This window comes from Ramlibacter ginsenosidimutans, assembly GCF_016654015.1.
Lineage (GTDB): Bacteria > Pseudomonadota > Gammaproteobacteria > Burkholderiales > Burkholderiaceae_C > Ramlibacter > Ramlibacter ginsenosidimutans.
The window spans coordinates 227802-285472 of record NZ_JAEPWM010000004.1 but is presented as its reverse complement, the minus strand read 5'-3'; the positions used below and the strand labels follow the sequence as shown (position 1 = coordinate 285472).

The 57671-nt window shown below is 67.3% G+C and carries 48 protein-coding genes and 1 pseudogene (2 of these 49 cut by a window edge); 24 read left to right on the top strand and 25 right to left on the bottom strand.

Annotated elements, in window-relative coordinates; translation table 11 throughout:
* On the top strand, positions 1–10744 hold the 3' portion of the coding sequence (locus JJB11_RS12490) for a LysM peptidoglycan-binding domain-containing protein (RefSeq protein ID WP_201171287.1). Its footprint begins 3098 nt before the window's first position; the window shows 10744 of its 13842 coding nt (coding positions 3099–13842); its start codon lies off the left edge, out of view; the stop codon is at positions 10742–10744.
* A 1-nt stretch (position 10745) separates the two neighbouring features.
* Complete coding sequence (locus tag JJB11_RS12485; protein WP_201171281.1) at positions 10746–11372, top strand: hypothetical protein; 627 nt, start codon at positions 10746–10748, stop codon at positions 11370–11372.
* Positions 11373–11495: 123 nt separating this feature from the next.
* Here JJB11_RS12485 and JJB11_RS12480 read toward each other — a convergent pair whose 3' ends face one another.
* On the bottom strand, positions 11496–12392 hold the full coding sequence (locus JJB11_RS12480; RefSeq protein ID WP_201171279.1) for a LysR family transcriptional regulator: 897 nt from the start codon (positions 12390–12392) through the stop codon (positions 11496–11498).
* Positions 12393–12484: 92 nt separating this feature from the next.
* Between JJB11_RS12480 and JJB11_RS12475 the strand changes: the two genes are divergently transcribed.
* Genes JJB11_RS12475 through JJB11_RS12455 form a run of 5 tightly spaced genes read left to right on the top strand, consistent with a single transcriptional unit; the run spans position 12485 to position 18604 of the window.
* Complete coding sequence (locus tag JJB11_RS12475; RefSeq protein ID WP_201171276.1) at positions 12485–13459, top strand: Bug family tripartite tricarboxylate transporter substrate binding protein; 975 nt, start codon at positions 12485–12487, stop codon at positions 13457–13459.
* A gap of 10 nt (positions 13460–13469) precedes the next feature.
* Positions 13470–15593, top strand: coding sequence for an acetate--CoA ligase family protein (locus tag JJB11_RS12470; RefSeq protein ID WP_201964791.1), 2124 nt, complete (start codon positions 13470–13472; stop codon positions 15591–15593).
* A complete protein-coding gene (locus JJB11_RS12465; RefSeq protein WP_201171273.1) occupies positions 15586–16365 on the top strand; it encodes an enoyl-CoA hydratase/isomerase family protein in 780 nt (259 codons plus the stop codon). Before JJB11_RS12470 ends, JJB11_RS12465 begins: the two co-directional genes overlap by 8 nt.
* A complete protein-coding gene (locus JJB11_RS12460; RefSeq protein ID WP_201171270.1) occupies positions 16362–17795 on the top strand; it encodes an aldehyde dehydrogenase family protein in 1434 nt (477 codons plus the stop codon). The genes JJB11_RS12465 and JJB11_RS12460 overlap by 4 nt, the downstream gene beginning before the upstream one ends.
* A complete protein-coding gene (locus tag JJB11_RS12455; protein ID WP_201171266.1) occupies positions 17792–18604 on the top strand; it encodes an enoyl-CoA hydratase in 813 nt (270 codons plus the stop codon). The genes JJB11_RS12460 and JJB11_RS12455 overlap by 4 nt, the downstream gene beginning before the upstream one ends.
* A gap of 45 nt (positions 18605–18649) precedes the next feature.
* Here JJB11_RS12455 and JJB11_RS12450 read toward each other — a convergent pair whose 3' ends face one another.
* From JJB11_RS12450 to JJB11_RS12440, 3 genes are all read right to left on the bottom strand, one after another.
* On the bottom strand, positions 18650–18829 hold the full coding sequence (locus tag JJB11_RS12450) for a hypothetical protein (protein ID WP_201171265.1): 180 nt from the start codon (positions 18827–18829) through the stop codon (positions 18650–18652).
* Between the two features lie 69 nt (positions 18830–18898).
* A complete protein-coding gene (locus tag JJB11_RS26560; protein ID WP_201171262.1) occupies positions 18899–19696 on the bottom strand; it encodes a helix-turn-helix domain-containing protein in 798 nt (265 codons plus the stop codon).
* A 127-nt stretch (positions 19697–19823) separates the two neighbouring features.
* Positions 19824–20549, bottom strand: a complete 726-nt coding sequence (locus JJB11_RS12440; protein ID WP_201171259.1) for a Crp/Fnr family transcriptional regulator — start codon at positions 20547–20549, stop codon at positions 19824–19826.
* Between the two features lie 127 nt (positions 20550–20676).
* Here JJB11_RS12440 and JJB11_RS12435 point away from each other — a divergent pair, with 127 nt between their 5' ends.
* The 5 genes from JJB11_RS12435 to JJB11_RS12415 all read left to right on the top strand — a co-directional run bounded on the left by JJB11_RS12435 (position 20677) and on the right by JJB11_RS12415 (position 23643).
* The gene (locus JJB11_RS12435) at positions 20677–21366 is read left to right on the top strand and encodes a VIT1/CCC1 transporter family protein (protein ID WP_201171256.1); all 690 of its coding nucleotides are present in this window, start codon (positions 20677–20679) and stop codon (positions 21364–21366) included.
* A 261-nt stretch (positions 21367–21627) separates the two neighbouring features.
* Positions 21628–21939, top strand: a complete 312-nt coding sequence (locus tag JJB11_RS12430; RefSeq protein WP_201171254.1) for a BON domain-containing protein — start codon at positions 21628–21630, stop codon at positions 21937–21939.
* Between the two features lie 27 nt (positions 21940–21966).
* On the top strand, positions 21967–22116 hold the full coding sequence (locus JJB11_RS12425) for a lmo0937 family membrane protein (protein WP_201171252.1): 150 nt from the start codon (positions 21967–21969) through the stop codon (positions 22114–22116).
* A 107-nt stretch (positions 22117–22223) separates the two neighbouring features.
* Positions 22224–23393 (top strand): sensor histidine kinase, encoded by a 1170-nt coding sequence (locus JJB11_RS12420; protein ID WP_201171250.1) that lies wholly within the window; start codon positions 22224–22226, stop codon positions 23391–23393.
* Positions 23394–23460: 67 nt separating this feature from the next.
* Complete coding sequence (locus JJB11_RS12415; protein WP_201171248.1) at positions 23461–23643, top strand: CsbD family protein; 183 nt, start codon at positions 23461–23463, stop codon at positions 23641–23643.
* Between the two features lie 10 nt (positions 23644–23653).
* Here JJB11_RS12415 and JJB11_RS12410 read toward each other — a convergent pair whose 3' ends face one another.
* From JJB11_RS12410 to lhpI, 4 genes are all read right to left on the bottom strand, one after another.
* Positions 23654–25159: a dihydrolipoamide acetyltransferase family protein gene (locus JJB11_RS12410; RefSeq protein WP_201171246.1), complete on the bottom strand. Its 1506-nt coding sequence runs from the start codon at positions 25157–25159 to the stop codon at positions 23654–23656.
* Position 25160: 1 nt separating this feature from the next.
* On the bottom strand, positions 25161–26165 hold the full coding sequence (locus JJB11_RS12405; protein WP_201171244.1) for an alpha-ketoacid dehydrogenase subunit beta: 1005 nt from the start codon (positions 26163–26165) through the stop codon (positions 25161–25163).
* 58 nt (positions 26166–26223) lie between these two features.
* Positions 26224–27459 (bottom strand): 3-methyl-2-oxobutanoate dehydrogenase (2-methylpropanoyl-transferring) subunit alpha, encoded by a 1236-nt coding sequence (locus JJB11_RS12400; RefSeq protein ID WP_201171241.1) that lies wholly within the window; start codon positions 27457–27459, stop codon positions 26224–26226.
* 187 nt (positions 27460–27646) lie between these two features.
* The gene (gene lhpI, locus JJB11_RS12395) at positions 27647–28576 is read right to left on the bottom strand and encodes a bifunctional Delta(1)-pyrroline-2-carboxylate/Delta(1)-piperideine-2-carboxylate reductase (protein WP_201171238.1); all 930 of its coding nucleotides are present in this window, start codon (positions 28574–28576) and stop codon (positions 27647–27649) included.
* 182 nt (positions 28577–28758) lie between these two features.
* Here lhpI and JJB11_RS12390 point away from each other — a divergent pair, with 182 nt between their 5' ends.
* Positions 28759–30123: an esterase/lipase family protein gene (locus JJB11_RS12390; RefSeq protein WP_201171235.1), complete on the top strand. Its 1365-nt coding sequence runs from the start codon at positions 28759–28761 to the stop codon at positions 30121–30123.
* Here JJB11_RS12390 and ygiD read toward each other — a convergent pair whose 3' ends face one another.
* Together ygiD and ftsH are read right to left on the bottom strand one after the other, a co-directional pair.
* Positions 30124–30993, bottom strand: a complete 870-nt coding sequence (gene ygiD, locus JJB11_RS12385) for a 4,5-DOPA-extradiol-dioxygenase (protein WP_201171232.1) — start codon at positions 30991–30993, stop codon at positions 30124–30126. It abuts the gene before it with no gap.
* Positions 30994–31045: 52 nt separating this feature from the next.
* Complete coding sequence (gene ftsH / locus JJB11_RS12380; protein WP_201171229.1) at positions 31046–33082, bottom strand: ATP-dependent zinc metalloprotease FtsH; 2037 nt, start codon at positions 33080–33082, stop codon at positions 31046–31048.
* A 149-nt stretch (positions 33083–33231) separates the two neighbouring features.
* Here ftsH and JJB11_RS12375 point away from each other — a divergent pair, with 149 nt between their 5' ends.
* Positions 33232–33540: a hypothetical protein gene (locus JJB11_RS12375; protein ID WP_201171224.1), complete on the top strand. Its 309-nt coding sequence runs from the start codon at positions 33232–33234 to the stop codon at positions 33538–33540.
* Positions 33541–33588: 48 nt separating this feature from the next.
* Here the strand turns inward: JJB11_RS12375 and JJB11_RS12370 are convergent, their stop codons facing one another.
* A complete protein-coding gene (locus JJB11_RS12370; RefSeq protein ID WP_201171222.1) occupies positions 33589–33927 on the bottom strand; it encodes a hypothetical protein in 339 nt (112 codons plus the stop codon).
* A gap of 116 nt (positions 33928–34043) precedes the next feature.
* Entirely contained in the window at positions 34044–34478 is a 435-nt protein-coding gene (locus JJB11_RS12365) for a plasmid stabilization protein (protein WP_201171220.1), read from the bottom strand.
* A gap of 209 nt (positions 34479–34687) precedes the next feature.
* Between JJB11_RS12365 and JJB11_RS12360 the strand changes: the two genes are divergently transcribed.
* Complete coding sequence (locus tag JJB11_RS12360; protein WP_201171217.1) at positions 34688–35179, top strand: YbhB/YbcL family Raf kinase inhibitor-like protein; 492 nt, start codon at positions 34688–34690, stop codon at positions 35177–35179.
* Positions 35180–35222: 43 nt separating this feature from the next.
* Here JJB11_RS12360 and JJB11_RS12355 read toward each other — a convergent pair whose 3' ends face one another.
* The 8 genes and pseudogenes from JJB11_RS12355 to JJB11_RS12320 all read right to left on the bottom strand — a co-directional run bounded on the left by JJB11_RS12355 (position 35223) and on the right by JJB11_RS12320 (position 42002).
* Complete coding sequence (locus tag JJB11_RS12355; RefSeq protein ID WP_201171205.1) at positions 35223–36146, bottom strand: SMP-30/gluconolactonase/LRE family protein; 924 nt, start codon at positions 36144–36146, stop codon at positions 35223–35225.
* Between the two features lie 16 nt (positions 36147–36162).
* Positions 36163–37044, bottom strand: a complete 882-nt coding sequence (locus tag JJB11_RS12350; protein WP_201171203.1) for an amidohydrolase family protein — start codon at positions 37042–37044, stop codon at positions 36163–36165.
* A complete protein-coding gene (locus JJB11_RS12345) occupies positions 37044–38018 on the bottom strand; it encodes a tripartite tricarboxylate transporter substrate binding protein (RefSeq protein ID WP_201171201.1) in 975 nt (324 codons plus the stop codon). The genes JJB11_RS12350 and JJB11_RS12345 overlap by 1 nt, the downstream gene beginning before the upstream one ends.
* 40 nt (positions 38019–38058) lie before the next feature.
* Positions 38059–39051, bottom strand: coding sequence for a Bug family tripartite tricarboxylate transporter substrate binding protein (locus tag JJB11_RS12340; RefSeq protein ID WP_201964790.1), 993 nt, complete (start codon positions 39049–39051; stop codon positions 38059–38061).
* A gap of 39 nt (positions 39052–39090) precedes the next feature.
* Positions 39091–40020 (bottom strand): NAD(P)-dependent oxidoreductase, encoded by a 930-nt coding sequence (locus JJB11_RS12335; protein WP_201171200.1) that lies wholly within the window; start codon positions 40018–40020, stop codon positions 39091–39093.
* On the bottom strand, positions 40017–40697 hold the full coding sequence (locus JJB11_RS12330; protein WP_201171199.1) for an RraA family protein: 681 nt from the start codon (positions 40695–40697) through the stop codon (positions 40017–40019). Before JJB11_RS12330 ends, JJB11_RS12335 begins: the two co-directional genes overlap by 4 nt.
* Positions 40698–40725: 28 nt before the next feature.
* Positions 40726–41043 (bottom strand): annotated as a pseudogene (locus JJB11_RS12325) (tripartite tricarboxylate transporter substrate-binding protein); the annotation flags it as partial.
* On the bottom strand, positions 41037–42002 hold the full coding sequence (locus tag JJB11_RS12320; protein WP_201171198.1) for a Bug family tripartite tricarboxylate transporter substrate binding protein: 966 nt from the start codon (positions 42000–42002) through the stop codon (positions 41037–41039). The pseudogene JJB11_RS12325 and the gene JJB11_RS12320, both read right to left, overlap by 7 nt.
* Before the next feature lie 99 nt (positions 42003–42101).
* Here JJB11_RS12320 and JJB11_RS12315 point away from each other — a divergent pair, with 99 nt between their 5' ends.
* From JJB11_RS12315 to JJB11_RS12300, 4 genes are all read left to right on the top strand, one after another.
* A complete protein-coding gene (locus tag JJB11_RS12315; protein ID WP_201171197.1) occupies positions 42102–42863 on the top strand; it encodes an IclR family transcriptional regulator in 762 nt (253 codons plus the stop codon).
* Between the two features lie 332 nt (positions 42864–43195).
* Positions 43196–43486: a hypothetical protein gene (locus JJB11_RS12310; RefSeq protein WP_201171196.1), complete on the top strand. Its 291-nt coding sequence runs from the start codon at positions 43196–43198 to the stop codon at positions 43484–43486.
* A gap of 3 nt (positions 43487–43489) precedes the next feature.
* Positions 43490–44668 (top strand): HlyD family secretion protein, encoded by a 1179-nt coding sequence (locus tag JJB11_RS12305; protein ID WP_201171194.1) that lies wholly within the window; start codon positions 43490–43492, stop codon positions 44666–44668.
* 27 nt (positions 44669–44695) lie between these two features.
* A complete protein-coding gene (locus tag JJB11_RS12300; protein WP_201171191.1) occupies positions 44696–46459 on the top strand; it encodes a hypothetical protein in 1764 nt (587 codons plus the stop codon).
* A 929-nt stretch (positions 46460–47388) separates the two neighbouring features.
* Here JJB11_RS12300 and JJB11_RS12295 read toward each other — a convergent pair.
* The gene (locus tag JJB11_RS12295) at positions 47389–47892 is read right to left on the bottom strand and encodes an SHOCT domain-containing protein (protein WP_201171188.1); all 504 of its coding nucleotides are present in this window, start codon (positions 47890–47892) and stop codon (positions 47389–47391) included.
* Positions 47893–48465: 573 nt separating this feature from the next.
* Between JJB11_RS12295 and JJB11_RS12290 the strand changes: the two genes are divergently transcribed.
* The 4 genes from JJB11_RS12290 (at position 48466) to JJB11_RS12275 (ending at position 52220) form a co-directional block, all read left to right on the top strand.
* Complete coding sequence (locus JJB11_RS12290; RefSeq protein ID WP_201171185.1) at positions 48466–49203, top strand: hypothetical protein; 738 nt, start codon at positions 48466–48468, stop codon at positions 49201–49203.
* Between the two features lie 2 nt (positions 49204–49205).
* The gene (locus JJB11_RS12285) at positions 49206–49841 is read left to right on the top strand and encodes a hypothetical protein (RefSeq protein WP_201171183.1); all 636 of its coding nucleotides are present in this window, start codon (positions 49206–49208) and stop codon (positions 49839–49841) included.
* Complete coding sequence (locus JJB11_RS12280; protein ID WP_201171180.1) at positions 49822–50496, top strand: hypothetical protein; 675 nt, start codon at positions 49822–49824, stop codon at positions 50494–50496. The genes JJB11_RS12285 and JJB11_RS12280 overlap by 20 nt, the downstream gene beginning before the upstream one ends.
* Positions 50497–51947: 1451 nt before the next feature.
* Positions 51948–52220 carry a hypothetical protein gene (locus tag JJB11_RS12275; protein ID WP_201171177.1) on the top strand — a complete coding sequence of 91 codons (273 nt, stop codon included), beginning with the start codon at positions 51948–51950 and terminating at the stop codon, positions 52218–52220.
* Between the two features lie 167 nt (positions 52221–52387).
* On the opposite strand, the gene JJB11_RS12270 is transcribed toward JJB11_RS12275, so the two are convergent.
* From JJB11_RS12270 to JJB11_RS12255, 4 genes are all read right to left on the bottom strand, one after another.
* Positions 52388–53212: a hypothetical protein gene (locus JJB11_RS12270; protein ID WP_201171162.1), complete on the bottom strand. Its 825-nt coding sequence runs from the start codon at positions 53210–53212 to the stop codon at positions 52388–52390.
* 589 nt (positions 53213–53801) lie between these two features.
* Positions 53802–54599 (bottom strand): HpcH/HpaI aldolase/citrate lyase family protein, encoded by a 798-nt coding sequence (locus JJB11_RS12265; RefSeq protein ID WP_207189998.1) that lies wholly within the window; start codon positions 54597–54599, stop codon positions 53802–53804.
* A 32-nt stretch (positions 54600–54631) separates the two neighbouring features.
* Positions 54632–55765, bottom strand: coding sequence for a mandelate racemase/muconate lactonizing enzyme family protein (locus JJB11_RS12260; protein ID WP_201171159.1), 1134 nt, complete (start codon positions 55763–55765; stop codon positions 54632–54634).
* Positions 55766–55769: 4 nt separating this feature from the next.
* Positions 55770–56660: an SMP-30/gluconolactonase/LRE family protein gene (locus tag JJB11_RS12255; RefSeq protein WP_201171157.1), complete on the bottom strand. Its 891-nt coding sequence runs from the start codon at positions 56658–56660 to the stop codon at positions 55770–55772.
* A 212-nt stretch (positions 56661–56872) separates the two neighbouring features.
* Here JJB11_RS12255 and JJB11_RS12250 point away from each other — a divergent pair, with 212 nt between their 5' ends.
* Positions 56873–57671, top strand: the 5' portion of a protein-coding gene (locus JJB11_RS12250; protein ID WP_201171152.1) for an SDR family oxidoreductase. 26 nt of this gene lie beyond the right edge of the window; the window shows 799 of its 825 coding nt (coding positions 1–799); its start codon is at positions 56873–56875; the stop codon falls past the right edge of the window.

Below are 57671 nucleotides of genomic sequence, written 5' to 3'. Positions count from 1 at the left end.
CACTTTCCAGGTCAACGCTCTCGGCGAAGTGCAGGAAAGGCGCTACGACGCGCGCGGCCGCCTGACGGACACGATCGCGTACGCCAGCCGCATCAGCACCACCGGCCTGGCGGGCGGGCTGGGCGTGGTGACTGTGGGGGCCAATCCCACCCTGGACAGCCGCACGAGCTTCACCTACACGCGGGACAGCCAGCTTGCCTCCACCACGGATGCAGTCGGGACGGTCACCGCCTCCACGTACAACGCGTTCGGCGCGGAAATCGGACGGCAGGTCACGGGCGATGGCGTGAGCCTGCTGGAAACGTACAGCATCGACCGGCGCGGGCTGCGGATCGGCACGGTGCAGGATGCCGCCGGGCTCAATGTGGTGAGCTCCGCGGTGTACGACGCATTCGGTCGACTCACGCGCTCCATCGACGGCAACGGCAACGTGCGGGAGCAGTCCTTCGACCGGCTTGGGCGCGTCGTCACCACGCGCGATCCCGCGAACGCCCTGCGCGCCACCAGCTACGACGCATTCTCCCGCGTGCTGACCCAGGCGGACGCGCTCGGCAACGTCACCAGCTACGCCTACGACGCGAGCGCGCGCACGCTCACGGTGACCACAGCCGAAGGCATCGTCACCCGCACCACGTACACGCGCCACGGACAGGTGCAGAGCATCACGGATGCCAACGGGCAGGCCACGGTCTACCGCTACGACGCCGACGGCAACCAGGTGCAGGCGAGCACGCCGCTCACCACGACGTCCAGCGCGTACGACGCCGCGGACCGGCTGGTGACGACCACGGATGCGAACGGAAGCGTGGTGGCCTATGCGTACGACGCGGCCAACCGGGTGCTCACCCGGCGCGTGGACCCCAACGGACTGAATCTCACGACCGCCTACCAGTACGACGCGAAAGGACAGCGCGTTTCGGTGACCGATGCGAACGGCATCCTGACCACGACGGAGTTCGACCGGATGGGACGGACCACCCGGCAGACGGTGGACCCGGCGGGGCTGAACCTGCAGACGACGTACACGCTGGACGGCCGGGGCAAGGTGCTGACGGTGCGCACGCCCGGTGGCACGGTGACCCAGTACAGCTATGACAGCCTGGGTCGGCGCATCCAGGAGCGCGTGGACCCCAACGGGCTGAACCTCCAGCGCAGCTGGAGCTACGACCGCAACGGCAACGTGCTCACCAGCACCGACGCGCGCCAGAACGTGACGCGCTACGCCTACGACGCGGACGATCGGCTGGTGTTCACGGTCGATCCGCTCGGCAACGTGCGGCAGGAGCAGTATGACGCCGAGGGGCGGGTGGTGAAGACCATCGCGTACGTGACGCCGATCGCGCTCACCGGCCTGCCGACGACCCCAAGCGCTGCGCAAGTGCAGGCGCTCGTTGCGCCGCAGGTAGCGTTCGACGCCGTCGAGAACCGCGTTTACGACAAGGACGGCCGCATGACGGCCACGGTCGATGGAACGGGCGCGGTCGTGCGCTACGTCTTCGACGGCAACGGCAATGTCGTGACGCGAACGGCCTACGCGAACACCGTGAACCTCGCCACCTGGCAGCCGGGAAGCTTGCCCACGCCGGTCGCGGATGCGGCCCGGGACGAGACCATCCGCACGGTCTACGACGCGTTGAACCGAGCGGTCTACACCATCGACGGCATTGGCGCTGTCGTCTCTCGTGCCTACGATGGCAATGGCAACGTCGTCCAGCGCACGGCCTATTCCGTGGCCATCGCCACCAACACCGCCGCGACGACGGGCGCACTCGCAGCGGCTGTGGCCGCGGTCGCGAGTCCCGGATGCGATGCCATCGCCCGCAACACCTTCGACGCCGCCGGCCGCCTGACGTGGACGGCCGACGGCACCGGCGCCGTCACGCAGAACGTCTACGACAACAACGGCAACGTGGTTCGCCAGGTCGCGTACACCACGGCGGTCCCTGCTGGAGCCGCGCCCAGCACCGTCGCCGCGGGTCCCAACGACCGCGCCACTTCGATGGCCTACGACTCGGCCAACCGCCTGGTGCTGCAGGTCGATGCGCTGCGGGGCGTGACCGAACAGGTCCTGGACGCGGACGGGCACGTGCTGCGTCGCACCGCGTATGCGAATCCGATTGCGAGCGTACCCACCGTGGGCGCGGCATCCACTGCCGGTGCGATCCGTTCCCTGCTCAAGCCCGACACAGCCAACGATCGATCGACCTGGCTGGCCTATGACGCCGCTGGCCGCCAGGTGCTGGCAGTGGACGCGCTGGGCGCAGTCGTGGAGACGCGCTACGACGCGGCCGGGAACGTGACCGCAACCGTTGCCTATGCCAACCCGATCGCGCCACCGACGGGTGCGACTCCAACCCTGGCCGCCCTGACGCCCCTGGTAGCTGCCAATCCGTTGGCGGACCGCCTGATCCGCAAGGCGTACGACGCCGCGGGACAACTTGTGTACACGGTGGACGCAATCGGCGCGGTGCAGGCGAGGCAGTACGACGGCGCGGGCCGGCTGCTGCGGACGACACGCTACGCTACCCCGCTCGCGGACGGCACGGCCACGACAGCGTCCGCCATTGCTGCGACAGTGCGTCCGCTGGCGGGCTCGGACCAGGTCGCGGTCTACAGCTACAACGCGGCCGGCCAGTTGATCTCAGCGACGGACGCGCTCAACGCGACGGAGACCTACGGCTACGACGCGCTCGGACACAAGCTCTCCTTTGGCAACAAGAGCGGATTCACCTGGACGTACACGTACGACGCGGCCGGGCGGATGCTCACGGAAACGACGCCGAAGGTCCAGCTCACTTCGGCGAGCCTCGATGGCGCAGGGAACATCGCACTGTCGTCCGAAGCACCGTCTTCCGTGGTCACGCGCCTCGCCTACGACGCGCTCGGCAACCTTACGCGCCGCACCGAAGCGGCAGGCCGCCCCGAAGAGCGCACGACCACTTACGAATACGACGCTCTCGGCCGGCAGGTGCACGTCGTCTATCCGGCTATCGGCGTGTACAACGCCGCGGGCGATGCGGTCACCTCGAACGGCGCGGTGGGAGTCGCCAGCCGTGTCGAAACGCTGAGGGCGCTCGAGTCACGCACCTGGTACGACACCCTGGGCAACGCGGTCGCCAACCGCGATGTCGGGGACGCCATCAGCCAGAAGGTCTATGACGTCCTCGGGCATGTCAGCTACGAGATCGACGCTCTTGGCTACGTCACAGCGTATGCACGTAACGCCTTCGGTGACGTGACCAGCCTCACGCGCTATGGCGCCAAGACCGCGCTGGCCTCGACCACGATCACCGCGGCGTCGCAGGCGGCCACCAAGGCGCAGGTGGCCGCTGCGCTGGGCGCCACCGGGTTCGACCACAGCAAGGACCGCGTGCTGCAGTCCACTTACGACCGCGCGGGCCGGCTGCTGCAGACGCAGGAGCCGACCGCCTTCGTCTCGCAGTGGACCGGCAGCGTTGCGCAGACCGATAACGTGGCGAAGACGACGCTCAGCGTGTACGACGCCTTCGGGCAGCTCGTGCAGCAGCAGAAGCTGGTCATGGCGAACACCTGGGCCACGACGTCGCATTACTTCGACGTCGGCGGTCGCGAGGTCGGCACCGTCGATGCGCTCGGCTATCTCACCAGCCGCGTGTTCGACGTGCAGGGCAACCTCACCAAGGCCACGGAGTTCGCCAATGCAGTGGCGCCCGGCTGGACCGTCGCCAGCCACGGCACCCCTGCCGCGAGCGCCGACGACCGCGCCACCACCTACGGCTACGACCTCCTCAATCGCAAGACGAGCGAGACGCGGCTCTCGGTCGAGGCGAGCACGCGCAGCGACGCGAGCAGCAGCCGGCTGGACCTGACGACGCGCTACGAGTACGACGCGGTCGGCAACCAGACCCGGGCCGTCGACGCAGCGGGCAACGCGACCATTTCCTACTATGACGCACTCGGCCGCGTGGCGGCCATCGCAGCGCCGGCGTACGGAAGGACGCAGACCGGCGCGACCGCCAATCCGGTCACAGCGTTCCGCCGCGATGCCCACGGAAACGTCGTCGCGAAGACGGACTACGCCATTCTTGCGGTCGCGCCCACCCCCACCAGCTTGACGCCGCCCGTGGCCGACGCGAACGATCGCACCGTCTCCACTCTGTTCGATGTCCAGGGCCGCGCCATCCAGACGACGGACGCTATCGGCAACAGCCAATACAGCTCGTACGACGCCTACGCGCACCTCGCCAAGCAATGGCAGGGCGTGACCGGCAACGACGGCATCACGCACACCGCTTTCGAACTGGATCTCTACGACAAGCTCGGCCGCCTGGTCGAGACGCGCACTCCCGCGTCCACCTCCCTCAGCGCGGACGCCGCGGGCAACATCGTCACGGTGAGCCAGGCCCAGGCCGGGGTGGTGAGCACCGTCATCGAGTACGACGGCTTCGGTGACATCACGCGCAAGGGAACGCAGGGCGGCGGGCAGGAATACTTCGAATACGACAACGCCGGGCGGCTCTGGCGCACGAACAGCGGCGACGGCGTCGACCGCATCAACCTGTACGACGGGCTCGGGAACATCACGGCGCAGATCCGCAGCTCCGGGTCCGGACGCGACGACCTCGACATCAAGAGTTTCGCGAATGCCCAGGCGGCGGCGGCCAACCCGTCCACGCGGCGGGAGGACATCCAGGTCGACGCACTCGGCCGCGTGATCTCCAGGACGCAGGCCGCGCGCCTGGAACTGCAGGGTGGCGTGTCCGTGCAGCAGCAGTACACGACGGCCACCGTGCAGAACAGTGCGACCGTGAACGGTGCAGCGAACCAGGTGGCATTGACCTGGAACAGCCTTGCGCGGCTGGGCAGCGGCGACATCCGCGTGACGATCGAGTACCGGACCTCCGTGTACGTGAGCGGCTCGAACGAAAGCGGATCGGAGAACGGGGGAAGCTCGACGTCGACCGCGGGCGGCTACGTTGCCAGCAGCACCATCCGCTCCTTCACCTCCGGCGTGATGAATGGGGACGCGTGCGCCTCGGGCGCGACGCTGCGCTGGAGCGAGTCCAGTACCAGCAGCGACCTCGGCGTGAGCAGCGTCACCCGCATCGTCGTGCTCAAGAAGGACACGGCCGGCAACTGGGTGACGGTGGTGGACCAGACGCCCGGCTATGGCGCGAACGAGATCGATGTGGCCGCGCCGCCGGACCCGAACGCGGCCGTGTCGCTCCAGCTACGCGCGGCCGGCAGCACCGGCGACACGGGTTGGTGGGAAGCAGGCCTGAATGCATTCGGCGCTGCGTATCGCTTCAACGCGGCGGGGCTTGCCGTGGGCAGCTACGAGTACCGCGTCCTGGTCACGTCTTCGAACCAGCCGACGCGCATCACCGGCACCGGCACCGTCGCGATCACGCCGCCGCCGCTGAATGTCATCTCGACGCCCATCCAGTGCGGGCAGGGAGGTGCGGGCGCCGGCATCCTGACTTGGGCTTCGCCCGGCGCATCCTGGGCACAGGTGTTCCGCTTCCGTCCCAATGGCAGCACCGGGGCATGGACTGCGCTGCCGGTGACCACTCCAGTCCAGGGTTTCAACGGGGTCAACACGAGCGCACTGGGCGCGGGGACCTACCAGTTCGAGCTGCTCTGGACCGTGAACGGCCAGAACGTGCCGACCGCGCACGCCACCGGCGCGTTCACGGTGGTGGCGTCCAAGCCCGCCTACTGGGTGCCGCCGGTGAATCTGCCGCCGATCACGGGCATGCGCATCGGCATGACGCTCGGTACGCCTTACCTGATCTGGAACGCTGCCAATGCGACGGTCGCGCAGTACCGGGTGCCCGGAGGCGCCTGGGTCAACCTGGCGATCGACAACTCCGGCCAGACGCTCACCGAGGGCCCGCCTACGGGCACCCAGCAGGTGTACCTGGCGGGCGTCCCGGTCGGCAGCTACCAGTTGCAGATCCTGGCCGGTTCTCCGCCCGCGCAGGCGACAGCGAATCTCACCGTCAATCCGCCCACGCCCGGCTACTACGTCACGGTGAACGTGCAGGTACCGACCTACGTGCCGATCATCACGTCGTACGCGCCTGTCTACGAGACGCGCTACGCCACGCGGACTGCGTCGTACTGGGTCTGGGTGGGAGCCTCCGGATACCGGGGCACCGACGAAGCGGGGAACCCGATCTACGCCGTGCCTGCGCACTACGAAATCCGGTACTACACCGAAACCTACTCGTACCAGGTGCAGGTCGGACAGAGGCCGGTATACGCCACCGACGAGAACGGGAAGCTCCTCTACCAGACGGTGTGGGTGACGCAGGCGCAGCAGAAGTGGGTGCCTCCAGTCCCGCAGCCGCCGACCCTCTCGATCACCACGCCGGCTTACACGCCCGGGTACCTGGTCGCGAGCACGCCGACGCAGTACGCGGTCTCGGTGAACACCGCGGCGGGTTCGGCCGCATGGAGCACCGCCGATGGCGCAGTGGTCTCGCAGTCCGCCGGCTTGAACGGCGACGCGCGCTGGCTGCGCCCGGTCGTGCAGCAGAAGACGGATCGCTGGGGCAACGTCGTGCAGATCAGCGATCCGCGCGCGGCCTACTGGATCACCACCTACCGCTACAACGCAAGCAACCAGCTGGTGCAGCAAAGCCTGCCGGACGTCGGCGCCGGGGCTGCGGTTACGTCGCTCTATTACGACGTGCTCGGCCGGCAGGTCGCCACGCGCGATGCCAATGGCCACGTGAACGGCCAGTCCTTCGACGCAGCCGGGCACCTGGTGACCGAAGTCCACGCCGATGGGGGCATCGTCTCCAACGCGTACAACGTCTTCGGGCAGAAGGTCAGCAGCACGGACGCCATGGGGAACGTCGTCACCTTCGCCTACGACAAGCTGGGCCATCTCTTGCGGCAGGCCAAGGGACCGGTCGACGTCTATGCGGTCGACGGATCCAACAACATCCAGTCGCTCGGGCGCCGCACCATCGTGGAGACCTGGAGCTATGACCAGCTCGGACGCAAGCTGACCCAGGCGAATGGCAATGGAGAGACGCTCCGGTACTCGTACGACCTGGCCGGCAACATCGTCGCCACGCAGCAAGCCATGGGGCAGGTGGTGCGCGACGCCTACGACCCGCAGGGCTTCAAGATTGCGGAGGTCGATGCCAACGGGAATGCGAGCGCATGGACCTACGACTACTTCGGCAAGCTCACCTCCCACAGCGACCTCGGAGGCGTGAGCCACTCGTACACCTACGACAACGCGCGCCAGCTCGTGTCGCAAACCAGCAGCGCGGGCCAGAACCTCGCGTACAGCTATGACGCTGCGGGCCAGCTGACCACGATCCAGGACTGGGCCAACGGCCAGACCACCACCTACGTGTACGACCTGGGCGGCCGCACGGTGCGCGAGCGCGTGGTGCAGGGCGGCATCACGTACCAGGACAACAACATGGCTTGGGACGCGCGCGGAAATTTGCGGGATGTGGCCGATGCCCGCGTGCACGTGGTGATGGACTACGACGCGGTGGGCAACCGCACGCACGTGGGCACGTACGTCGACTACCAGGGCGCCGCCTCCGAGGTGGCGGCGGGCAGCGAGCGCTACTACCAGTACGACGCGATGAACCGGCAGGTGGTCATCGACGCGGCGGATGCGGCGGGCAATCTCGGCGCTCAGGGCCACAGCGTCAGCTACGACAAGAACGGAAATCGCACCAGCGACACGTCCTGGGGGTCGAAGGTGGTGTCCACGACGGGACCGGTGATCACGGGCTACGACGAGCACGGCTTGGCCGTCTATGGCATCGGAGCGACCGGCTTCGCCGCAACGACCGGCTACAGCACGGAGGCGTACAAGTACGACGCCCTGAACCGGCTGTGGAGCGTGGAGAAGGACGGCGTGCAGATCGACCTGCGCTACTACGACGGCGCCGATCGCGTCATGCAGTCCGGCCCCGGTGGCGCGTTGCCGCAGCAGTACGCCAACCTCATCAACCAGGGACTCACCCCGGACCAGATGAATGGCAAGGAAGGGCGCATCAACCGCTATGACGCGAACGGGCGCCTGCTGCACCAGCGGGTGCTCAAGAGCGACAACTCGGCCAAGCTGGACATCAGCTGGGACCCGAACGAGAACATCCAGGGCTATGTGGCGGACGGGTACGACGCGGCGGGGAACGTCGTCGGCTACACGGTCACGAACCACGACACCGGTGTCGTCCACGAATACACGCTGACGACGAAGCGGTTCGACAGCTACCAGAGCGCGGCGACGCACGGCGTGTCGACGAAGCAGTTGCCCGGCGACTCCACGCAGCAGTACGACGCCAACGGCTTCCTGGTTGGCGTCGTGGACTCCTCGCAGCACGCAAATGATCGGACCCTGGTCAACGACGCCACCGGCCACGCGCTCTACGTCAACCAGGGCGGCAACATCCAGCGACAGTTGGTCGTGAACGGAGAGGTGCTCGGGACCTACGGCGTCGGCGTGGACCCGAACAACCCGGCGAGCGGCGCGAACAACAACCCGAACTTCGCGAACGTCGTCGACTTCGACTTCGGCTATGCACGCGTCAGCGCGAGCTATCCATCGGCAAGCCCCGGCGCGTACACAGTGCGCTCGGGAGACACGCTGCAGTCGATCGCGCAGACCGCGTACGGCGACAGCTCCCTGTGGTTCCGCATCGCCGACGCGAACGGCCTTGCTTCGGGCAACGACCTGAAGGTCGGCCAGACACTCAACATCCCGAACCGCGTCTCCACGATCAGCAACAACGCGAGCACGTTCAAGCCCTACGACCCAAGCAAGATCGAAGGCGACAAGACGCCGAGCCTGGCGACACCGGTGCCGAAAAAGAAGCACAACTGGTGGGGGCAGTTGCTGATGGCGGTGGTGATGGTGGCCGCCGTCGTGTTCACCGCAGGTGTGGCGGCCACGGCGATGGGGGTTTCCGGCAGTGTCTGGTCGGCGGGCTTCGGCGTCCTCACCGGGGGCGCGGCTGGCGGTGCCACCGGAGCGCTGGCATCGTTCGCGGTCGGGGGCTCCGCGCTGGGCACTGCCGGAACGATGGCCCTGGCAGCCGCAGGCGGCTCCATCCTCAGCCAGGCCGTCGGCATCGCCACCGGCGTCCAGGACAAGTTCAGCTGGACGCAGGTCGGCCTGTCGGCCATCGGAGGTGGCGTGAGCGCAGGCCTCGCCGGCTGGGCGCCGCTAGGAGGGGAAGCCTCCGCGCTCGGCAACACCATGGTGCGCTCCGCGGTGGTCAATGCCACCACCCAGGGCATTGGGGTGGTCACCGGCCTGCAGGCGCAGTTCGACTGGAGGGGAGTGGCGGCCAGTGCGTTCGGGGCGGGTGCTGGAGAAGCCGCGGAGGCCGGGCTCGGGCCCGCGTGGCGGGCGACACCGATGGGTGACTTGGCAGCCAGGTCGCTCAAAGGCTTGGCCGCAGGCACCGTCACGGCAGTGATGCATGGCGGCACGGTGGCGATTCAACGGGTGGCGGTGGATGCGTTTGGGAATGCGGTGGGGGAGAGCCTGGCGGAGGGCGCGAGCTCGATTGGCAGCGCTCCGGCGGCGAACACTCTGTTCCCAGATCAGCTGCATGCGAGTGCCCCTCTGCCAGATATGGCCGAAATAGGTGAGCTGAACCGTCAGATTGCTGGGTACAGCGCCTCGCCAGTGGACCCAGAAGATATGGATCTCGTGGCGAGTAACGAGGGCGTGTCACTTAGCAAGTCCTCGCGCGGAGGACTCAGACGAACGGGCAACTCAATCAACTTCGCGTCAAGTTCTGACTATGCGATCAATGCGGACTATTCAATCGTCCCCCCGACGGGGTTGATTCGTCTGCCAACTCAGATCGGTTCCACGATTCCGGATGCGGCGGTCGACTTTGCCAAGTCCGCATACACGCTGACACTCGAAACCGCCGGCGCTCTCTGGAACTCAGTGGCGCAGCCGGCTCTGAGTCTCGCAAATCTGCTAGGCCGCGGTGTCGCGCCGAATGCGAACTGGTTTGACAGAGATCCGGCTTCCGACGTGCCGAGATGGTCCTATCGGACGTCATACGGACTTGCAGCAGAGAAGTTCGCTGATGTCGCGCAGCTGTTCGCCGGTGGATACACGATACGGGGCATCGGACTCGGGTTGAAAGTTGCGGCAGGCGTCGGCGGCGTGCTCTACTCAACCGATGCCACTGCCGCTCCGCTGCTGAACGGCATCCGGAAACTAATCACGCCCGCTCTCGGCGACAGCATCGCGTTGACTCGCGTCACGAACGACGGGGTCGCGATCATCAGGACGGGAGATCTATCGTTCTCACAGGTTTCCCTCCAAAGTTCCACGATGGAGTACCGGAACCGGTTTGCTCAGCTCCGCGAACTTGATCCGACCTGGCGGAACTTGCAGTCCGCAGCGCAGGAGGTGCGTGACGGATACTCATTTGAGAAACTGTCCCTTGATTGGCGAACGGCCATCAACGATGCACGCGCGTTGCGTGGCTCGGAGCCATGGATTGCAAATCGGTTTGAGAGCGCCGCGATAGGATCGTACGTAGACACGGGAATTGGGATCCGTATGCAGCAAGGTTTGATTTCCGGTGCAGACGACTACTTGAAGATGAGGGTCGGGCCTGATCTTGTCCCTCGTGCAGGTGAGGGGCTGAAGATGGAGATTACGAACTACACGCCCTCGCTGAATGCGATTGCTACCCACGCATGGAGATATCCGACTGAGACCATGCGCTACATTCTCTACAGGGCTTCCAGATAAAATGGACTTCCAAGTCGGACAGATCATTCGCGGCAGGTCGATAGATCAAGCGCAAATCGTGATTGGCAGTGCTGGGATCGCCAGCTTGGTCGACTGCGAGCTTTCTCGATGCACTGTAAAGGTCGCGAGTACGGAGTTTGCGCCGGGCATCTACGGGTCAAGGCTGAGCGACTGCACGGTCATCTATTCTGGTCGACCCAAGAACATGCCTATCTTTAGCAACGACTTTCTACGTTGCGCGTTTGAAGGGAAGTTCAGGGCGGTCGATTTTGGCCGCAACCCATGGCCGGACGGTCGAACGTATGCTGTCGAGCGGTCAGGGGAGTTGAGCGACTGCAGTTTTGAGCAAAGCACATTGGAAATGTGCCGTCTGTTCGCGGTCGACCTTGATCGCCTGAAGTTCGCTGCCTGGCCTCAATTCATCATTCCACAGCCTGCGGCGATTGCTGCCGCTGCGCAGAGGAGGAGTTGGCCTGGAACGTTTTCACGATTCCTCCAGGTTAGCGCGAGCGAACACCCGAGTCTGAGTGCAGTGACGGGTACTCAGGCTGAATTCACGAAGAAGTATGGCATTTCCGAGCGAGAGCTCATCGAGGCACTCGAATCCATCGGCGGGGTATTGCGCTAATTCCGCTTCGGCGCCCGAGCTCGATGAGCTCGGTGTGCTTCCTCAGAAGCTCATCGACCAGCAGACAACTGGGCTGCGGTTCCATGGACACTGACCTAGCCGACGCCGCGCGTGCCGATCCGCTCACCGTATCAACTTTGGCGCCAGCTCCCGGATCAGCCCAATGACATGCCGTGCGGCTCTCGATAGCGGCCGCTGCGTCGTCACCGACAGCACGATCGTGCGCCGGATGCCCGGCTTCACCACCGGCACGGCTTCGAGGGCATGGCGCGCCAGCTCCTGTCGCACTGCCATCAGGGGCAGCAAGGTATAGGCGTGCCCACTGAGTGCCACGTCTTTCATGCTGCTGGAGCCATCGACTTCCATGGCCACGTCGAGACGCATGCGATGGCGCCGCGCCATCTGGTCCAGCATGACCCGCAGTCCGTTCGGCACCGCGGGCAGCACCAGCGGCACTCCGGCCAGGGCCTTGAACGCGATGCTTCCGTGCGCCAGCAGCGGGCTGCCGGCCTTGCCGATCAGGTAGGTGTCCGCCGTGCCCAGCGCTTCCTCGCCGCGCTGGGTCGCCGACCCATACCGGTTGATCACGGCGACATCGAGTCGCCCGCTGGCCAGCTGCTCGTCCAGGTCGCCGCTGAACCCTTCCGCCGCGTGCAGCGTCACTCCGGGCGCGCTGGAGCGCAGGTCGGCGAAGAGCAGCGGCAGGAGCTGGGGGGCCAACGAAGGCAGGATCCCCACGTGCACGGTGCCCGTGGGCACGCCCGCCGACTCGCGTGCCACGGCATCCAGCCGCGTCACCTGCTGCAGTGCTGCCCGCACCTCCGGCAGCATGCGCCTGCCGAACTCCGACAGGGCCATGCCGCGCCCGGTGCGCTCGAACAGGCGGTCGCCCCAGGCTGCTTCCAGGGCCGCGACATGCCGGCTGATCAAGGACTCCGCCAGGTCCGTGGCGGCGGCCGCGCGTGCCAGCGAGCCCTGGTCCGCCACATGCACGAACGAGTGCAGGTGCTTCAGGTTCATGGCTTGACTTTATTGCAAGTCTGGATTGTCTCGCTTGCTCTTTCCTGCAGGGCGCCCCGCACCTAAGCTGCTCCCGCACAAGGAGACAAGACATGCGATTCGCGAAACTGATCCTCGCCGTCACGGCCGTCGTCGGAATGGTCGGCCTGGCGCAGGCCGAGGCCCCCGCTTACCCGCGCGGGCCGGTCACCCTGGTCGTGCCGTTCCCGGCCGGCGGCCCCACGGACAACATGGCACGCCTGCTTGCCCAGAAGCTGGGCGAGCGCCTGGGCCAGACGGTGGTGGTGGACAACAAGGGCGGTGCCGGCGGCAGCATTGCGGCCGTCGCAGTTGCCAGGGCGGCTCCGGACGGGCAGACCCTGTTCTTCGGCACCACCGGGACGTTGGCCATCAACCCTGCGCTCTACGCCCGGCTGCCCTATGACCCGGTGAAGGACTTCGCTCCGGTGAGCCTGATGGCCACGACCATGAACGTGCTGGTGGTGAACCCCACCGTGCCGGCGAAGTCCCTGGGCGAACTGATCCAGCTGGCCAAGGCCAACCCTGGGAAGCTCACCTTCGGTTCCGCGGGCAATGGCAGCTCCAACCACCTCTCCGGAGAGCTGTTCCGCACGAGCGCCGGCCTGCAGATCACGCACGTGCCGTACAAGGGCAGCGCCCCTGCCATGGTCGACCTGCTGGGTGGCCGCCTCACGATGATGTTCGACACCATTGCGCAGCAGACCGGGTACATCGCGCAGGGCAAGGTGCGGGCGCTGGCCGTCACCGGGGCAGAGCGGTCGCCGATGCTGCCTGGGGTTCCCACGGCGCAGGAAGCGGGCCTGAAGGACTTCGACATCACGATCTGGTTCGGGGTGCTGGCCCCCGCGGGGACGCCGGCGCCGGTGGTCGATCGCCTGTCGCGCGAGATCACCGCGGTCATGTCGACCGACGCGATGAAGAAGGTCATGCAGCAGGAGGGCGCCGAAGCACACCCCACCACGCCGGGCGAATTCGCCGCATTGATCCGCCACGACATCGCCAAGTGGGGACCGGTCGTCAAGGCCTCCGGCGCCACCGTGAACTGAAGGCGAGCACGTGATCCAGATCGACCCGCGGCTGATGGCCCTGTTCCAGCCGCGCAGCGTGGCCGTCGTCGGCGCGACCGAAGACCGCAACCGCGTGGGCGGCCGCCCGCTGCACTACCTGCGCACCTTCGGCTTCGAGGGCAAGGTCTACCCCATCAATCCCAAGCGCGACACGGTGCAGGGCTTCCGGGCCTATGCCTCGCTGGAGGACCTGCCGGAGGCACCCGACGTGGCCGTGATCGCAGTGGGCGGCGACCATGTCCAGGGCGTCCTGCGGCAATGCGCAGCGCGCGGCGTGCGCAGCGCCGTCGTCATGAGTTCGGGCTTCGGCGAGACCGGCCCCGAGGGCGTGAAGCGCCAGTCGGAGCTCGTGACGGAGGCACGGGCGCTGGGCGTGCGCCTGGTCGGCCCCAACGCGCAGGGCGTCGCCAACTTCCGCAGCGGCGCCGTGCTGAATTTCAGCACGATGTTCATGGAGGTGCCGCCGCAGGACGGCCCCGTGGCCGTCATCAGCCAGAGCGGCGCCGCCAGCGTGATGCCGTACGCGCTGCTGCGCGAGCGGGGCATCGGCGTGCGCTACGTGGTCGCCAGCGGCAACGATGCCGACGTCTCCGTCAGCGAGCTGGCGTTGGCGGCGGCGGCCGATCCCGAGGTGCGCGTGCTGCTGCTGTACATCGAGTCGCTGGCCGACCCCGCCGTGCTGGCACAGGCGGCCGCGCTGGCGCGGGCGCGCGGCGCCGCGGTGGTGGCGCTGAAATCGGGACGCAGCGCGCATGGCGCCAAGGCGGCGGCGTCGCACACCGGCGCCATGGTCAACGACGACGCGCTGGTCGACGCGTTCTTCGCGGCCCACGGCATCTGGCGTGCGGACGATGTGCATGGCCTGGTCAACGCGGTGGAGCTTTACCTGGCCTGCGGCCTGCGCAGCGCCCGGCGGCTGGTGGTGATGAGCCACAGCGGCGCCGTCGGCGTCGTCTGTGCCGACACGGCGGAGAGGCTGGGTGTCGCGCTCGCGGAGCTGGAACCCGGCACCGTGCAAGCGCTCGCGCGCATCATGCCGGGCTTCGCCACGGCACAGAATCCGGTCGATCTCACCGCCTCGCTGCTGTCGGACGGCAGCATGTTCGGCCGCACGCTGGACGCGCTGGCCGGCGATCCGCAGGCCGACATGTTCCTCATCGGGGTGCCCGTGGCGGGGGAGGGCTACGACGTCCCCGGCATGGCTGCGGACACGGCGCGATTCCTGCGGCGCACCGGCAAGCCGGTGGTCGTCTCGGCCCCGCAGCCGGCCGTGCGTGCGGCCTTCCACGCCGCCGGCGTGCCCGTGTTCGGCCACGAGACCGACGCCCTCGCCGCATTGCACCAGGTCACGCGCCACGCGGCCCTCGTGCAGGCTGCGAGCCTCCGCGAGGCGGATGCCTCGCCCGCGTCCGCCGTGCCCGCGGCGGGCAGGGACACCCGTCGCACGCGCACGCTGAGCGAAGCGGAAAGCCTGGCCCTCCTGCAGTCCGCAGGCGTGCCGGTCGTTCCGCATCGCCTGTGCCACAGCGCCAGGGAAGCAGTGCAAGCCTGGCAGGAGCTCGGCCCCGATGTCGTGGTGAAGGCCTGCTCCGCGGCGATCCCGCACAAGTCCGAGCACGGGCTGGTCTTCCTGGACCGGCGCAGCGAGGAGGAAGTGCGGGGTGCCTATGAAGAATGCGTGGCCCGCGTGCGGACCCTCGGCCAGCCCCTGGAGGGAGTGCTGGTTGCGCAGTGCGTGCGTGGCCAGCGCGAGTTCGCCCTGGGCGTGAAGCAGGACCCGCTGTTCGGCACCGCCGTGATGGTGAGCGACGGCGGCAAGTACGTCGAGGTCCTGAAGGACTTCGTGGTGCTGCTGCATCCCTTCAGCGAGCAGGACGTGCTGGACCGCCTTGCCACGCTGCGGATCGCGCCGATCCTCGCCGGCGTTCGCGGCGAGCCGCCGGTCGACCTGCAGGTGGTCGCGAAGGCCGCCGTCGCCCTGGGCCGGTTCGCCGCGGCCCGATCGGGGCAGATCGCGTCGATCGACCTCAACCCTCTCATCGCGGGTGCTGCCGGCGCGGGCGGCTGGGCGGTGGACGCCATCATCGAACAGGAGGAATCCCGTCATGAGTGATCACCACGCAGTCACCGTCGAACGCGATGGCCGCGTCGCGGTCGTGCGCTTCAATCGCCCCTCGGCGATGAATGCCGTCAATGATGCGATCCGCGAGGCGCTGGGCCGGGCCCTGAAGCAGCTGGACGGCGACGATGGCGTGGACGCCATCGTCCTCACGGGGAACGGTGAACGTGCCTTCTGCGCCGGCCAGGATCTGGAGGAGTCGGCCGTGGTCAGCACGAACACGCTGGCGGGCTGGCTGAACCGGCAACACGCGATGTACCAAGCGGTGCGCGACGTGACCAAGCCCATCGTCGCGGCTCTCAACGGGACCGCCGTGGGCGCGGGCTTCCAGATGGCGCTCATGTGCGACCTGCGCGTGGCCCATCCGGGCCTGCGCATGGGACAGCCGGAGGTGCGCGCCGGCCTGGCCAGCATCGTCGGCTCGTACCTCATGTCGCTGCAGATCGGCCATTCGCTCAACCAGCAGCTGTCCCTCACCGGCGAGCTCATCTCCGGCGAGCGCGCCCATGCGATCGGGCTGGTCAACGATCTGGTTCCAGCGGACCAGGTGCTGCAGCGCGCGCTGGAGCGGGCGCGCGAGCTGGCTGCCTTGCCCCGCACGGCGGTGCGCCTGACCAAGCAGCGTTTCCGCGAGCGCACCCAGGCCGGCTTCGAGGAGGCCTGCACTGCGGGCATCCGCTACCAGCTCGAATGCTATGCCAGCGGCGAACCGGCCCGCGTCATGGAGACGTTCCTCGCGCGCCGCCAACGCAAGGACAACGCATGAAGTTCCACCGGGACCTCTACATCGCCGGTGCCTGGCGCGCTGCCACCGGCAGCACCGATCTGCCCGTGACCGACTGCTACACCGAGCAGGTGTTCGCCAGCTATCGCAGCGCCTCGCGCTCCGATGTCGACGCGGCGGTGCAGGCCGCCCGCGCTGCCTTCGACGGCTGGTCCGCCACGCCGTTGGCCGAGCGCATCGCAGCCGTGCGGCGTGTGGCCGCCGCACTGCGCGAACGCAGCGACGCCATCGCCCGCGTGATCTCGCGCGAGGTCGGGATGCCGGCCAGGCTGTCCGCCCGCATCCAGGCCGGTGCGCCCGTCGCGGCCTGGGACCTGTATGCGGAGCAGGCCGCGCGCATCGAATGGGAGCAGCGCATCGGCCACTCGCTGGTGCAGCAGGTGCCCGTGGGCGTGGTGGCCTGCATCACGCCCTGGAACTATCCGCTGCACCAGATCACTGGCAAGGTCGCGCCGGCGCTACTGGCAGGCTGCACCGTGGTGCTGAAGCCGTCCGAGCTCGCTCCCTCCAGCGCCTTCCTGCTGGCGGAGGCGATCGCGCAGGCTGGCCTGCCGCCCGGTGTGTTCAACCTGGTGCACGGCAGCGGTCCCGAGATCGGCGAAGCGCTGGTCACGCACCGCGACGTGGACATGGTGTCCTTCACCGGCTCCACACGGGCTGGCCGGCGCATTGCGTCCCTGGCGGCGCAGGAGATCAAGCGTCTCGCGCTGGAGCTGGGTGGAAAGTCCGCTGCCGTGGTGCTGCCCGGCGCCGACCTGGCGGCCGCCGTCAAGGCGACGCTGGGCAGCTGCTTCCTCAATTCCGGGCAGACCTGTTCGGCGACGACGCGCCTGCTGGTGGCGCGCGACCACGCGAGGCAGGCCGAGCAACTGGCGGCTGACCTCGCGCCGGCCTGGGCGATGGGCGATCCGGCCGATCCGGCCACGCGCCTGGGCCCGCTGATCTCCCCCGTGCAGCGGGACAAGGTGCGCGACATGGTGCATGCCGCCATCGCGGAAGGCGCCGAGCTGGTCACGCACGACGGGCCGCTGCCACCCCACGGCTTCTTCTATCCGCCCACGGTGCTCGGCCAGGTCACGCCGCAGATGGCGAGCGCGCGCGAGGAGGTGTTCGGTCCGGTGCTGGCCATCATCCCGTACGACGACATCGACGGCGCGGTCGCGATTGCCAACGGCACCGACTACGGCCTGGCCGCGACGGTGTGGGGCGAGACGCCGCAAGCCGCCCTGGCGGTGGCGCGCCGCCTGCGCGCCGGCCAGGTCGACGTCAACGGCGCGCCGTTCAACCCGCTGGCGCCGTTCGGTGGCTTCAAGCGCTCGGGCATCGGGCGCGAGAACGGCCGCTTCGGCATCGAGGAGTTCCTCGAGCCGGTGTCCGTGCAACTTCCTTCCTCCTTCTTCGACACGCCATGAGCTACCAGCAGATCCAGTTCACCCTGGACGGCGCCACTGCCGTCATCACGTTCAACCGGCCGGAGCGCATGAACGCGCTGACCAAGGTGCTGGAATCAGAGTTGCGCGACGCCGTGGAGCGGGCCGGACGCAACCCGGAGATTCGCGCCATCGTGCTGACCGGCGCCGGCCGCGCCTTCTGTGCCGGCATGGACATGGACGAACTCGAGATGCTGCCGCCCGAGGACATCCAGGCCGAACAATGGATGCGGGCCTACGACATGAACCGGCGCGCCGACTACCAGACGCGCTACTCGTACTTCCCCGCGGCGCCCAAGCCGATCATCAGCGCGATCAATGGCGCAGCGGCAGGCCTGGGCCTGGTGATGGCGCTGTACAGCGATTTCCGCATCGCCTCCGAGCAGGCTGTGTTCGCCACGGCTTTCGCCAAGCGCGGCCTGATCGCGGAGCACGGCATCGCCTGGATGCTGCCGCGCATCGTCGGCCATGCCAACGCGACCGACCTGCTGCTCACATCGCGCAAGATCGACGCCGAGCAGGCGCTGGACATGGGCCTCGTCAACCGGGTCGTGCCGGCGGACCAGCTCCTGCCAGAGGCCCTGGCCCTGGCGCGCACGCTGTCGACCGAGGTCTCACCCCGCTCGGTGCGCGTGATGAAGCGGCAGCTCTGGGAGGCGCCTTACCAGACGCTCGGCGAAGCAGTGGCGCTGGCCAACGCCGAGATGTTCACCAGCCTGCAGAGCGAGGATTTCACCGAGGGCGTGGCCCACTTCCAGGAGCGGCGAGCTGCGCGGTTTACCGGGAAGTGATGGCGCTGCGGCGGCGGCGCGTCGGCGCGCAGCAACGCTTCATCTTCAAGGCGGCGGCAGCTCGTCCTGCTCCACGCTATCGACCTTGGGTTCGTCGCGCTGGGGGTGCTGCTTCACGGCTCGTTCCAATGCGTCTTCGGTAGAGATGCTGCGGGTTCCGCCCTGTTGGATCTCCGATTCGGACATGGTCGGTTCGTCGGGCTTTGACTCAGGTTGTGGCTTCATTCGATTCACCTCGGTTGTGGGTTGACGTTTCTCGTGGCTTGAAGGAGTGCCGTCACCGGCGTGCGGCGGTCACCACGCCCTTGCGGCATCCGGGTCCCCGTTGTGCTCGCGGTGCGGCTGCGTATGGCTTGCGTGGAACGTCGGGACGGTCGCGGGGTTGTCGCCGGGCTCGCTGTGCTGCCATCCCCCTGTCAGCAATGACAGGCACGAGCAGGAGCGTTGCGCCAACGCGGTCGGGTCCAGGACGGCGATGCGGCCGCGCGCGTACCGGATCAGGCCGGCGTTCTGCAGCCTGCGCGCCTCCTCGGTCACGCTCTCGCGGCGCACGCCGAGCAACACCGCCAGCTGTTCATGCGTGATCGCCAACCTGCTGTCCTGCTGGCGGTCCATGCCGAGCAACAGGCGCAGGGCCAGCCGCTGCTGCAGATTGTGGTGGCGGTTGCACACCACCCCCAGCGCGATATGCGCCTCCCAGGTGGCAACGTATTGCAGCAACAGCCGCAGCACGGCCGTGGAACTCTCGGCTTCGGCCCGCATGCGGTCGGCGTTCATTCGCAGGGCAGGGCCCGGGCGTTGCACCACCGCGCGCAGGTACGACACGCTGCCCATGAAGGTCGATATGCCCACCATGCCTTCGTGGCCCACGAGCGCCACTTCGTCGCAGGCGCCGTCGTTGGACGGGAGCTGCATGGAGACGACGGCACCGATCGGGAAGTACGCGAAGCGTGCCGCGTGGCGTGCTTCGTGCAGCACCTGGCCCGTCACCAGTGCCACCGCCTCGAGGCACGAGCGCCACCGCTCGCTGTCCTGCATCGGCAGGGACGCGAGCAGACGGTTGTTATTCACTTCAAAGGCTGCAGCCGGCACTTGAGACCTCCCCTGGGCTCCTGCTTTGTAGAGGGCTCATGGAGGATGCAATTGACGGCGATCAAGTATTCCGTACGCCAATGTACCGACCGGGAGTGCCCTGCGGATGACCGCAGCCTGCTACGGATCAGCAGGCGGGATGCCGACGCATGAGCGCGGCATAGGAGGCGCAGTCTGCCGCGTAGCAGGCGCAGGCAGCGCGCTGCAGGCCGTCGCGATCGAGAATGGTCACTACGCCACGGTGGTACGCGATCAACTGCTTCAGCTGCAGGACGTGTGCCGCGCGGGTGACGCCCGCGCGCCGAGCGCCGAGCGTCGCTGCCAGCATTTCGTGGGTCACATGCAAGGGCTCGTCGGGCGCACGGTCGTGTTGCATCAGCAGCAGGCGCGCCAGGCGCTGGTCCACCTGGTGGTAATGCGTGCACAGCACCGCCCGGGCGAGCTGCGCGATGGAGGCGAGGACATAGTGACGCAGGCGCTTCTCCAGCTCGCTGCCCGTCACCAGTTGCAGCCGCAGTGCTGCCGCCTCGATGCGCAACGCGGCGCCGGGCCGGGCGACGGTTGCGACCCACTCCGATTGATTTGCGTCGAGCAGCAGTGGAATGCCCAGCATGCCTTCGCGCCCGACCAGCGCGACTGCGATCGATCGCCGTTCCTCGGCCGCGAGGCTGACCGACAGCACGGCATCCAGCGGAAACCACGCGTGAGTCACCCGCTGCCCCGCGCGCAGGAGCACCTGGCCCGCCGCCAGTTCGACGCGTTCGCACGCCGCGACGAACTGCGCGCGGGCTGCCGGAGGCAATCGCGTCAGCAGGCGGTTGCAAGACGCGGTGTTCTCGATGCGGACGGACAAGGGATTTCTCATTGGCGCTCCACCTTGCAACGGATCCGGCACCGCGTCTGCGCGGTGGTGCACACAAGCCGCTATGTGCCTCACCGCACAGACGGTGCTGCCGCGCTAACAGATCCTGCTGCCGACCATGCGCCACAGTGAACTGCACCGCTCCGGACGCATCGGGTGGCTCCGAGCTGCGGTCCTGGGGGCGAACGACGGCATCGTGTCCACCGCAAGCCTCGTGCTGGGCGTGGCAGCCGGCGGCGCCGCGCCCGCAGCCATCATGATGGCGGGCATCGCCGGCACGGTGGCGGGCGCGATGTCGATGGCCGCCGGCGAGTACGTTTCCGTCAGCTCGCAGCTGGACACGGAGAAGTCGGACCTGGGCCGCGAGCGGCAGGAGCTGCAGGCGCAACCCGCAGCCGAACAGCAGGAACTCGCCGGGATTTACGTCGCACGCGGCGTCGATCGCGACCTTGCGGCGCAGGTTGCGACGCAGCTGATGGCCAAGGACGCGCTGGAGGCGCATGCGCGCGACGAGCTCGGCATTTCGCACGCGACGCGTGCGCGGCCCGTGCAGGCGGCCTTCGCATCGGCGGGCTCCTTCACCGCAGGCGCCGTCGTTCCGCTGCTGGTGGCAGCGCTCCTGCGCCCACCGATGCTGGCGGCAGGCGTGACAGCCCTCTCCCTGGCCTTGCTGGTGGTCCTGGGGGGCGTGGCCGCCCGTGCGGGCGGTGCGTCCGCCGCCTTGGGCGCGGGACGCGTCGGGTTATGGGGAGCGCTGGCCATGGCGCTCACGTACGGCGTCGGCGCCTTGTTCGGCGCCGTTGTCTAGCAGCCTGCTTCCGAAAGCGTTCAGGATGTAGAGCACGAGGGCCGCGCGAAGCCAGCAGTCGCCATCCCGCTTGATGGCGCGCGCGCCTGGATCGCACCGTGCGCCAGGCCACAAAGCCATCGGAAGGAAATTGGCACTTGTGAAAGATCAAGTGCCGTCGAAACTGAACGTGTGTCCCCTTGCGCCTGTGCGTCGTGCGTCATACCTTCTTATTGCCGCGCCACGGGCGAGGCACCCGTCCAACCCTCCAAGGAGATCCAAATGATGATGCGTTCCACCTTCGTCACCCTTGCCGCGGCGGTTCTCCTCTCGATCGGCGGGTGCGCCGTCTCTCGCGGCCAGGAAACCACCGGTGCCTACGTCGACGACGCCACGATCACCACCACGATCAAGACCCGCTTCGTCGAGAACCCGGACGTCGCGGCATCGAGCATCAAGGTCGAAACCCTCAACGGCACGGTCCTTCTGTCCGGCTTCGCCAAGAACGGCACCGAGAAGTCCACCGCGGAACAGATCGCCTCCGGCGTCAAGGGCGTGAAGTCGGTCCGCAACGAAATCATCGTCCGGCCCTGAGCGAGCGATGCGCAGAGGAGAGAGTTCATGCTCGAAGCTCTTGTCATTGTCCTGCTCGCCCTGTGGCTCCTGGGCGTGGCGACCTCATACACGATGGGGGGCCTGATCCACGTGCTGGTGGTGATCGCCCTCGTGGTGCTCATCTACCGGCTGGTGCGAGGCAGGCCTGTACGGTGATCCACGGATTCAAGCCGAAGGCTGCCGCTGAGCTGGTCCTCGTCAGTGGCGCCTGGGGCGTGTGATGGTGCGTGGAACCCGCAGCCGGCTACACAGGGGGGATCGCGATGCACGAATTCCTGATCAACAACCGTGACGAGTTGATCGAGCGCTGCAAGGCGAAAGTCGCCCGGCGTCCCCGCCGCGCTGCAACTCCGGAGCAGCTGAAGAACGGCGTCCCTTTGTTTCTGGAGCAGTTGACGAAGACGCTGCAGGCGGAGAACGAAGGCCATCTCGGCGACAGCCTGAGGATTTCCGGCGCATCGGGTGGCGAAGCGAGCGCAGTGTCCGAAATCGGGATCAGTGCCACCGCCCACGGCCGGCAACTGCTGGAGCTCGGGTACACCCTGGACCAGGTCGTTCACGACTACGGTGATCTTTGCCAGGCCATCACCGATCTCGCAGTGGAGCGGGACGCGCCTTTCAGTGTCGACGAATTCCGGACGCTGAACCGCTGCCTGGACAATGCCATCGCGGATGCGGTGACGGAATTCAGCGCGCAGCGCGATCTGACCATGGCGCGGCAGTTCTCGGCGCAGGCCAGGGAGCGACTCGGCTTCCTCGTCCACGAGCTGCGCAACTCGCTGCACACCGCGAGCCTCGCCCTGACCGCGCTGGAGACGGGCCAGTTGCCGATCGCGGGTGCGACCGGCGCGGTGTTGAAGCGCAGCCTGGCGGCGCTCACGCTGCTGGTCGAGCGCTCCCTCGAGGAGATTCGTGAGCCCACGGAGCCGCCGACGGACCGCCAGGTGTTCTCGCTTGCCGCCTTCGTTGCGGATGCCAGCAATGCCGCCATGCTGCAGGCCGAGGCGCTGGGCTGTTCCTTGACCGTGAGGAACGTGGAGCCAGGGATCGAGATCGAGGGGCACCGCGAGCCGCTTCTGGGCGCGCTGGTCAACCTGCTCCAGAACGCCTTCAAGTTCACCCGCCCGCACACGGAGGTCTCCCTGCATGCGCACGCCGGGGAAGACGGCATGGTGTCGATCGACGTCGAAGACCACTGCGGAGGGCTCCCGCCGGGCGCCGTCGAAACGATGTTCAGGCCCCACATCCAGCGCCACCAGGACAAGAGCGGCCTCGGCCTTGGACTCACGATTGCGCAGGCCAATGTGCAGGCCGATGGAGGCACCCTGAGCGTGCGGGACGTGCCGGGCAGGGGCTGCGTCTTCACGATCCGTCTTCCCCGGCACGGGGACCGACGCACGAAAGCGCGTGGGCCAGGGGAAGCTCTGCGATGAGGTGGTGTGTCGCCATGGCGGCAGTGCAACCTCATGTTCCGTCCGTTCTCGATCGAAGGAGATGGCCATGAACAAGGACCAGGTGAAGGGCGCCGCGAAGGATGTCGCCGGCAAGGTGCAGGAGCAGGTCGGCAAGGCGATCGGCAGCCGCAAGCAGCAGGCCAAGGGCCTCAGCAAGCAGGCGGCCGGCAAGGTGCAGAAGGCCTACGGCGACGTCAAGCAGGCGACCAAGGATCCCGAACAGCGGTGAGGGGCCCGCCTCACGCGCCCTGGGCCACCAGCAGCACCGGCTGTTCCAGCAACCCCCGCACGGCCTGGATGAAGCGCGCCGCATCCATGCCGTCGATCACGCGGTGGTCGAACGACGAGGACAGGTTCATCAGCTGGCGCGCCACCACCGCGCCGCCGCGGAACATGGGCCGCTCGACGATGCGGTTGACGCCCACGATCGCCACCTCGGGATGATTGATCACGGGCGTGCTGGCGATGCCGCCCAGCGGGCCGAGGCTGGTGAGCGTGATCGTGGAGCCGGTGAGGTCGTCGCGCGTGGCCTTGTTGTTGCGGGTGCGCTCCGCGAGTTGCGCGATTGCGGCCGCCAGGCCCCAGAGGTCTTGCGCTTCCGCGTGGTGCAGCACCGGCACGGCGAGGCCGGCGTCGGTCTGCGTTGCGATCCCCAGGTGCACGGCCCGGTAGCGCGTGACGACGCCGGCCTCGTCGTCGAAGCGCGCGTTCATCTGGGGGAAGTCGTCGAGTGCAAGCACGATCGCGCGGGCGATGAAGGGCAGCAGGGTCAGCTTGCCGCGCCGTGCGGCGAAGCGTTCGTTGAGTTGCGCGCGTACTTCCTCCAGCGAGGTGACGTCGATCTCCTCGACGTAGCTGAAGTGCGGGATGCGGCGCTTGGACTCCTGCATCTTCTGCGCGATGCGGCGGCGCAGGGCAGTGAGGGGGAGGGCTTCCTCGCCTTCGCGCGGGGCGAGGGTGGGGCGTGCGGTGGCGAGGCCTGCAGTGACGAGGCGGCTGCTTTCGGCGACATGAGACTCGAGGTCTTCGTGCGTGATGCGGCCTCCGGGGCCGCTGCCGCGCACGGATGCGAGATCGATGCCGAGTTGGCGCGCGTGGTGGCGCACGGAGGGGGAGGCGAGGGGCTTGTCGGCCGGGGAGGGGAGCGCGGAGGTGGACAAAGCCGGGGGTGCCGTGCGCAGGCTGGATGCAGCGTGCGCGGGAGCGCCCCCACCCCGGCCCTCCCCCAGAGGGGGGGGGAGAGGAGACGCGGTGGCGCCTCGGTCCTTGCCGGCAACGGGACCAGGGGCCGCCCCCGCCGTGCCAAGGGGCGCCCCCGCCGTGCGAAGGGGCGATGAGCGCTCCACAGCGGCCGGCGTGATGATTGCAGCAGCGGCCGCGGACTGCTTCACCGCAGCCGCCGATGTCGCGCGGCCCGCCGGCGGCACCGCAGTCGCCGGCGCCTCCCCGGCCGCGGACTTCTCCCCGGACGCGGACGCCGCCCCCTCCTTCACATTCCCCGCCCCCTCTACCTCCAGCCGGATCAACTCCGAGCCCACCGCCATCACCTGGCCCGGCGTGCCGCCGAGCGACAGCACCTGGCCTGACACGGGCGAGGGGATCTCCACGGTGGCCTTGTCGGTCATCACGTCGGCGACCACCTGGTCTTCCTTCACCGCATCGCCAGGCTGCACGTGCCAGGCGACCAGTTCCACTTCGGCGATGCCTTCGCCGATGTCGGGCATGCGGATCGCGTAGGTGCCCATGTCAGCCCTCCAGCGCGCGCCGGAAGGCGGCGGCCACGCGGTCCGGGCCGGGGAAGTAGGCCCACTCGGTCGCGTGCGGGTAGGGCGTGTCCCAGCCGGCCACGCGCTCGATCGGCGCTTCGAGGTGATAAAAGCAGTGCTCCTGCACCAGCGCGCAGAGCTCGGCGCCGAAGCCGCTGGTCTTGGTGGCTTCGTGCACGATCACGCAGCGCCCGGTCTTCTGCACCGATGCGACCACCGCATCCAGGTCCATGGGCCAGATGGAGCGCAGGTCGATGATCTCGGCGTCGATGCCGCTCTCCTGCGCCGCCGCCTGCGACACCCACACCATGGTGCCGTAGGCCAGCACGGTGAGCTGCGTGCCGGGGCGCACCACGGCGGCGGATTCCAGCGGCACGCGGTAGTAGCCCTCGGGGACGTTGCCGAGTTCGTGCTTGGACCAGGGCACCACCGGCCGGTCGTGGTGCCCGTCGAACGGCCCGTTGTACAGGCGCTTGGGCTCCAGGAAGATCACCGGGTCGTCGCATTCGATGGCGGCGATCAGCAGTCCCTTGGCGTCGTACGGATTGCTGGGCATCACGGTGCGCAGGCCGCACACGTGCGTGAACAGCGCCTCCGGGCTCTGGCTGTGCGTCTGGCCGCCGTAGATGCCGCCGCCGCACGGCATGCGGATGGTGAGCGGGCAGGTGAAGTCGCCCGCCGAGCGATAGCGCAGGCGCGCGGCCTCCGACACGATCTGGTCGCTGGCCGGATAGAAGTAGTCGGCGAACTGGATCTCCGCCACCGGCCGCAGCCCGTAGGCTGCCATGCCCACCGCCGCGCCCACGATGCCGCCCTCGTTGATCGGCGTGTCGAAGCAGCGCGAGCTGCCGTACTTCGCCTGCAGCCCCTCGGTCACGCGGAACACGCCGCCGAAGTAGCCGACGTCCTGCCCGAACACGACGACCTTGTCGTCGCGCTCCATCATCACGTCCAGCGCGGAGCGCAGCGCCTGGATCATCGTCATAGTCCGCACTTCGCCGGCAGCCGCGGCGTCGGGGACCTGTTTCGCCTTCGTCAGCACGTCACACCCCCAGTTGCCGCATCTGCTCGCGCAGGTGCGCGGGCATCTCGGCGTACACGTCGTCGAACATGGTCGCCGCGCTCGGGATGTGGCCGTCGAGCAGCGTGCCGTGACTCTCCGCTTCCTTCTGCGCAGCCGCCACTTCGGCCTCCAGTTCGGCCTGCACCTGCTGGTGTTCCTGCTCGGACCAGGCGCCGATCGCGATCAGGTGCTGCTTCAGGCGCTGTACCGGGTCGCCCAGCGGGAAGCGCTGCGCGTCGTCGGCGGGCCGGTACTTGGACGGATCGTCCGAGGTCGAGTGCGCGCCGGCGCGGTAGGTCACCCATTCGATCAGCGTCGGCCCCAGGTTGGAGCGCGCGCGCTCCGCTGCCCAGCGCGAGGCGGCCAGCACCGCGAGGAAGTCGTTCCCGTCCACGCGCAGCGACGCGATGCCGCTGCCCACGCCGCGCGCGGCGAAGGTGGTCGACTCGCCGCCGGCGATCGCCTGGAACGTGGAGATCGCCCACTGGTTGTTGACGACGTTCAGGATCACCGGCGCGCGGTACACGTGCGCGAAAGTGAGCGCGTTGTGGAAGTCGGCTTCCGCCGTGGCGCCGTCGCCGATCCAGCCCGAGGCGATGCGCGTGTCGCCCTGGATCGCGGAGGCCATCGCCCAGCCCACGGCCTGGATGAACTGCGTGGCGAGGTTGCCCGAGATCGAGAAGAAGCCGGCGCGCTTGTACGAATACATCACCGGCAATTGCCGGCCCTTGAGCGGGTCGCACTCGTTCGACATCAGCTGGCACATCAGCTCGGACAGCGGGATGTCATCGCGCGCGAGCAGCAGGCCCTGCTGCCGGTAGGTGGGAAAGCACATGTCGCCCGGCTCCAGCGCCTGCGCATGCGCCACGGCGATCGCCTCCTCGCCCAGGCACTGCATGTAGAACGAGATCTTCTTCTGCCGCTGCGCGATCAGCATGCGGGCGTCGAAGATGCGCGTCTTCATCATGGCGCGCAGGCCCCGGCGCAGTTGCTCGGCCGACACTTCGGGGACCCACGGTCCGACGGCATGACCTTGCGCATCGAGCACGCGGATGAGGTCGTACGCGAGGTCCTGCGTGTCGAAGTGCGAGGTGTCGATGGGCGGCCGGCGCACAGTGCCCGCTTCGGACAGGTGCAGGTAGGAGAAGTCGGTGGCGTGACCCGGGCGCCCCGAGGGCTCCGGGACATGCAGTCGCAAGGGCGGGCGTTCACTCATCCGTTGTCTCCGCGTGGATCGGGACATTGTGCAGGCCGGATGAGGTTCGTGGGGGCATCGGAACGCAACCTGGAAACGCCCTTGGCCCGTACGCGGGCTGTGAGGTAGGCTGGCGGTGAGCGGAGCGAACCCCAGCGGCAGCGGTGCGGTGCGCTGATTGCTGGGGTTCGCTTCGCTCACCACCAGCCTACGGTTCCTGCATCAGCACGGCGCCTGCCAGATCCTCCAGGCCGGTCCCCACCGACTTGAACACGGTGCGCTCGCCGGCCGATGTCCGGCCCGGCACCTCGCCACGCGAGAGCATTTCCAGCGTCCCGCGCACGTCCTCGTGCCGGAACACGCCCCGGCCCATCGGCTCCAGCAGCTCGCCACTCTTCTGCAGCGCTTCCTCGGTGTCGACCCAGATGGACGCGCCCGCGAAGCAATCGTCGTCGGCTTCGCGCATGGCCGGCGTGAAGCTGCCGATCAGGTCGAGGTGCGTGCCCGGCCGCAGCCAGGCGCCGTGCACGATGGGCTCGGTCGCCAGGGTCGCGCAGCTGACGATGTCCGCTGCCGCGCAGGCTGCCTGCAGGTCGGTGACCGCCGCGACGGGCAGGCCTTGCGCGCGCAGCGCCTCGGCGAGCGCTTGCGCCTTCCCCGGGTCGCGTGCCCAGAGGCTCACCTGCTCGATACCTCGAACGCAGCGATACGCCTCGGGCAGCAACCGCGCGATCTGCCCCGCGCCCACGACCAGCAGGTGCTTCGCGTCCTCGGGCGCCAGCCATTGCGCGGCCAGCGCCGATGCCGCCGCGGTGCGCCGGTGCGTGAGCACGTCGCCGTCGATGACGGCCAGCGGCGCGCCCGTGCTGCCGTCGCACAGCAGGTAGCTCGCGTGCAGGCCGGGCAGGCCGCGGGCCGCGTTGCCCGGCGCGATGTTGATCGTCTTGACACCGTAGTACCGGCCCGGGACCCAGGCCGGCATGATCAGCGAGGTGAAGGGCTCGCCGCCGGGCACCGGCACCTCGTGCACGTGCCGCGGCGGCACGACGCAGCCTTGCGCGAACCGCTCGCGCAGCGCGGGAATCAGGTGCTCGAAGGGCAGGGCGGCCCGGGTGGCGTCGGCGTCGAAGATCTTCATGGCGTGGTTCGCTGCTGCGGGACCGAGAGATTACGACGCCGGCGCCCGCGGCACACTCCGGGGACACCATCGCATGAACACGCGAGCTCGCCGCGCAGCTGTTACCGTCGCCCACAAAGAGCTTTCCTCCCCCGGGTTGCCGTGGCTACCATCGCCACACCAACGAGGCAGGGGGGGATCGCATGCGACAGGTCCTCATTCTTCACGGGTGGAGCGACACCTCCGCCTCCTTCCACACGCTGGCCGCTGCCTTGCGCAGCAGCGGCTACCAGACCACGCCGGTCTGGCTGGGCGACTACATCTCCAAGGACGACGACGTCTCCATCCCCGACGTGGCCAAGCGCATGGAGGAGGTGCTACAGCAGCTCGTGACCTCCGGCTCCATCGCCACGCCCTTCGACATGATCGTGCACAGCACCGGCGGGCTGGTCGCGCGCACCTGGCTCACGATGTTCGACGCGGGCCGGGGCAGCCGCTGGATGCAGCGGCTGGTGATGCTCGCGCCGGCGAACTACGGCTCGCGACTGGCGTCCATGGGCAAGTCGATGGTGGGGCGGCTCACCAAGGGCATGGACAACTGGTTCCAGACCGGCACGCAGATGCTCAACGCGCTGGAGCTCGGCTCGCCGTTCCAGTGGCGCCTGGCGCTGGCCGACGTGCTGCACGACGGGCAGATGCCTTCGGCGTCGCTCGTTCCGTACAGCGAGTCGGGTTGCCTGCCGTTCGTGATCAGCGGAATCAAGGGCTACGACCAGATCCTGCGCCGGCCCCTGAACGAGAACGGCGCGGACGGCACCGTGCGCGCCGCGGCGGCCAATCTCACCAGCTACGGCCTCACGCTCGACTTCACGCGGGGCAACGAGCCCGCCGCCACCGTGTGGAACCGGGTCGGTCCGCTGGACGCGTTCGCGTTCCACGCGCTCGACGACGTGGACCACGGTTCGATCATCGAGGGCGGCCCGTCCGTGCTGCCCCTCGTGCTGGAGGCCCTCGGCTGCCCGATGGACCGGCAGGCCTACACGGACATCCTCGACCGCTGGTTCGCGGCGACCGAGGCGCTCGCCGACCCCAAGGACCCGACGCACCACCAGTTCTTCCAGCTCAATACCTTCGTGGTCGACGACCTGGGCGATCCAGTGGCCGACCACTTCATCGAGTTCTACGGCTCCGACGACGACACCCGCGATGCGGCGCTGGCGGTGTTCCAGACCGACGTGATCCGCGACGTGCACGTCAATGGCGTGAACGGCGCCTGCCGCACCTTCTTCATCGACCGCACGGTGATGTTCACGCGCTTCTACAACGGCAAGGAGGCGGGGCAGCAGGACGAGGTGAAGGTGAGCATCTGGGCGACGCCGCCCGGTCCCAACGTCGCCTATTTCCGCCTTGGAGCTGCCGCGAACTTCGGCGAATACCTCGTGCACGTCCAGGATGAGGCGCTCAAGCAGGACCGGTGGCTGCGCCGCCACTGCACGCACTTCCTCAAGGTGATCATCCCGCGCCGGCCCACGGAGGGCGTGTTCAAGCTGAACCCGTTCTCGCCCTGATCAGGTGTTGGTCTGCTCGGGCGGCACGCGCCCGGGCAGTGACTGGGTGTCGTCACCGTGGCCGCGCGGCGCCGGCGGCTGCATGCCGAGCAGGTAGCTCGTCATGCTCAGCGACCCCAGCGTGCGGCCTTCGCAGAACGGCTGCGGCGTCTCGCCCGCTGCTGCGCACATCCCGGCGATGTAGGCCAGCGGCAGGAAATGTTCCGGCGTCGGCACGGCCAGTTCGCAGTCGCGATCCGAAGCGACTTCTGCGAGCTCGCCCGGCCGGGTCGTCATGACGTTGCGCACGTGCGCGTCGAAGCGGTCGGCCCAGTCGAAGCCGCGGTCGCCATGGCCGCGGTCGAGGCGGCGCAGGTTGTGCACCACGTTGCCGCTCCCGAGCACCAGCACGCCGCGATCGCGCAGCGGCGCGAGCCGCGCGCCCAGGTCCACGTGGTACGCGAGTGGAGCGCCTGCATGGATGGACAGCTGGAGCACGGGAACATCGGCCGCGGGGAACAAGTGGGCCAGCACCGACCAGGTGCCGTGGTCCAGCCCCCAGCTGTCCCGGTCCAGCCCGACGTACGTGGGCTGCAGCAGGTCCACGACTTCCTGCGCCACCTCGGGGCTGCCGGGCGCGGGATAGTCATACGCGAACAGCTCCGGCGGGAAGCCGTAGAAGTCGTGGATGACGCGCGGCCTGGGCATCGCGGTGACCGCCGTGCCGTTGATGAACCAGTGCGCCGACACGCAGAGGATCGCGCGCGGCCGTGGCAGCGCCTGCCCGAGCGCACGCCAGCTGCGCGTGAAGTCGTTCGACTCCAACGTGTTCATGGGCGAGCCGTGGCCGATGAAGGCCGCCGGCATGCGGGTGGGAGTGTTCGTGTCCATCGTGTGGCTCCGCTAGCGGCGCCGCGGGAAGCGTCTCGCGGTGGCGCTCGAATCAGGGGGTGTGCTGGGTCAGGTCGTGCAGGGGACGGCTTTGCAGCTCGGGCGCCGGCGGCAGCCCGGTGGCGTCCAGGATCTCCTGCTCCGACAGAGTCTCCTTCTGCAGCAGCGCGCGCACCAGCCCCTCCAGTGAGGACCGGTGTTCGTCCAGCAGGCGCTTCGCGTCCTCGTGGCAGGCGTGGATGATGCGGTGCACTTCGGCGTCGATGCGCGCGGCCGTCTGTTCGCTGAAGGGCTTCTCGCCGCCGCCGAAACCGGAGGTGCCCAGGAACTGGTTCTGCGGCGGCGCCAGCTGCACCAGGCCGATGGCGTCGCTCATGCCCCAGCGCGTCACCATGTTGCGCGCCAGGTTGGTCGCCTGTTCGATGTCGTTCTCGGCGCCGGTCGTGCGGGTTCCGTAGACGAGCTCCTCCGCCGCGCGGCCGCCGAGCATGCCGACGATGCGCGCGCGCAGGTAGGCCTCGGGATAGTTGTAGCGGTCCGTCTGCGGCCGCTGGTAGGTCACGCCCAGCGCCTGGCCGCGCGGCACGATGCTCACGCGGTGCACGGGGTCGGCGCCCGGCACCACCAGGCCCAGCACGGCATGGCCGCTCTCGTGGTACGCGATGCGCTCGCGGTCGTCGCGCGACAGCAGCAGCGGCCGCTCGGGCCCGAGCACGATCTTCTCCAGCGCATCGAGGAAGTCCTTCTGCTGCACCGATGCCTCGTCGCGGCGCGCGGCCAGCAGCGCTGCCTCGTTCACCAGGTTCTTCAGGTCGGCGCCGGAGAAGCCCGGCGTGGCCTGCGCCAGCTCCTCCAGGCTCACGTCGGCGGCCAGCGGCACCTTGCGCACGTGCACCTGCAGGATGGCGTTGCGGCCGGCCTTGTCCGGCAGGTTGACCACCACGCGGCGGTCGAAGCGGCCGGGGCGCAGCAGCGCGCGGTCCAGCACGTCGGGGGTGTTGGTCGCGGCCAGCACGATGATGCCTTCGCGGCCGGTGAAGCCGTCCATCTCGGTCAGGATCTGCTGCAGCGTCTGCTCCTGCTCGCTGGCGCCGCCGATGGCGATCTGGCCGCGCGCGCGGCCGATGGCATCGATCTCGTCGATGAAGATGATTGCCGGCGCGTTGTCGCGCGCCTGCTTGAACAGGTCGCGCACGCGCGCCGCGCCCACGCCGACGATCATCTCCACGAACTCGGCAGCGCTCATCGAGAAGAAGGGCACGCCCGCTTCGCCGGCGACGGCGCGCGCGAGCAGCGTCTTGCCGGTGCCGGGCGCGCCGATCAGCAGCACGCCCTTGGGCGCCGTGCCGCCCAGGCGGGTGTACTTCTGCGGGTTCTTCAGGAACTGGACGATCTCCACCAGTTCGTTCTCCGCCTCGTCGATGCCGGCCACGTCCTCGAAGGTCACGCGGTGGGCCGCATCGGCCGCGTCATAGCGCTTGGCCTTGCTGCGGCCGATGCCGAACAGGCCGCCGCCAAGTCCTCCGCCCATGCCGCCGCCCTGTTTCGCGGCGCGCCGGTACATCCACACGTAGAAGCCGATGATCAGCAGCGCCGGCCCGAAGCCGAAGAGCAGCGTGGCGAGCGTGCTGCCTTGCTGCAGCGGCACGGCGCTGATCTCCACGTCGTGCTGCAGCAGGAAGGACTCGAGGTTGCGGTCGAAGAAGGCCGGCAGCTCGGTCGTGAACGTGGTCGCCGTCCGCGAGGGGCCGTGGTTCTCTCCCGGGAGAGGACGCTGCCGCTGCGGCGCCGGCTGGCCGGGCTCCTTGGCGGGTGCGGGCGGCGGCCACGTCACCGGCGCCTTGAAGCGCCCCTCGATGCCGGTCCCGCGGCTGTAGATCGCGCTCACGTTGCCCTTGCCGACCTCGTCGCGGAACACCGTGTACGGCACCGTGATGGGCGAGTCGCCGGGGAACAGGTAGCTGGTGATCAGGAAGTTCACCAGCAGCACGATGGCGAACCAGAGCCAGTACTTGCGCGGCGGCATCGTCGGGCGCGTCGCCGGCGGGGAGTTCTGGGTGGGCGGGGAGGAGGAGGTCTGGCCGTTCATGGGTTCTGGGGTGGCTCGACCCCCATGATGCCTTGCCTGCGGCTGGCGCGGGGGACCAGCCCAGCCGGGCGGTCGCTCCCCCGCCTTGATCCTGCGCAAATGCCGGACGGCAGTGCGCGCTAAGGTGCATCGGCAAAGGAGGCAACGCGATGCGATCCATCCCCCTGGCGGCCCTGGCCGCCGTCCTGCTCGCCAGCGTCGCAGCCGCGCAGACGGCCGATGCTCCTGCCTCCGCCGCCTCGGCGAGTCCTCCGGTGCGCGTGGGCAGCGAATACACGCCGGGTTGGGACATGATGACGCCGGCGGAGCGCGACGCATTCCGCCAGCGGATGATCGCCGCGCCGACGAAGGCGGAGTGCCGCCGCCTGCGCGACGAGCAACTCGAAACCGCCGCCAAGCGGGCGAACGCACGCGGGATCAAGAACGTGCCCAGCCCGCGCTACGACGCCTGCGAGTGAGCCGCGCCGCGCGCGGCGCAAGCCTGGCGGCGCCGGCTGCAGTCGGCGTCAGGCCGCTTGCATCAACTCCTTCTTGAGGCTGGAAGCCTCGGCATGCGTGCGCTGCACGGCCTGTTGCAGCTGAGGATCGACGTTGCCTGCGTTCCGGCACGCCTGCATCGCGCGGTCGGCCGCGTCCTCCAGCTGCATCACGACGCTGCGCACGTTTTGTTCACTGGCGGACGCCTGGCCTTCCATCGCGTGCTTGGCCGCGCTGGCCTGCGCGTGCAGCCGCGCGACGCTCTCGCGCAGGTCGGACGGAGGCGAGCCCTTCTGGCAGGCCTGCTTCGCCTGGTCCGCGCTCTCCTCGATCCGGTCGATCCGCTGCTTCAATTGCTCGATCTGCATGGGGTTCTCCTTGTCCTGGGACAACCACCTTAGGGGTCGAGCGAAGTCTCCGGCGTCATCACCACCGGCGGGCGCCTGTGGGACGCTGCGCACAGGAAGGTGCGCAGCGCCGCAGGTCAGCGGCTGACGGCGCGCTCCAGTTGCGCCTTGTTCATCGTGGAGCGGCCGGACACGCCCTTGCGCTTGGCTTCGTCATACAGCTGCGACTTCGTCTTCTCGCCGCCGCGGGCGCTGGGCTTGCCGGACGAGGAGGACGAACTGCGCGAGCTGCTGCGGCTGGCCGAACGCGAATGACTGCTGGCGCTCGGCTTGCTCGAGGAGGAGGAGCTGCTGCGGCTGCTGCCGGACTTCTTCGAGCTGCTGCCGCCGGAGCCGGACGCATGCGAGCCCGACTTCGACTTGCTGGTCTTCGTCTCGCCCCGCTCCGCGCGCTCCTTGTTCACCGTGCGCGCCGCGATCTCTTCGGCGCGCCCCTTCTGGCCGCGCTTCTCGTAGCTTTCCTTGATGTGCTCGTACTGGCGTTCTTCCTTGGGTGTGGAACCTCTGGGCATCGTGGACTCCTTCGCGCACCGGCGCGGTACAGACCACTCTAGCGCGGCGGGCGGCACGGTTTGTAGGAGTACGCCGTGAATCGTCGGGGCAGGCGCGGCGCTGGTGCTGGTGGCACCGCGAACATCAAGACCGATTCGGTGCAGCAGCCGTGCTGCCCCAGTCGCTCTGGAGCGAACCCATAATGCCCTTTCCAACCGGAGACCGAACCATGGCTTTCGTCCTTCGCAGCCCGAACTTCAACGAGCAGGACAGCCTGCCGAAAGAGCAAGTGCACCACGCGATGGGAGCCGGCGGCCAGAACGTGTCGCCCGAGCTCACCTGGAGCGGCGCGCCCGCCGGCACGAAGAGCTTCGCGCTCACCATGTACGACCCCGACGCGCCTACCGGCTCAGGCTGGTGGCATTGGGTCGTGTACGACATCCCGGCGAGCGCAACCGGCCTGCCCAAGGGCGCGGGCGCCGCAGGCGGCGCGCAGCTGCCGCAGGGCGCCAGGCAGGGCCGCACCGACTTCGGCAGCAAGGAGTACGGCGGCGCCGCGCCGCCGCCGGGACATGGGCCGCATCGCTACATCTTCACGCTGTATGCGCTGAACACGGAGAAGCTCGACGTGCCCGAGGACGCGTCGGCGGCGTACGTCGGTTTCATGATCCACTTCGCGAAGATCGGCGAAGCGAAGCTGTCGGCGCGGTACGAACGCTAGAGCTATGGCCAAGCTTCGCAGGACGGAGCCTTCTTCCATCGATCTACTTGTTGTCTTTCCTGTGCAGTGGAAGCCCCGCTGCATCCAGGTCCGCGTAGAGCACTTCTCCATGCGTGGAGTCGGTGACGAACAGGCGCTTGCGTTCGGCGCCGCCGAAAGCGATGTTCGTGGTCGATGCTCCTTCCGGTCCGCGCAGCACCCACACAGGCTCGGCGCGCGCATTGAGGATCCACACGTAGCCCAGCCCCGGATTGGCGACCACTACGCGGCCTTGCCTATCGGCGGCCAATCCGTCCGGGCCGCTCGGTCCGTACGAGGTGAAGAACTGGCTCACCTTCGCCACGCTGCCATCCGCGAGCAGCGGGACGCGCCAGACGCAGTTGCCGCGCGTGACGGCCAGGTACAGGAGCGATTCGTCCGGCGACAGGCAGACGCCATTGGGACTGGGAACGTTGGCCAGCAGCAGGTCCAGCTGGCCCGAAGGCCTCAGGCGGTACAGGCGGCCCGTCGGATCGTGCAGCCCGGTCTGGCCCTGGTCGGTGAAGTACAGGTTGCCGGCGCGATCGAACACGAGGTCGTTCACGCCGCGGAAGCGCTCCGTGTTGCGCCGCTCGAGATAGCCGCGCACCTGGCCGCTCGCGACATCGAATTGCATCAGGCCGTTCTTGTAGTCGGTGATGAGCAGCGTCTGGTCGTCGAGGAACTTCATCCCGTTCGGCTCGCCGTCGTACTCGGTCACGAGCGTCCACTCGCCTGCGGGATCGATGCGGAACACGCGGCCGAAAGGGATGTCGGTCACGTACAGGTTGCCCTGGCGATCGAACACCGGTCCTTCGAGGAAGGAGTCGGTCGCGCGGCCGCCGCGGTTGGCGTCGGCCCACACGCTCTTCGTGCGCGTGCGGAAGCGCTCGGGCAAGGTCGTGAAGCGAGTGAGCTCCCGCACCTGGGGCGGTTGGAGAAAGAACATGGCAGAGGATTGTGAGTCAGGCGAAACCGTAGAGCCGGGCGGGGTTGTCGACCAGCACACGCTGCAACGTTTGGGGGTCGCCGCACCAGGCGAGCAGCACGTCCACGAGATCGGCATCGTCCACGGAGCCGGGCGGCTGCGTCGTGTGCGGCCAGTCGCTGCCCCACACCAGGCGTTCCGGCGCATGGCGCGCCAGCGCTTCGCCCAGCGGAAACGTGTCGCGATAGCCCGGAGCACCGTCGCGGGAGCGCATGTAGATGCCCGAGAGCTTGACCCAGGTGTTGCCGCGATCGAGCAGGCGGCGCAACACGTCCACGCCCGGTCCGCTTGCACCTTGCGCCGGATCGCAGCGCCCGATGTGGTCGATGACCACCGGCACGGGCAAGGACGTGAGCAGCGGCTCCATCGCCTCCAGCTGCTCGGGATGCGCGAACACCTGGATGTGCCAGCCCAGGGGCGCGACCTTGCGGGCGAGCGTCTCCAGCATCGCCGGTGTCGTCTCGCCCCAGGACTGCGGCGACACGAAGTTCACGCGCAGGCCGCACACGCGATGCGCGGCGAGGCGCTGCAGTTCGGCGCCGGACACGTCCGCGTTCACCACCGCCACGCCGCGCGCGCTGCCGCCCATCTGGGCCAGGGCGGCTAGCGTGCACGCGTTGTCCGGTCCGTATGTGGACGGCGTGACGATCACCGCGCGTTCGGTGCCTATGCGCTGCTGCAGCAGCCGGTACGCGGCGACGGGGGCATCGGGCGGCTTGCGTGGCCAGTGCGGCGACGGCGCGAAACGCGGATCGAAGATGTGCATGTGCGCGTCGCAGGCGAGCGCCGGCAACGCGCGCACCGGCCGCCGCGTGCCCGCGGAATGGGGCACCGGTTGCTCGAGCGGCGCGAGCTGCATCAGTCCAGCTTGATGTTGCCCTTGCGCACGACCTCGGCCCACTTCGCGTCTTCCTTCTTCAGGTAGTCGGTGAACTGCGCCGGCGTGGAACCCACGGGCTCCGCGCCGAGGTCGGTGAAGCGCTTGCGCACGTCAGGATCCTTCATCGCATCGCCGACGGCCTTCTGCAGCTTGGCGGCGACATCGGCCGGCGTTCCTGTGGGCAGGAACATGCCGTTCCACTCGTACACCTCGTAGCCGGGGATCACGGTCTCCGCCACGGTGGGCACCTTCGGCAGGCGCGGCGAGCGCTTTTCCGAGGAGACGGCCAGCGCGTGCAGCTTGCCTGCATCGATCAGCCCCGAGGTCGCGGCCACCGTGCCGAACATGAAGTCGACCTGCCCGCCGGTGACGTCAGTGATGGCGGGGCCGCCGCTCTTGTACGGGACGTGCACCAGGTCGAGGTTCAGCTTCTGGCGGAACAGTTCGGCCGCCATGCGCTGCACGGTACCGCTGCCGCCGGAGGCGAAGTTCACCTTGCCCGGCTGTGCCTTGGCCTTGGCGATGAGATCCTGGACGGTCTTCAGGCTCGAATCGCCCTTGACGACCAGCACGTTCGGCGCCAGCGACACGAGCGACAGCGGCTGCAGCGCATTCGCCGCGAACGGCATGTGCGGGAACAGGTGCGGGTTGATCGAGTACGGCGTCGCGTCGTACAGCACCGTGTAGCCGTCGGCGGGGGCCTTGGCCACGAACGCTGCGCCTATCGTTCCGCTCGCGCCCGCGCGGTTGTCCACGATCACCGTGGCACCGAGCTGCGTGGCCATCTTCGCCGCGACGACGCGGGCGAGCGCGTCGGCCGCACCGCCCGGTGCATAAGGCACGACCATGGTGATCGTGCGGTCCGGGTAGGCCGCGTGGGCGAGAGAAGCGAAGGCGAGGGCGCATGCCGCGAACAGGGCGCGGCGCGTGCGGGAAAAGGGAGAGGCAATCATGGGTTCGTCGCTTAGTGAAAGGGAGAGTGGAGCCCGGAGCTCAGTCCAGCTTGAGGTTCAGTTCCTTGGCGAGCTTCGTGTTCACCTGGACCTCGTGTTGCAGCTGCGCGCCGAACGTGGCGCCGCAGACGTTCTGCGCATTCAGGCCGAGCCCGTGCAGCTTCTCGACCGAGCCGGGCGCGTCCGCAAAACTGCGTGCGGCCTTCTCCAGCGCATCGAGCACAGGGCGCGGCGTCCCCGCGGGGGCGAGCAGGCCATACCAGGCGTCGTCCTGGTATCCGCTGACGCCCGCTTCCTCGAAGGTCGGCACGTTCGGCAGCAAGGGCGAGCGTCGGACGGCCGCGACGGCGAGCGGCGTCAGCCTGCCGGACTGGATCTGCGGCAGCACCGAGCCGAGCGTCGCGAACGAGCTGTCCAGCTGCCCGCCCACCAGGTCCGTCACCACGGGGGCCGCCCCCTTGTAGGGGATGTGGTTGATGGACGTATGCGCCAGGCGGTTGAAGCGCTCGCCCGCGAAGTGGCCCGAGCTGCCGGCGCCGGCGGAGCCGAAGGTGCGGCGACCCGGCGCTGCGCGCACGTTGTCGAGGAATGCAGCGAGCGTCGTCACCTTCATCGCTGGCCCGACCACCAGGACGGTGGGGCTCTCGGCGAGCGTGCACACCGGCGCAAACGACCGGATGGCGTCGAACTTGACGCGCGCGCTGTACAGCGCCGGGATCATGGTGTGGTTGGTGGCGCCCAGCAGGAGGGTGTAGCCGTCCGCGGGAGCGCTCGCCACCAGCTCCGCGGCGACAACGGTGTTCGCACCCGGCTTGTTGTCCACGATGAAAGGCTGGCCCAGCACACGGGACGCGTGGTCGGCGAAGGCACGCGCGACCACGTCCGTCGGCCCGCCGGCGGAGAACCCGACGACGATGCGCACCGGCTTGCCGGGATAGGTCTGCGCGAGCACGGACTGTCCGACCAGCGCGAGCGCGCCGGCCGCGACACAGAGCAGCGCGCGACGCTGCACGAAGGAGGAAAGCTTCTGCACGATGGTCTCCGGATCAATCGACGCGGATGCCCGTTCCGCTCAGGCGTGTGCCGCCTGCAGCACCGCCAGCACGTTCTGCGCTGCGCCTACGCCCATGTTGACGTACGCGTCGCCGGTGACGCCGCCGATGTGCGGGCTCAGCACGATGTTCGGCTCGCCGTGGATTGGGTGCGGAGCCGGCATGGGCTCGACCGCAAAGCTGTCGAGGCCGGCGGACGCCACCTGCCCGGAGCGCACTGCCTGCAGCAGTGCCGCTTCGTCGATCAGTCCACCGCGCGCCGTATTCACGAGGATCACTCCGCGCTTGCACGACGCGAGCGTCTGCGCGTTGATCATGTTCCGGTTCTCGGGTGTGAGCGGGCAATGGAGCGAGATGGCGTCGGACTCGCGCCAGATCGTCGCGAGGTCCACCACGCGGATGAAGCCCGGCACGTTCTGCGCGAAGGGATCGAAGCCGATCACCTTCATGCCCATCGCATCGCACATGCGCGCGAACCGCAGGCCGATGGCGCCCAGGCCCACGAGGCCCATGGTGCGGCCGTGCAGTTCCACGCTCTTGTGCGTGGCCTTGTCCCAATGGCCAGCGTGCATGCGCTCGTTGAGGTGCACGATGGACTTGGCACACGCGAGCAGCAGGGCGAGTGCCTGCTCCGCGACGGCGGCAGCGTTCGCACCGACGGCGGCGCGCACCTCGATGCCGCGCGCCTTGGCCGCGTCCTTGTCGATGGTGTCGGTGCCGCTGCCGTGCTTGGAGATCACGCGCAGCGATGGCGCTGCGTCCATGATCGCGACGCCGACCTTGCCGTAGCGCACGATGATCGCGACCGGGTCGTGCCGCTTGCACAGCGCGACGAGGTCGTCCTCCTGCGGCGTCTTGCCTGCGTACACGATCTCGAAGTCGTGCAGCAGATCGAGTGCCTGCTGCGCGAGGTCCGCGCCAGTGACGACGATGGCGCGCCTGGCGCTCACAGGCTTTCCCCTTCCTTGAGCACGCCGGCGGCGCGCAGCGCGGGCAGCAACCACTTGGCCGCGGTGTCGCCCTTCTTGATCGCGGCGATGCGTGCGGTCTCGTCTTCGACCTTCTTGCGCGCCAGGGGCAGCAGCGACGCAATGCGTTCGCGCTCGCCCACGAACACGCCGTCGGCATCGGCCACCACGAGGTCGCCGGAGCGCACGACGACGCCGCCACAGGCGATGGGTTGGCCGATGCGGCCGGCCACGTTCTTGGTCGGACCGTTGGGGTTGGTGCCGAACGAAAACACCGGGAAGTCCATCTCGTCGATCTCGAGGCTGTCGCGCACGGCGCCGTCGATCACCACGCCGGCGATGCCCAGCTGCTTGCACGCGGTCATCATGATCGTGCCCATGAGCGCGGCAGTCTGGTCGGCCTTGCCGTCGATCACGAGCACGTCGCCGGGCTTGGCCAGCGACATGGCGGCATGGATCATCAGGTTGTCGCCCGGGCGGACTTCCACGGTCAGCGCCGGGCCAGCCAGCTTCATGCGCGGACGCAGCGCCGCGATGCGGCCGTGCAGCGCGCCGCGGCGGCCATTGACGTCGGCGAGGATCGCGGCCTGGTATTCGGAAGCCTGGCGCACCAGGTCGGCGGAAACGCGCTCGAAGTCGCGGACGATGTCTTGGCTCATGGGATCTCTTTCAGGAAGGGAGGAGGGATCAGTCGATGTGGATGTGGCCGTCGCGGATGACCTTGGCCCACTTGGCGGAATCGGATTGCTGCAGTTGCGCGAGCTGTTGCGGCGTGCCGCCGACCAGCACGATGCCCAGCTTCTGCGCGAGCGCCACGACCGAGGGGTCGCGCAGGGCCTTGTCGAGTTCGGCGTTGAGTCTCTGCACGGTCGGCGCTGGCGTCTTCGCCGGCAGGTACACCGCCTGCCACTGCTCCACGACGAAATCGTGGAAGCCGGTTTCGGTCATCGTGGGGACGGCGGGCAGGTCCTTCAGGCGCGTGGCGGAGGTCGCGGCGCTCAGTCGATCTTGGCGCCCGATTCCTTCACGACAGTGCCCCAGCGGCCGAGGTCGTCGCGAATGAGCTTGGAGAACTGTTCCGGCGTGCCGCCGAGCACGTCGGCGCCTTGCGCGTCGAACTGCTTCTTCAGCTCGGGGTCCTTCAGCGCCTTGTTGATGTCGGCGTTCAGCTTCGCGACCATCTCCTTCGGCAGGTTGGCCGGGCCGAGGACGCCGAACCACGTCACCGCCTCGAAGCCCTTGTAGCCGGACTCGGCGACGGTCGGCACGTTCGGCAGGTCGCCCACGCGCTTGGCCGAGGTGACGGCCAGCGCACGCATCTTGCCGCTGCGGATGTGCCCGATCAGCGTGGGAACCGAGGACACGTAGAGCTGCACCGCGCCGCTGATCACGTCGGTAGCGCCTTGCGATGCTCCCTTGTAGGGCACGTGCGTCAGCGTGATGCCGGCCTGCTTCTCGAACTCCACGGTCGCCAGGTGCGCGACCGTGCCGTTGCCGGACGAAGCGAAATTGATCTTGTCGGGATGGGCCTTGGCTTCCTTCACCACATCTGCAAGCGTGTGGAAGGGCGAGTTCGCGCTGGCCACGATCACCAGGGGCGAGCTCGCGACGAGGCTCACTGGCGTGAGGTCCTTGACCGGGTCATAAGGCAGGTGCGTGTACAGCGTCGGGTTGATGGCCAGGTTGCTCGTCTGGCCCATCACGAAGGTGTAGCCGTCGGCCGGCGACTTCGCGGCCGCGTCGACGCCCAGGTTGCCGCCGGCGCCCGGCTTGTTGTCGATCACGAAGTTGTAGCCACCAGCGAGCTTGCCGGTGAGCTGGCGCGAGATGATGTCCGTGCCGCCGCCCGCGGGGAAGGGCACGATCAGGCGGATCGGCTTGGCCGGCCAGGCTTGCGCGTAGGCGACGGAAGCAACGAAGGAGGCGGCCGCGATGGCGAGGGCCGCACGACGGGCGAAATGCATGTGCTTGTCTCCGGATCGTGCTTGCTGCACGTGGCCGCGAATGTAGTTGCGTGTTGCGCGCCGTACAATCCCGTTTCACGTGATGAACCACGGTGCGAGATGCGCAACCCGACGACCAAGCAACCGAAGTCCCCGCCGTCCCAGGGCGGTGTGGCGGCTGTCTCGAAGGCCCTGTCCCTGATGGAAGCGTTCGCGATCGGCGAATCCACGCTGAGCCTCGCCGAACTCAGCCGCCGCGCCGGCATGCACAAGACCACGGCCTTGCGACTGGCCCGCACGCTGGCGCTCTCGCAATACATGGTGCAGTCCGACGACGGCCAGTGGCGGCTCGGGCCCGCGGCAGGGTGGCTGGGGGCCCGTTACCAGGCAGGGTTCGACGTGAACAACGTCGTCGAGCCGGCCCTGCACCAGCTCGTGAAGGAAACGGGGGAGAGCGCTTCCTTCTACGTGCGCGAGGGCGACATCCGCTCCTGTGTCGCGCGCGTCGAAGGACCGCAGTCGGTGCGACACAACGTTCGCATCGGGGAGCGGCTGCCGTTGAACCGCGGCGCGCCCGGACGCGTGATCCTCGCGTTCAGCGGCGCCGCCGGCGAGCCCTACGAGTCCATCCGCGAGCACGGTTATCACATCTCGCTCGGTGAGCGCGAGGTGGAAGTCGCAAGCGTCGCGGCTCCCGTGTTCGGCCTGAACTGGCGCCTGCTCGGCTCGATGTGCATCTCGGGACCGAGCTCGCGCCTGACGAAAGCCAAACTGGAGAAACACGCGAAGCTCGTGATCCGGTCTGCCAACCAGCTTTCGTATGCATTAGCTGGGACCAAGTCATCCGCCACGCCTTCGGTTGTGTCGCGGTGGCACCCGTGAGGGCGCGGTAGTCAGTCCCTAACGCCGTCGCCGGAGCATCCCTCAGTTGCAGCAGTTCGCAAGCGCGTGACAGCTGCAAGGCGTCGCAATTCGTACCCGGAGATCCCTTTCGCTACTGTCGAGCGGTCGCGGCATGCCCGCCCGTTCGAGCGATGAGCTCCGAAGGGTTCACGTGAAAAAGATTGCGGCACGCATGCCGAAGCCCGTTGATACTTGCATCTCCAGGTGTTCTGGTCGTCCGCGTTCGAGCGGTCCGATGTAGCGGCAATCCCTGGGACGTGGCTCCATTCCTGGAGCAAACGTAGGTCGGCACTCGTCGAACTGAGGCTCCAATGTTCCAGTACATCGTGCGGGTTCGAGACAAGACATACGTCTGGGGATCGAGTGATCTGGAGAGTGCCTTCCCGTTGCCGCTGGTCCTCGTGGTGAACAACGACGCATTCGGCGACGCGGTGCAGATCGCCTCGGAATCTCCACAGGGGGTTCCGACTGTTCTAGGCATGCTGCAACCGGGGCAGTGCTGGACGCTGGTGTTGACGGGACTGCGCGGGGTCACGGCAACCTGTGCCACCGACAGTACATTGGCTTGTGCAATCCTGTTCCCCAGCGGAACCCAAGGATGATCGATGGTCACGGGTAAATCGGTAAACCTGCGCGTGCGTCCCGTCGTGTCGGTCGATTCGTCTTTTCCGATTGACGGCGTCATCAGTTTTCAGGACGCCACACTCGGCAGCCGGGTGCACGGGCTCAACATCGAAGTCCTGTTCGGGATCGGTGGGGCCATCGGCCAGACGGTGCCGGGCGACGTCAGCCGGCTGCTGTGGGATTCCACGCACATTCTGAACCACGTGTTCGATGCGCCGAGCCAAGCTGCCGGTCACGGCGTCACGCTTCTGGCGCGCCTTAGAAGCGCCTGGGATGCCGCTGCCGATCTGGATCGTGCGGTGCTGATGCGGCAGAACTCGTACCTGACCTCCTATTCGCCGGACGTGCTGAGCGAGGTGCGACGGGTCTACTACGATGAGCCGAGAGACCAGTCAGCGGTTCGGCACCGGCTGTTGAAGGCGGCCGAAGACGACGCCGGCCGCATCCACAACGGGCTGACCAGTGCGTATCAGAAGCGCGGATGGTTGAACAAGATCATCGAATACTCGCGCAGCGAAGCTGATAACAAGGCGACCCAGTATTCCGGATCAGGACACATCCAGTTCGAGGGCTTCACCGACACCAACTCCTGGGGGTATGAGTTTCGCTACCCGTCAGCGGAGAACGACCTGAAGTACCACCAGGCGAGGGCAGCGGTTCGGCAGGAGTTTCTCAACGCCTGGCGAATGTCTGAAATGTGCCGGTTCGGGGGAACGACCTTCGGGAACGAGCTCGGCGCGATCGACCTGGGCATCCGCAAGCTCCAGGGCGCCTATCTCGATACCTTGCTCTTCACGCCATCCGGGGGGATCGTCACGGCGGTGTTCCACCAAAAAGGGGATTACGTGCGCGCGGGGGAACCTGTGTTTCGCGTGGAGGACGATACGTCTGTCTACCTGGTGGGAACGGTGAAATATCGCGGCATGCTGCGGATCGGAACCACGCTGAACATCAGCACGACGTTGTTCGAGGCGGAAGGGCCCACTTCGATCACCGTGTCTGGAGAGGTGGTCTCCGTGCGCGGCCACGACTCGGTGTCCGAGCAGTGGGACATTCTGATCCTGTGTCCGAACGTCTCCGCCGCGGGCGATCCGATCCTCCCCCTCAACTACAACTTCGATTTCGAGACCACGACGGTGGAAGAGGTCGTCGTCCCCTGATCGCGGGTTCCCCAGAACGGAGCTGCTGTGGATTGGTTTGGCTTTCTCGACGCTCTTTTCAGTGGCGGTGGGGGTGGCGGTGGCTTTACCTCATCGGGTGGGGGACCGACGCTGAATCAGGGCTTCGCGCCGGTGGCCGGATGGATGGTGGCTCAGGCTTTTGGCAATGCAGGGCCCGTCGGGCAGTACATGGGCATGCTGTACGGTTCTCCGGGCACGGGCATTCCGAGTGTCGACTGGGGGTCGGACGAGGGTGACTTCACCCAGGCGCAGGTATTCATTGCCGATGACTACAGCGCGAGCCCGCAGGGTGCCAACACGGAGCCGACGCAGTTGCAGCCGTTCGGGGCTCGCGCTCTTGACGCGCTTGACCGCGGGGACCCCGGTTCGGGCAAAGCCGAAGGGCCGGTCGATATAGTGAATGTCTTCGGATCTCCGCCGGATCGGCCGTCGAGCAGGGACTGGTTCGAGACTTACCTATCGACCTCGCCGAAAGGGACCTTCGCTGGGCCGGAGATCCAGATTCCCTGGCCAGATCCGCCCCCAGTGCAGCGACCGCGGCCGCGTCGCCCATCCGCCAGCAAATCATTGCTGATCGACCCGCTCCCAGCGGCACCAGAGCAGCCGCGACCTGAGCGTGACGTCGCCGACAGCGGACCGTACTTCGACGTGGATGTGACGCCGTCCACCGTCCCTTACAGCCACCGCGGCATCCCGTGGATGTCCGATAGCTACGCGCCAGAGCAGCTTCTCCCATGGGGCTCCTGGCAACAGCCCGAGACCGCACCCGCACCGCGTTTGGAGCAGGGCGCCACCGGCAGCTTGGAAAACACCCCAACCGTGCAAGAGGAACGCAGCTTCTGGAGCCGCGGCGGTACGGGGCTCGCCGCCGGCGCGGTGACCGGTGCTGTCGGACTGGCCATCGTGTTCTGGTGGAATCCCGTTGGATGGGTGGCCGGTGCGTCGGCGGCATTGGCGATCGCGGGCGGACTGGCAGCGACAACCGCAAGCACGGTCGAACTCGCCGCATCCTACGGCGGCGCCACATCGTCCCGGCAGGATGAAGAGATGAACCGGGCAGTCTCGGCAACGCTCGGGTATAGCTCGGTGGGCGGAGTCCTGGGAGGTGTGGCCGGCACCGTGCTCGCTGAAAACGCGCAGGAAGGCTATGAGGCGGGCGCAATGTGGGGCGGACTGGCCGAAGCGGCGACCAGTCTCCCAGCTGCACTGCGTGCGGTGCCCGAGCTCTGGAACGCCGCATTGCCCTGGGGGAAATCCCTCCTGCTCACTCCATTCTGGTTCTTCATGTCGTCCGGCGGCGGCGGCGGCAGCACGCGCTCGTTGGCGCGGGCGTTCGCCGCGCAGGGCCGGATTGCGTCCCGGATTCGTACGGTCGAATACTTGGGGGTGACGCCGCTGGTAGAGCGGGAAGCGGACTGGGCTCGCTTTCAGGTGTTTGCAACCCGAACCCGAAACGAGTCTGTCTTCCGCATCACCTACGCGAACGGGGAGCAGCGGATCGTATTGGCGGATCGCTTCACGCAGGGCAGCCGCACGATCCTGGAAGCGAAATACGGTGACATGGGCCAGATGTGGAACCCGACTCGCGAGGCTCACATCATCGGCCAAGCCAATGCTTACCTCGAGATCACGGCGTTGACTGATGGCAGGGTCGGCTACTTGGTGAGTACGGAACGCGGCGCGTCTCGCCTCGCGCAGCGTTTCGGGCGGGAGTTCCCAGCGCAGATGGCGTCCGGCCAGCTATGGGTTGATTGGGTGCCATGGCCGTAGCCCTGCCGGGACAGAGTAGCTTCCAGCGTGGTCATCGGATGCCGCCACGTGAGGAAGCGGTGTTCCGGTGCAAGGTATTCGAAACGGATGACATGGCGCTTGCATGAAGCCCCAGAAAGACGGAAGGGTTAGCACGCTGCAAAGCGGCTAACCCTTCGTGTGAGTGGTGGGTCCTGTAGGATTCGAACCTACGACCTACGGATTAAGAGTCCAATCTGGAACTCCACGCCTCACGAGAATACACCGGAAAGCACCTAGCTCAAAACGACTGACCGGCGGTCTAGCGGCCGTGCCACGACACCTATCACGGAGCGCTGCGACTCGCACCAGATGGAGCTTGCTCATCCCTCGTACGTTGGGCGGATTCACAGGATGCCAAGAGCGGCAACCAGCACCGCGTTCCCTGGCAGGAGGACCGCAGTCCGCCAGTGGTTCCACCGCACCCATGATATCGGCGGCTGGAGTTGAGACCGACGTGGAGCTGCAGTCCGGCGTCCCGCTGCCTTGGGTGGGGTGGGCATACTGCGGGCCTGCAGGTCGTGCGCGTGACAACGCCTGCCGGCCTCGTGCTGCTGGCTTCCGACCAGGTTCACTACTAGGCCAACTTCGCGAAGGCCTCGCCATCCCAATCGCCACCCGGCGGAAAATGCTCGACGGATTCCGCCGCGCCAGGATCTCGCACGACCATCGGGATTGCTCGTTCCTGATTACGATCCCGCAATGATGCAGTGCTTCGCGCCCGAACCGGACGATCCGGAGCCTTCAGTGAGGCTGTGGAAGCAGTGAGCACGGCGCGACCGAGGTGAAGTCATGGGTGCGAATTGCCGCTTAGCCAAGTCGGACTCGGAAGCGTGACTCGCGAGCGAGAGCAAACCGCGTCACAAGCTGCACACACCAGCCTCCGTGACCACCGTCCCAGAGCGCGATGTTCAGCGGCCCTGGAGCAGCCGCGTCTTTTGGGCTTCAAACTCAGCGTCCGTGAGAAGACCTCGCTTCCTGAGGTCGTCGAGCTTCAGCATCTCGGAGTACAGATCCTTCGCCGGGGGAAGTGGCGGCTGACCATTAGGTGCCGTACGGTCGTCGATTATCACCTCGCTCCGCGGTGCTACGGGCACGAGACTCGTTCTGCGGACCTCAGGGTCACTCGGCTCTACAACTCGAAATTGGTACTCAATAGAAGCCCAGCACGCCGGGCAGCCACGGAGCGGTGTTTCGTGGATCACGAGTGGCACGGCCACCTTCCCCTGCTTGGCCGCGAATTCATTCGCCTCACCGATGACGTCAGCCTTCATTGCAGCCGCGTTTCCGAATATGCCGCCCTTGTCAATTCGCGTGATCATGTACGTGTCGGGCGAGAGGCTCGTCACCGGCGGATTGGCGGCGCATCCAACCAAAGCCAGACAGAGTGCGCCCGTGTACATCCAAGTCTTCATCAGCTCCTCCGATACGGGCAGTGTAGTCCGCCCACCGGGCCCTTGGACGCTGCACTCTTCGGCGATGGGAGGCCGCACGCGAGGGTGTTCGGTGCGAGTTTGTCTTGCCGGACGGCACTTTCTTGAGGTGCGCAGACCCGTGACCGTAAGCACGGCGGCGGGCGAGGCCCCATTCCGGCTCCGAAAACAGCCCTGCCCGGTCGGTAAGGAAGGTCGCGGCATTCAGTTCAGCCCCGTAATTCGGCAGCTACTAGGGGCCGGATGGGGAGGCGCCCCGGGATTTTCTTGAGGCGTGCCAAGGGGCGGTCTCTGGTACCAACTAACATGCCCATGCTGGCGCTAACAGCTAGCCTGCGTGCAGGCCGTGGGTGGCACGCCGCGAGCATATTTCGACCTGTCGATGCATACAGTGCGCATGGTGGCGCGACTACGTCGAAGCAATGGGCCTGCCGACAGCAAACTCTTCGTCGTGTGCGACCATGCTCCTCATCCTCTACGTTGGTCGACTTATCGGACCGATGCTCGGGCGCGGTTTGGTATAACCGACCTTTACCTACCTGATCGGAAAAGCGGATGGCGATCCCCATAGACGCGTGGTCAGCGGACTCGTGCAGAGTTTCGCTGTTCGTGTTGGAACCTACCAACCTGACCGCCGCCGCCGTTTTTCATACGTTGGTGGGAGAGCCGTCGAGCACAGAGTCCGTGGACCGGAAGCTCGGTCAATCCGTCGCTGCGGGGCCGTGGAACGGAGGGATGCTTCAGATTGTCTTCTCCGTTGGCCGTATCGATTTCCTGCTGACTCCTGAGCCTCCACAGGTGCCGGAGTTCGTCGTCCTTGCGCCGCCCGTATCGCAGCGCTTTCAAGAACTCACCGCCGCTGTTGGGAGCTGGTACGAAACGAGCGGTGCAGTGTGCATGCGCGTTGCGTTCGGAGCTCGGTGCTTGTATTCGACGCCGACGGTTGAGGAATCGTACAAAGTGCTAGCGGCTTTAGTTCGAACCGTGCGCGTCGATTACGCACGGTTTCGCGAGATGCGATTTGGTGTCAACTATTTGGGAAGATCCGCAGTCGACGCCGGAGCTTTAATCAATCGATTGTCGACTTGGAGCGCAATCACTCTCCGCCGCGCCGTGTTTGCACCTAGTGGAGGTGCGGTGGCGACAGGATCGGACCAGTACTTCTGCGTTTGCGAACTGGACATCAATACAGACAGTGAACGGAAGGAGCCGCTCCCGCCGCCATCGGTGTCCGCGCGAATCAATGAGCTCAGAGAACAAGCCGAGCTTGTACTAACGGAAGGCATTGAATAGACATGAGCGCTGTTTTGTCTTCTCGTCCCCTTTGGCTCACCGACAGTTCTAGCACCTCGCAATTGCTGCCGCCTGTGGGGCAGCTCGCTGACCACGCGGCTACCGTAAAGACGTCACAGCCGCTATTTTCTGCTCTGGATAGCGCCGGTCTGCATGACGAAGCATTTGTTCGGTTCTGCCAACCTGTTTCTGCAATCACGGCAGTCGCTCCGGCCATGGTTGATGTGTTCAGCGAATCCTTGAGGCTGCTTCGGGCTGCCCATGCTGCGAGAAGTAGCACTTCGATGGACGAAGAGTCCAGAGTGGTGGATGCTGCACTCAGTGTGGCTCGCACGCTGGATTCAAGGGGAGAAAGCCGCGCCGCAGCAAGAGAGATCATGTCGTTCGTCGAGGACTGCCTTTGGTTTCGAGCAATCTACGAACCGAACCAGTTGCTGATGAAAGCAGACATCGACACGATGAGCAGTCGGACGTTGATCGGTCTTATACGGTCTACGTACGTCGCTCGCAAGCGACTTCCTGCGTGGAATCGCGCTTACGCTAAGGCTTGGCTTAGAGCTAAGCAGTTGGGCGTTGCGCCGGAAGCACTGTTCGTCGGCATGCCCAAGCCCCATATAGATGCTGCACACGCCGGATAGCCTAACCACGGATTCGGACTTCTCGTTAGCTCTTGCCATTCAGCAGAACGTTCTTGGCTCCCGTCACGTCGCGCTGACATACAAGGACGATCACAAGAAATGGTGGGTGCTCCACTTAGGGTGGTATCACGAGTTGCACCACAAGGAGTGGGACCAAGACGATCTATTCTATTGGGTTGCATTTGAGGCACTTGTCCCCGAGCTCGCAGAGGCGCTAGCTGACCAAGCCGTGCTGATGGGAAACCGGTTAGCAAGCGCGAAGGTGCCGTATAGCATCGTGTACACACCAGGGCCATATTTCGATGAGGCCATGGATTACGTCAGGACGTCCGTCGGTGAAGGGCTTACTTGTTCGACGTTCATCTTGGCCGTATTCCATCGCTTTGGCATGCCTTTACTCGACGAGAGTACTTGGCCTCGGGGCCGCCCAGGGGATGCACGCTGGGGGCTTAAGCTGGCGCGCGCCATCTATAGGACGACCAAGGGGCTGGGGGTCCCAGTGCGGCACTTTTTCGAGCAGATTCGGCAACGCTGGGACCTTCGGCGCTTCCGGCCCGAGGAAGTGTGCGCGAGTGCCTCCATATTTTCGGGTGGCCCGCTCGCGTTCGATGTTGTGGAACCCCTTAGCAAAGAGTTGCTGAAAGAGCTGCCGTAGGCTGCGGTTCCACACTGCGCGGCGGACTGAAGGGCGGACGTGTCTTCGCGGTCCTGCGGCGTTGCTCGGAGCGGGCACGGTGGGCGGAGACTGTGTCCGTCGAACTAGCTGACGTGATGCGGTGAGGGTTGACCCGCAGCTAGCTGATTGCACACTCGATGCTCGAGCTAATCGGCCGCGGCGAATGCCGCCTGGCGCATGAAACGGCGCGCGTTCGTCGAGCTGCGCACCACCAACTGACGCGCGCTTCAACTCCCATCTAAACACTTCCCTGGACTCACGGACTCATCGTCCGTTTCCCGCCGGACTATGCCGGCTTCGTCGGCTCGCACAACCGCTCGCCGAAAAGTGCGATGCAGGTCGGCGCGGGCGCACGGTAGGTGCATGGTGAGTGACGGTCGGGCGCCCCGTTTGTGTCGGGTCACGGACCGTCGCCCAGGGCACCGCTGACTGCTCCTTGACGGATCGCGCGCACCCCCTTTCTGGAGGATCACACACGCCGATCGAGCGCGCGCCCTAGCCGGATAGGAGTTTGTACTGAGAGCGGGCCTGACGCGTTCCGGCGTCAGCCTAGCGCGAGCAATACCGCTGGTAATTGCCTTGAGCCTCTCCGCAGTAGAAGGCGGCCACCTCCGGAGCAGTTCGAAACAGTGGCGAATTGCAAGACTCGCGCATGGCCTCGCGAAGCTGACTGCACTGATCGGAAGCCTGCTGCATCTGCCGCCTTTGCACCTCAGCGTCCAACCGCTGCACGCATTGCGCATGCGCATCTGTCCCTTCGTGAAAGCCATAGTTGGAGCACACTTGTTTAAGTTGCTCCACGTACTGAGCCCCGGCGCTGCAGCAGACTCCGAATGTCGCAATTACCACGAACGTGCTCGTCTTCATCACGACCTCACTTTGGCGAAATTTCGCATGACACGGGCAAATGCAGAGTCCCAAGCCCGCGCTGCCCTGCTCGACAATCCTTGGGTTCGGAGGTCCTTGCTCCTGCTGCGCCACCGCTCGCTGTGTCGGAGCCTAGGTGTCGGCATGCAGAGTGATCCGGGCGATCAGAGTGTAAGTCCAGCCGTTTTCCTTCGGGGCGGGTCGGCAGCCCTCCAGGTGGAACAGCAGTTTGACCTCGCTCAGGGCCATCAACGGCCAGTGAGCACCAATGGTGGGCCTTCAGTGGCGAAGTTCGTGTGGAGATCCCGTTGCCTGCCGGCAGTGGCAGCGACGAGCGCGGACTGCAGCCGGCTAGAAGTCGGAGCGGCCGACTTCATCCAGCACGCGCGCTTCGCCTTTGATCACGAGCGCGGTCTCTTCAGTCTCCTCCGATTGGAGGAGGAGCCGCGCGGGGACGGCAGCTGCGTTACTCTGCCGGCGGCAGTCCCGCGCGGTGCGGCTCGCTGCCCATCTCGGAGGCACCCATGAGAACCGTCGCAGTCCTGACGAGCATCTGCTGCTTGATGCCACTCATCGCCGACGCACAGTCGTGGCATTACGTGCGGCCCCACATCACCAAGGACGGCACGTACGTGCAAGGGCACCAGCAGACGAACCCAGACGGCAACCGGTTCAACAACTGGAGCACGCAGGGCAACTACAACCCGTACACAGGGCAGGCGGGGACGGTGAATCCGTATTCCCAACCAGCTCCGCAGCCGCGTCAGGGTTACGTGAATCCGTATTCGTCGCACCAGTGCGGGTACAACTCACGTGGCCAGTACGTCTGCCGCTGATCACGAGACAGGTGTTCCGGCGGAGTTCAAGCCAATGTGGCGGCGTGGCGAGATCGCCTGTCTACAAGATTTCCCGCGGAGCTCCATGCCCCGGGTGACAGAACACGCCAACTCCCCTGCGCAAGCTATAACGGCCAACTGCGCGCAATCGGAAGACCGACACCCGGTCATCCGGAAGTCGCCTGAAGCTCCGCGTGAACGAGGCGGTGACAGTTCGCGCACAGGCACTCCAGCTCGTGCAGCGTGGTCGCGTGCTGCGTGGTCATGTTCGACAACGGCATAGCGGAGTGGTGCACTTCGATGCAAGCGTCGGCTGCAGGTGTGCGATAGAACCCACTCGGGTCGAACTTGCACCGCTGGCAATAAAGCTTGCCGTGCTCTTGGCGGAACTGTGCCTTCTTGGCTTGACTAAGCCCGGGCGCTCTTTCGCGAGTGAGATGTACGCGAAGCAGAGGTGAGCCCTCTATCCATTCCTGGTCGGGCAACGGGACGCCGACAGGAGGGTTTTCGTGTGGCGCGGCATTTGGCAGGCGCGACGCGATGGATGGAGAAGCGCCTTTAGCGTCAGTCCATAAAGACTGCAGCAGGTGGGCCGAATGCGGAGCAAGCTCACGCATTGACTGAAGTTGCTGACCGAGGGGTTTGGTCAAATCCAAGCGTCGCCGGGACGCGAATTCAAGCTGACCCAATATCGGCTCGAGATTTACTTCTTGAGGAACGACCCTGCGCCCGCGGCTAGCAAGTGCGTGGTACTCGGCGTCCCAAGGTGTGTAGCGAAGTACACGAGAGGCTTCTTCATAGTCCACGATTCTGGCGATCTGAATAGGGCCAATGGTGACAAGCCGAGCTCCCTTACCAGGACCGCAGATCCAAAGTACATCGCCTGGAGAACACCTGTGGAACTGGTTGCTGCCCGCGTGATACAGCGAGCCCTCCTCCACAGCGTTCTCGATTTGCTGGCGGATCCAGTAGAAAAGAAAGGCTTTGCTCATGTAGACCGCCGTTCTGCTGACAGGCCGCAGTGTATGAGCTTACGCCGCTGGCTTGCGCGCACCGCTCTGGTCCCGGTCAGGCCCAAGGCCCTGCAATCGCAATGGGCCGCCACTACTTTCGCGACAGCGATGCCTTCGGAACCGGGGAAGAGTAGTGCGACTCCCCACAACGAGTTCTGCTCCACAGTGGCGAAGCCTTACGGAACCAAGCTCAAACCGGTGGGGCGGTGGCACTGGGACGGCGACTGGTGTCATGGCGTCTCAGACACGGATGCGATGAGCTTTGTGACGCACGAATTCCCGTCAGCGGTATACGGCCGCTGTCATCGATGTCAGATTGTGAAGGCTGCTGGGGGACCACGAAGCGGACGCGTATGTCCTATGCTGATTCCTGGCGCCAAACTGGCGAGTTGGCAGAGACTAAGTCCGCCAAACTCGCACAACACTGACCGACAGATTGCGAGTCCGCCGGATTCACGTCTGCTTTCGGCGGCGAATCACCCGGTCGAGAAACGGCCCGGTGGTCTGCGAGCCGGGGTACCTCGGAAGTGAGTAGGGCGCGTCTACCACGCAAGCGCGTGCCGCTCGTTCAGCCGGCGCGCTCCAGAATGGCGCGAGCCGACGCGATCACCGGGGCATCCACCATGCGGCCGCGCACCTGGACGGCGCCGGTCCCGGCGCCGGCCGCATCGAGCACCTCGCGCGCCCACGCCAACTCCTCGGGTGAGGGGCGGAATGCCTCGTCGACGGCATCCACCTGCCCTGGGTGAATGCACAGCTTCGCGGCAAATCCGAGGGCGGCCGCGGCACGCGCGTCGTCGGCGGCCGCGGCGGGTTCGGCCACCGACGGGTGCGGCGAATCGACGGGGGCGGCAATCCCCGAGGTGCGGCTTGCGAGCACGAGCCGCAAACGCGCATGCGCCACGAGTGCCGGATGCGGAAAGGCGATGCCGCAGTCGGCGTGTAGGTCGAGCGCGCCGAGCAGCAACTGGCGTACGCCGGGCGCGCAACCGATCGCGACAGCCTCCTCCAGTCCTCGCGGCGTCTCGATCAGCGGGAAGAGGTCGACTGCGGGCCAGTTCGCGTGCACGGTGTCCAAGTCGTTGGCGTGCTCAACCTTCGGAATGACCATCCCCCCGAGCGCCAAGCCAGCGAGCGCGGCGCGGTCCTCCGCGAAGAAAGGTGACGCGATCGCATTCACGCGTACGAGGGGCCGCCGCCCTGAACCGCGCGCCCACGCGGCCACGGCTGCCCGCGCCGCGGCCTTACGCTCAGGCGCGACGGCGTCTTCGAGGTCGAGGATCAGGCGGCCGCGGCTCGCGGCCCACCCCTTGTCGAAACGCTCCGGGCGATCGCCGGGCGTGAAGAGCACCGCACCGCGCACCATGGCGGGCACGGCGCACTCGCGCGAAGCGGGCGTCACGCGGGCGGCGCCCAGGTGCGGTACGGCCCGAGCGCCTCGAGGTCTGGCTCCGCACCGAGTCCGGGCGCCTGCGGCACGGGAACCCGGCCATCCTTCACTGGCAGCAAGGTGCCCACGACGGCTTCGCGTCCGAGGTTCGGATGGCAATCGAATTCGAGCAGGCCTTCGCCGCCCACCGCGGCGAGCAGATGCAGCGAAGTGAGCACCGAGATGCCGCCGCCGAAATAGTGCGGGCAGTAGCGCTTGCCGGCTGCCACCGTCCTGCGTCCGATGTCCAGGTTGCCGCTCACGCCACCCCACTTCGTCACGTCCGGCTGGATCACCTGCAGCACCTTGCCGGCGATGGGGCCATCGAACTGGGCCCCCTGCAGGTTCTCGCCGCCGGCAAGCGGCGTCGTCGACTCGCGTGCGAGCGTTTCCCAGTTGGCCGCGGGCGCGTCGACGCGCATCGGCTCCTCGAACCAGTCGAGCCGCAGCGGCTCGATCGCCCGAACGAACGCGATCGCGTCCTGCAGGTCGTGCGTCTGGTTGGAATCGCACGTGATCACAGCGTCGGGTCCGAGTGCCGCGCGCATGGCGCGCAGGTTGCGCACATCGACGTCGTGGCCGAAGCCGGTCTTGAGCTTGAACGCACGATGGCCCTCAGCTTGGCGCGCGGCCGCGAACTTTTCGGGCTCGTCGGGATTGATGCCGGTGGCATACACCGGCACGCTCTTCACCTCGCGCGCCGACAGCAGCCGGTGCAGCGGCTGGCCCGCCTTGCGCGCGACGAGGTCCCACACCGCGATGTCGATGCCGGCGACTGCCTGCGCGATCGGCCCGACTTCGCCGGTCTGGATCACCAGCACCTCGAGCGATTTGCTCAGCTGCTGGAACAGATGTTGCGGGGAGTCGAAGCTCTTGCCGACGAGCCGCTCTCCGATGTCGACCACCAGCCGGGCGCGGTGCTCGGCGCCGACGGCGGGCCAGTTGGCCCAGGCCTCGCCCCAGCCCTCTGCGCCGTCGACGTCGCGCACGCGCACGAGCACGAACGGGCGGTCGCGGAAAGTGCCGAAGGCCACCTTGATGGGGCTCTTGACCGGGACGCGGTAGGCGAACGCTTCGACGGAAGCAAGTCGGATCGGATTCATGGGTTCACGCTTTCTCGGTTCGGGCGCCCGTGAGGGCGAAGCGAGGTTCGGGCAGGCCGCGCACGCCGACGTCGAGCGCCAGCAGCGCACCCGCGAGCGGCTGCGCCTGCAACTCTTGCGGGCTCATCTGCTGGCTTGCCGTCGTCACGTACAGGACGTCGAGCTCCGGTCCGCCGAAGGCACAGCAGGTGGGACGCGGCACGGGCATGGCGATCACGCGGTCGATGCGGCCATCGCTCGCGTAGCGCACGAGGCGGGCCGCATTGAACTCGGCATTCCAGAGGAAGCCGTCCGCGTCGACGGTCGAGCCATCCGGAAATCCGGGCGGCTCGGTGGTCGCGAGCACCCGGTCGGCACCGAGCTCGCCGGTCGCCGGGCCGTAGTCGTACGCAAACAGGGTGTAGCGCAGCGAGTCGGCGAAGTACATCGTGCCGCCGTCGGGGCTGAACGCGAGGCTGTTGGGAATGCAGATGCCGCCGCGGTGCGCACGCATCGTGCGGCCTTCCAGGCAGTACAGCACGCCTTCCGGAGCCCGCGTCAAGTTGTTCATGCTGCCGACCCAGAAGCGGCCCTGGCGATCGCAGCGGCCGTCGTTGAAGCGGTGCTCGGCCGGCATCCGCGCCGGCTCGACGAAGGGAGTCAGGCTGGCGTCGTGCGCATCGAACAGCGCCAGCTGCTGAGGCAGCGCGACGAGCAGTCGGCCATCCTCGACCAGCGCGATCGAGCCCACCAGCGCCGGCATCGGCCAGGTTTGGACGCGACCGCTCGCGTGGTCGAGCCTGCGCAGGGCCGGCTGCCGGATGTCGACCCACCACAGGCACTGCTCGCGCTCGTCCCACAAAGGGCTTTCGCCGAGGATGTCGCGCTGCGTGCCGACGCGCACGGGAGAAGTCATGGGCAGGGTCGGGTGCGTTGGTGTGGCCGCATCGTAGGGTGGCCGCCGGCGGCCCGCAATTCGGTTTGCAGCAACCGGGCGTTCGAACGGCGCGAACCCCGGGCTTGCCCGGGGTTCGCCTTTTTGCGAAGTGCGGCTTGCCCAAGTTCCAATTCCTGCAAGCGCGCATCGGCTCCTAGCATCCGCTCCACTTTCCAAACGGAGACCAGCCGATGACCATCTCCATGCCGATCCCCGGCGCGAACACCGCGGGGCAGCACCTGTTCCAGGGCCTCGCTCCCGCCTCGCTCTTCTCCCTCGAGGGGAAGGTTGCCCTGATCACGGGCGGCGCCGGCGGCATCGCCTCGGGCCTGGCGCGCGGATTCGCCGCTGCCGGTGCGCGCATCATCCTCGCCGACCGCAACGAGCTCGTGCACCAGCGCGTGCGCGAATTCCGCGCCGCCGGCGCCGACGCTCATGCGCTCGTTTTCGACGTCACCGACCAGCAGGCCGTCGCCGGCGCCGTGCAGGAAGCCGTCGCCAAGTGCGGGCGCCTCGACATCGTCGTCAACAACGCCGGCGTCATCGTGCGCACGCCTTTCCTCGAGCTGACGAAGGAGGAATGGCAGAAGGTGATCGACACCGACCTTACCGCCTGCTTCCTGGTCGCCCAGCAGGCCGGGCGGCTGATGGTGCAGCAGGGCAGCGGCCGCATCATCAACATGGGTTCGATCATGAACCACGTGGCGCGGCCGCGGCTGGTGCCGTACGTAGCGGCCAAGGGCGGCGTCTCCGCCTTCACGCGCGCGCTCGCCGCCGATCTCGCCGGCACCGGTGTCACCGTGAATGCGCTGGCCCCGGGCTACACGGCCACCGAGTTCAGCCAGGCGAACGACCAGGACTTCAACGCCTTCGTCACCGACTGGACGCCGGCCAAGCGCTGGGGGCGCCCCGAGGACATCTGCGGCGCGGCGCTGCTGCTCGCCTCGGACGCCGGTGCCTACATCAACGGGCACACGCTGTACATCGACG

What these genes read in the sequence shown, in the direction of transcription:
- JJB11_RS12290 (WP_201171185.1), top strand. Translation starts at nt 48,466, where the DNA reads ATGGCGATCCCCATAGACGCGTGGTCAGCGGACTCGTGCAGAGTTTCG.
- JJB11_RS12475 (WP_201171276.1), top strand. Translation starts at nt 12,485, where the DNA reads ATGCGATTCGCGAAACTGATCCTCGCCGTCACGGCCGTCGTCGGAATG.
- JJB11_RS12360 (WP_201171217.1), top strand. Translation starts at nt 34,688, where the DNA reads ATGGCTTTCGTCCTTCGCAGCCCGAACTTCAACGAGCAGGACAGCCTG.
- JJB11_RS12465 (WP_201171273.1), top strand. Translation starts at nt 15,586, where the DNA reads ATGAGTGATCACCACGCAGTCACCGTCGAACGCGATGGCCGCGTCGCG.
- JJB11_RS12460 (WP_201171270.1), top strand. Translation starts at nt 16,362, where the DNA reads ATGAAGTTCCACCGGGACCTCTACATCGCCGGTGCCTGGCGCGCTGCC.
- JJB11_RS12430 (WP_201171254.1), top strand. Translation starts at nt 21,628, where the DNA reads ATGATGATGCGTTCCACCTTCGTCACCCTTGCCGCGGCGGTTCTCCTC.
- JJB11_RS12305 (WP_201171194.1), top strand. Translation starts at nt 43,490, where the DNA reads ATGGTCACGGGTAAATCGGTAAACCTGCGCGTGCGTCCCGTCGTGTCG.
- JJB11_RS12350 (WP_201171203.1), bottom strand. Translation starts at nt 37,044, where the DNA reads ATGCAGCTCGCGCCGCTCGAGCAACCGGTGCCCCATTCCGCGGGCACG.
- JJB11_RS12455 (WP_201171266.1), top strand. Translation starts at nt 17,792, where the DNA reads ATGAGCTACCAGCAGATCCAGTTCACCCTGGACGGCGCCACTGCCGTC.
- ftsH (WP_201171229.1), bottom strand. Translation starts at nt 33,082, where the DNA reads ATGAACGGCCAGACCTCCTCCTCCCCGCCCACCCAGAACTCCCCGCCG.
- JJB11_RS12415 (WP_201171248.1), top strand. Translation starts at nt 23,461, where the DNA reads ATGAACAAGGACCAGGTGAAGGGCGCCGCGAAGGATGTCGCCGGCAAG.
- JJB11_RS12410 (WP_201171246.1), bottom strand. Translation starts at nt 25,159, where the DNA reads ATGGGCACCTACGCGATCCGCATGCCCGACATCGGCGAAGGCATCGCC.
- JJB11_RS12280 (WP_201171180.1), top strand. Translation starts at nt 49,822, where the DNA reads ATGCTGCACACGCCGGATAGCCTAACCACGGATTCGGACTTCTCGTTA.
- JJB11_RS12480 (WP_201171279.1), bottom strand. Translation starts at nt 12,392, where the DNA reads ATGAACCTGAAGCACCTGCACTCGTTCGTGCATGTGGCGGACCAGGGC.
- JJB11_RS12435 (WP_201171256.1), top strand. Translation starts at nt 20,677, where the DNA reads ATGCGCCACAGTGAACTGCACCGCTCCGGACGCATCGGGTGGCTCCGA.
- JJB11_RS12285 (WP_201171183.1), top strand. Translation starts at nt 49,206, where the DNA reads ATGAGCGCTGTTTTGTCTTCTCGTCCCCTTTGGCTCACCGACAGTTCT.
- JJB11_RS12320 (WP_201171198.1), bottom strand. Translation starts at nt 42,002, where the DNA reads ATGCATTTCGCCCGTCGTGCGGCCCTCGCCATCGCGGCCGCCTCCTTC.
- JJB11_RS12405 (WP_201171244.1), bottom strand. Translation starts at nt 26,165, where the DNA reads ATGACGATGATCCAGGCGCTGCGCTCCGCGCTGGACGTGATGATGGAG.
- JJB11_RS12310 (WP_201171196.1), top strand. Translation starts at nt 43,196, where the DNA reads ATGTTCCAGTACATCGTGCGGGTTCGAGACAAGACATACGTCTGGGGA.
- JJB11_RS12255 (WP_201171157.1), bottom strand. Translation starts at nt 56,660, where the DNA reads ATGACTTCTCCCGTGCGCGTCGGCACGCAGCGCGACATCCTCGGCGAA.
- JJB11_RS12345 (WP_201171201.1), bottom strand. Translation starts at nt 38,018, where the DNA reads ATGATTGCCTCTCCCTTTTCCCGCACGCGCCGCGCCCTGTTCGCGGCA.
- JJB11_RS12450 (WP_201171265.1), bottom strand. Translation starts at nt 18,829, where the DNA reads ATGAAGCCACAACCTGAGTCAAAGCCCGACGAACCGACCATGTCCGAA.
- JJB11_RS12400 (WP_201171241.1), bottom strand. Translation starts at nt 27,459, where the DNA reads ATGAGTGAACGCCCGCCCTTGCGACTGCATGTCCCGGAGCCCTCGGGG.
- JJB11_RS12295 (WP_201171188.1), bottom strand. Translation starts at nt 47,892, where the DNA reads ATGAAGACTTGGATGTACACGGGCGCACTCTGTCTGGCTTTGGTTGGA.
- JJB11_RS12375 (WP_201171224.1), top strand. Translation starts at nt 33,232, where the DNA reads ATGCGATCCATCCCCCTGGCGGCCCTGGCCGCCGTCCTGCTCGCCAGC.
- JJB11_RS12315 (WP_201171197.1), top strand. Translation starts at nt 42,102, where the DNA reads ATGCGCAACCCGACGACCAAGCAACCGAAGTCCCCGCCGTCCCAGGGC.
- lhpI (WP_201171238.1), bottom strand. Translation starts at nt 28,576, where the DNA reads ATGAAGATCTTCGACGCCGACGCCACCCGGGCCGCCCTGCCCTTCGAG.
- JJB11_RS12265 (WP_207189998.1), bottom strand. Translation starts at nt 54,599, where the DNA reads ATGGTGCGCGGTGCGGTGCTCTTCACGCCCGGCGATCGCCCGGAGCGT.
- JJB11_RS12365 (WP_201171220.1), bottom strand. Translation starts at nt 34,478, where the DNA reads ATGCCCAGAGGTTCCACACCCAAGGAAGAACGCCAGTACGAGCACATC.
- JJB11_RS12355 (WP_201171205.1), bottom strand. Translation starts at nt 36,146, where the DNA reads ATGTTCTTTCTCCAACCGCCCCAGGTGCGGGAGCTCACTCGCTTCACG.
- JJB11_RS12370 (WP_201171222.1), bottom strand. Translation starts at nt 33,927, where the DNA reads ATGCAGATCGAGCAATTGAAGCAGCGGATCGACCGGATCGAGGAGAGC.
- ygiD (WP_201171232.1), bottom strand. Translation starts at nt 30,993, where the DNA reads ATGGACACGAACACTCCCACCCGCATGCCGGCGGCCTTCATCGGCCAC.
- JJB11_RS12330 (WP_201171199.1), bottom strand. Translation starts at nt 40,697, where the DNA reads ATGAGCCAAGACATCGTCCGCGACTTCGAGCGCGTTTCCGCCGACCTG.
- JJB11_RS12425 (WP_201171252.1), top strand. Translation starts at nt 21,967, where the DNA reads ATGCTCGAAGCTCTTGTCATTGTCCTGCTCGCCCTGTGGCTCCTGGGC.
- JJB11_RS12260 (WP_201171159.1), bottom strand. Translation starts at nt 55,765, where the DNA reads ATGAATCCGATCCGACTTGCTTCCGTCGAAGCGTTCGCCTACCGCGTC.
- JJB11_RS12485 (WP_201171281.1), top strand. Translation starts at nt 10,746, where the DNA reads ATGGACTTCCAAGTCGGACAGATCATTCGCGGCAGGTCGATAGATCAA.
- JJB11_RS12270 (WP_201171162.1), bottom strand. Translation starts at nt 53,212, where the DNA reads ATGAGCAAAGCCTTTCTTTTCTACTGGATCCGCCAGCAAATCGAGAAC.
- JJB11_RS12390 (WP_201171235.1), top strand. Translation starts at nt 28,759, where the DNA reads ATGCGACAGGTCCTCATTCTTCACGGGTGGAGCGACACCTCCGCCTCC.
- JJB11_RS12420 (WP_201171250.1), top strand. Translation starts at nt 22,224, where the DNA reads ATGCACGAATTCCTGATCAACAACCGTGACGAGTTGATCGAGCGCTGC.
- JJB11_RS12275 (WP_201171177.1), top strand. Translation starts at nt 51,948, where the DNA reads ATGCCACTCATCGCCGACGCACAGTCGTGGCATTACGTGCGGCCCCAC.